The 57,671-nt window shown below is 55.9% G+C and carries 53 protein-coding genes and 1 pseudogene (1 of these 54 running past the window's edge); 36 read left to right on the top strand and 18 right to left on the bottom strand.

From position 1 onward, the window contains the following. The 5 genes from repC to GAO09_RS08475 all read left to right on the top strand — a co-directional run. On the top strand, positions 1 to 1,044 hold the 3' portion of the coding sequence (repC, locus tag GAO09_RS08495; RefSeq protein WP_153353596.1) for a plasmid replication protein RepC. 174 nt of this gene lie to the left of the window's left edge; only the last 1,044 of its 1,218 coding nucleotides appear in the window; its start codon lies beyond the left edge, outside the window; the stop codon is at positions 1,042 to 1,044. 123 nt (positions 1,045 to 1,167) lie between these two features. Further along, entirely contained in the window at positions 1,168 to 1,410 is a 243-nt protein-coding gene (locus GAO09_RS08490) for a hypothetical protein (RefSeq protein WP_153353595.1), read from the top strand. 49 nt (positions 1,411 to 1,459) lie between these two features. After that, positions 1,460 to 2,281, top strand: coding sequence for an ammonia-dependent NAD(+) synthetase (gene nadE / locus GAO09_RS08485; protein ID WP_153353594.1), 822 nt, complete (start codon positions 1,460 to 1,462; stop codon positions 2,279 to 2,281). 121 nt (positions 2,282 to 2,402) lie between these two features. Beyond that, positions 2,403 to 3,020, top strand: coding sequence for a cysteine hydrolase family protein (locus GAO09_RS08480; RefSeq protein ID WP_153353593.1), 618 nt, complete (start codon positions 2,403 to 2,405; stop codon positions 3,018 to 3,020). 74 nt (positions 3,021 to 3,094) lie between these two features. Next, positions 3,095 to 3,817 (top strand): DUF72 domain-containing protein, encoded by a 723-nt coding sequence (locus GAO09_RS08475; RefSeq protein ID WP_153353592.1) that lies wholly within the window; start codon positions 3,095 to 3,097, stop codon positions 3,815 to 3,817. Between the two features lie 38 nt (positions 3,818 to 3,855). Here the strand turns inward: GAO09_RS08475 and GAO09_RS08470 are convergent, their stop codons facing one another. Beyond that, positions 3,856 to 4,134 carry a DUF982 domain-containing protein gene (locus GAO09_RS08470; RefSeq protein WP_153353591.1) on the bottom strand — a complete coding sequence of 93 codons (279 nt, stop codon included), beginning with the start codon at positions 4,132 to 4,134 and terminating at the stop codon, positions 3,856 to 3,858. Positions 4,135 to 4,521: 387 nt separating this feature from the next. Here GAO09_RS08470 and GAO09_RS08465 point away from each other — a divergent pair, with 387 nt between their 5' ends. Further along, the gene (locus GAO09_RS08465; protein WP_153353590.1) at positions 4,522 to 6,498 is read left to right on the top strand and encodes a methyl-accepting chemotaxis protein; all 1,977 of its coding nucleotides are present in this window, start codon (positions 4,522 to 4,524) and stop codon (positions 6,496 to 6,498) included. A gap of 145 nt (positions 6,499 to 6,643) precedes the next feature. Here GAO09_RS08465 and GAO09_RS08460 read toward each other — a convergent pair whose 3' ends face one another. The 4 genes and pseudogenes from GAO09_RS08460 to GAO09_RS29955 form a co-directional block, all read right to left on the bottom strand. After that, complete coding sequence (locus tag GAO09_RS08460; RefSeq protein ID WP_153353589.1) at positions 6,644 to 6,880, bottom strand: hypothetical protein; 237 nt, start codon at positions 6,878 to 6,880, stop codon at positions 6,644 to 6,646. Between the two features lie 85 nt (positions 6,881 to 6,965). Further along, the gene (locus GAO09_RS08455) at positions 6,966 to 7,121 is read right to left on the bottom strand and encodes a hypothetical protein (RefSeq protein ID WP_153353588.1); all 156 of its coding nucleotides are present in this window, start codon (positions 7,119 to 7,121) and stop codon (positions 6,966 to 6,968) included. Between the two features lie 191 nt (positions 7,122 to 7,312). Next, positions 7,313 to 7,477, bottom strand: a complete 165-nt coding sequence (locus GAO09_RS08450; protein ID WP_153353587.1) for a hypothetical protein — start codon at positions 7,475 to 7,477, stop codon at positions 7,313 to 7,315. Positions 7,478 to 7,845: 368 nt separating this feature from the next. Then, positions 7,846 to 8,096 (bottom strand): annotated as a pseudogene (locus GAO09_RS29955) (site-specific integrase); the annotation flags it as partial. A gap of 471 nt (positions 8,097 to 8,567) precedes the next feature. Here GAO09_RS29955 and GAO09_RS08440 point away from each other — a divergent pair. Beyond that, the gene (locus GAO09_RS08440) at positions 8,568 to 8,735 is read left to right on the top strand and encodes a hypothetical protein (protein WP_153353586.1); all 168 of its coding nucleotides are present in this window, start codon (positions 8,568 to 8,570) and stop codon (positions 8,733 to 8,735) included. A gap of 314 nt (positions 8,736 to 9,049) precedes the next feature. Here the strand turns inward: GAO09_RS08440 and GAO09_RS08435 are convergent, their stop codons facing one another. From GAO09_RS08435 to GAO09_RS08425, 3 genes are all read right to left on the bottom strand, one after another. Continuing rightward, entirely contained in the window at positions 9,050 to 9,286 is a 237-nt protein-coding gene (locus GAO09_RS08435) for a hypothetical protein (protein ID WP_153353585.1), read from the bottom strand. Positions 9,287 to 10,029: 743 nt separating this feature from the next. Then, complete coding sequence (locus tag GAO09_RS08430; protein ID WP_153353584.1) at positions 10,030 to 11,187, bottom strand: site-specific integrase; 1,158 nt, start codon at positions 11,185 to 11,187, stop codon at positions 10,030 to 10,032. Next, entirely contained in the window at positions 11,187 to 12,134 is a 948-nt protein-coding gene (locus GAO09_RS08425; protein ID WP_235937997.1) for a hypothetical protein, read from the bottom strand. The genes GAO09_RS08430 and GAO09_RS08425 overlap by 1 nt, the downstream gene beginning before the upstream one ends. 282 nt (positions 12,135 to 12,416) lie before the next feature. On the opposite strand from GAO09_RS08425, the gene tssI reads away from it, so the two are divergent. The 18 genes from tssI (at position 12,417) to GAO09_RS08330 (ending at position 31,847) form a co-directional block, all read left to right on the top strand. Next, complete coding sequence (gene tssI, locus GAO09_RS08420; RefSeq protein WP_153353583.1) at positions 12,417 to 14,531, top strand: type VI secretion system tip protein TssI/VgrG; 2,115 nt, start codon at positions 12,417 to 12,419, stop codon at positions 14,529 to 14,531. A gap of 5 nt (positions 14,532 to 14,536) precedes the next feature. Next, entirely contained in the window at positions 14,537 to 15,820 is a 1,284-nt protein-coding gene (locus GAO09_RS08415) for a hypothetical protein (RefSeq protein WP_153353582.1), read from the top strand. A gap of 6 nt (positions 15,821 to 15,826) precedes the next feature. Next, positions 15,827 to 17,050 (top strand): hypothetical protein, encoded by a 1,224-nt coding sequence (locus tag GAO09_RS08410; protein WP_153353581.1) that lies wholly within the window; start codon positions 15,827 to 15,829, stop codon positions 17,048 to 17,050. A 262-nt stretch (positions 17,051 to 17,312) separates the two neighbouring features. After that, positions 17,313 to 17,756 (top strand): hypothetical protein, encoded by a 444-nt coding sequence (locus tag GAO09_RS08405; RefSeq protein ID WP_153353580.1) that lies wholly within the window; start codon positions 17,313 to 17,315, stop codon positions 17,754 to 17,756. Positions 17,757 to 17,776: 20 nt separating this feature from the next. Beyond that, positions 17,777 to 18,868: a DUF2169 family type VI secretion system accessory protein gene (locus tag GAO09_RS08400; RefSeq protein WP_153353579.1), complete on the top strand. Its 1,092-nt coding sequence runs from the start codon at positions 17,777 to 17,779 to the stop codon at positions 18,866 to 18,868. Between the two features lie 2 nt (positions 18,869 to 18,870). Then, the gene (locus GAO09_RS08395) at positions 18,871 to 19,980 is read left to right on the top strand and encodes a DUF4150 domain-containing protein (protein WP_153353578.1); all 1,110 of its coding nucleotides are present in this window, start codon (positions 18,871 to 18,873) and stop codon (positions 19,978 to 19,980) included. Between the two features lie 22 nt (positions 19,981 to 20,002). Continuing rightward, on the top strand, positions 20,003 to 20,935 hold the full coding sequence (locus tag GAO09_RS08390; RefSeq protein WP_153353577.1) for a DUF3396 domain-containing protein: 933 nt from the start codon (positions 20,003 to 20,005) through the stop codon (positions 20,933 to 20,935). A gap of 23 nt (positions 20,936 to 20,958) precedes the next feature. Continuing rightward, on the top strand, positions 20,959 to 21,807 hold the full coding sequence (locus tag GAO09_RS08385) for a hypothetical protein (protein ID WP_153353576.1): 849 nt from the start codon (positions 20,959 to 20,961) through the stop codon (positions 21,805 to 21,807). Positions 21,808 to 21,810: 3 nt separating this feature from the next. Continuing rightward, positions 21,811 to 22,929, top strand: a complete 1,119-nt coding sequence (locus tag GAO09_RS08380) for a hypothetical protein (RefSeq protein WP_153353575.1) — start codon at positions 21,811 to 21,813, stop codon at positions 22,927 to 22,929. A gap of 387 nt (positions 22,930 to 23,316) precedes the next feature. Continuing rightward, positions 23,317 to 24,450: an RHE_PE00001 family protein gene (locus GAO09_RS08375; protein WP_153353574.1), complete on the top strand. Its 1,134-nt coding sequence runs from the start codon at positions 23,317 to 23,319 to the stop codon at positions 24,448 to 24,450. Positions 24,451 to 24,704: 254 nt separating this feature from the next. Continuing rightward, positions 24,705 to 25,157, top strand: coding sequence for a hypothetical protein (locus tag GAO09_RS08370; RefSeq protein WP_235937996.1), 453 nt, complete (start codon positions 24,705 to 24,707; stop codon positions 25,155 to 25,157). A 12-nt stretch (positions 25,158 to 25,169) separates the two neighbouring features. Then, complete coding sequence (locus GAO09_RS08365; protein WP_004119883.1) at positions 25,170 to 26,270, top strand: helix-turn-helix domain-containing protein; 1,101 nt, start codon at positions 25,170 to 25,172, stop codon at positions 26,268 to 26,270. A gap of 106 nt (positions 26,271 to 26,376) precedes the next feature. Beyond that, a complete protein-coding gene (locus GAO09_RS08360; protein ID WP_235937995.1) occupies positions 26,377 to 26,787 on the top strand; it encodes a hypothetical protein in 411 nt (136 codons plus the stop codon). A gap of 15 nt (positions 26,788 to 26,802) precedes the next feature. After that, on the top strand, positions 26,803 to 27,792 hold the full coding sequence (locus GAO09_RS08355) for a hypothetical protein (protein WP_153353572.1): 990 nt from the start codon (positions 26,803 to 26,805) through the stop codon (positions 27,790 to 27,792). Positions 27,793 to 28,019: 227 nt separating this feature from the next. Further along, entirely contained in the window at positions 28,020 to 28,778 is a 759-nt protein-coding gene (locus GAO09_RS08350) for a DUF5677 domain-containing protein (protein WP_235937994.1), read from the top strand. Between the two features lie 23 nt (positions 28,779 to 28,801). After that, entirely contained in the window at positions 28,802 to 29,878 is a 1,077-nt protein-coding gene (locus GAO09_RS29950; RefSeq protein WP_235937993.1) for a hypothetical protein, read from the top strand. Positions 29,879 to 30,031: 153 nt separating this feature from the next. After that, positions 30,032 to 30,619: a helix-turn-helix domain-containing protein gene (locus GAO09_RS08335; RefSeq protein WP_338015058.1), complete on the top strand. Its 588-nt coding sequence runs from the start codon at positions 30,032 to 30,034 to the stop codon at positions 30,617 to 30,619. Continuing rightward, entirely contained in the window at positions 30,612 to 31,847 is a 1,236-nt protein-coding gene (locus tag GAO09_RS08330) for a type II toxin-antitoxin system HipA family toxin (protein WP_153353571.1), read from the top strand. The genes GAO09_RS08335 and GAO09_RS08330 overlap by 8 nt, the downstream gene beginning before the upstream one ends. A gap of 84 nt (positions 31,848 to 31,931) precedes the next feature. Here the strand turns inward: GAO09_RS08330 and GAO09_RS08325 are convergent, their stop codons facing one another. The 3 genes from GAO09_RS08325 to GAO09_RS08315 all read right to left on the bottom strand — a co-directional run bounded on the left by GAO09_RS08325 (position 31,932) and on the right by GAO09_RS08315 (position 35,610). Beyond that, on the bottom strand, positions 31,932 to 33,071 hold the full coding sequence (locus tag GAO09_RS08325; protein ID WP_153353570.1) for a UvrD-helicase domain-containing protein: 1,140 nt from the start codon (positions 33,069 to 33,071) through the stop codon (positions 31,932 to 31,934). Positions 33,072 to 33,218: 147 nt separating this feature from the next. Further along, positions 33,219 to 34,031, bottom strand: a complete 813-nt coding sequence (locus GAO09_RS08320) for an IS5 family transposase (RefSeq protein WP_153353569.1) — start codon at positions 34,029 to 34,031, stop codon at positions 33,219 to 33,221. 55 nt (positions 34,032 to 34,086) lie between these two features. Continuing rightward, positions 34,087 to 35,610, bottom strand: a complete 1,524-nt coding sequence (locus GAO09_RS08315) for an ATP-dependent nuclease (protein WP_235937992.1) — start codon at positions 35,608 to 35,610, stop codon at positions 34,087 to 34,089. Between the two features lie 151 nt (positions 35,611 to 35,761). Between GAO09_RS08315 and GAO09_RS08310 the strand changes: the two genes are divergently transcribed. From GAO09_RS08310 to qatD, 4 genes are all read left to right on the top strand, one after another. After that, positions 35,762 to 37,612 (top strand): KAP family P-loop NTPase fold protein, encoded by a 1,851-nt coding sequence (locus GAO09_RS08310; RefSeq protein WP_153353568.1) that lies wholly within the window; start codon positions 35,762 to 35,764, stop codon positions 37,610 to 37,612. A gap of 290 nt (positions 37,613 to 37,902) precedes the next feature. Then, on the top strand, positions 37,903 to 38,499 hold the full coding sequence (qatB, locus tag GAO09_RS08305; protein WP_235937991.1) for a Qat anti-phage system associated protein QatB: 597 nt from the start codon (positions 37,903 to 37,905) through the stop codon (positions 38,497 to 38,499). 35 nt (positions 38,500 to 38,534) lie between these two features. Further along, entirely contained in the window at positions 38,535 to 39,770 is a 1,236-nt protein-coding gene (qatC, locus tag GAO09_RS08300; protein WP_235937990.1) for a Qat anti-phage system QueC-like protein QatC, read from the top strand. Further along, complete coding sequence (qatD, locus tag GAO09_RS08295) at positions 39,767 to 40,507, top strand: Qat anti-phage system TatD family nuclease QatD (RefSeq protein WP_338015057.1); 741 nt, start codon at positions 39,767 to 39,769, stop codon at positions 40,505 to 40,507. The genes qatC and qatD overlap by 4 nt, the downstream gene beginning before the upstream one ends. 188 nt (positions 40,508 to 40,695) lie before the next feature. On the opposite strand, the gene GAO09_RS08290 is transcribed toward qatD, so the two are convergent. Beyond that, positions 40,696 to 41,751: a Fic family protein gene (locus GAO09_RS08290; RefSeq protein WP_235937989.1), complete on the bottom strand. Its 1,056-nt coding sequence runs from the start codon at positions 41,749 to 41,751 to the stop codon at positions 40,696 to 40,698. A gap of 394 nt (positions 41,752 to 42,145) precedes the next feature. Continuing rightward, a complete protein-coding gene (locus GAO09_RS08285; RefSeq protein ID WP_153353564.1) occupies positions 42,146 to 42,349 on the bottom strand; it encodes a cold-shock protein in 204 nt (67 codons plus the stop codon). A 198-nt stretch (positions 42,350 to 42,547) separates the two neighbouring features. On the opposite strand from GAO09_RS08285, the gene GAO09_RS08280 reads away from it, so the two are divergent. The 5 genes from GAO09_RS08280 to GAO09_RS08260 all read left to right on the top strand — a co-directional run bounded on the left by GAO09_RS08280 (position 42,548) and on the right by GAO09_RS08260 (position 48,912). Continuing rightward, positions 42,548 to 43,549: an alpha/beta fold hydrolase gene (locus GAO09_RS08280; RefSeq protein WP_153353563.1), complete on the top strand. Its 1,002-nt coding sequence runs from the start codon at positions 42,548 to 42,550 to the stop codon at positions 43,547 to 43,549. After that, positions 43,536 to 43,937 carry a DoxX family protein gene (locus GAO09_RS08275; protein WP_153353562.1) on the top strand — a complete coding sequence of 134 codons (402 nt, stop codon included), beginning with the start codon at positions 43,536 to 43,538 and terminating at the stop codon, positions 43,935 to 43,937. The genes GAO09_RS08280 and GAO09_RS08275 overlap by 14 nt, the downstream gene beginning before the upstream one ends. Before the next feature lie 8 nt (positions 43,938 to 43,945). Next, a complete protein-coding gene (locus GAO09_RS08270; protein ID WP_153353561.1) occupies positions 43,946 to 44,257 on the top strand; it encodes a hypothetical protein in 312 nt (103 codons plus the stop codon). Between the two features lie 169 nt (positions 44,258 to 44,426). Further along, positions 44,427 to 47,600, top strand: coding sequence for a type II toxin-antitoxin system ParD family antitoxin (locus GAO09_RS08265; protein ID WP_153353560.1), 3,174 nt, complete (start codon positions 44,427 to 44,429; stop codon positions 47,598 to 47,600). 250 nt (positions 47,601 to 47,850) lie between these two features. After that, the gene (locus tag GAO09_RS08260) at positions 47,851 to 48,912 is read left to right on the top strand and encodes an HWE histidine kinase domain-containing protein (protein ID WP_153353559.1); all 1,062 of its coding nucleotides are present in this window, start codon (positions 47,851 to 47,853) and stop codon (positions 48,910 to 48,912) included. Positions 48,913 to 49,008: 96 nt separating this feature from the next. On the opposite strand, the gene GAO09_RS08255 is transcribed toward GAO09_RS08260, so the two are convergent. The 3 genes from GAO09_RS08255 to GAO09_RS08245 form a co-directional block, all read right to left on the bottom strand. Continuing rightward, positions 49,009 to 51,627: an EAL domain-containing protein gene (locus GAO09_RS08255; RefSeq protein WP_235938007.1), complete on the bottom strand. Its 2,619-nt coding sequence runs from the start codon at positions 51,625 to 51,627 to the stop codon at positions 49,009 to 49,011. Next, positions 51,581 to 52,645 carry a FecR domain-containing protein gene (locus GAO09_RS29945; protein WP_235937988.1) on the bottom strand — a complete coding sequence of 355 codons (1,065 nt, stop codon included), beginning with the start codon at positions 52,643 to 52,645 and terminating at the stop codon, positions 51,581 to 51,583. The genes GAO09_RS08255 and GAO09_RS29945 overlap by 47 nt, the downstream gene beginning before the upstream one ends. A gap of 230 nt (positions 52,646 to 52,875) precedes the next feature. Then, positions 52,876 to 53,097, bottom strand: coding sequence for a hypothetical protein (locus GAO09_RS08245; RefSeq protein ID WP_153353557.1), 222 nt, complete (start codon positions 53,095 to 53,097; stop codon positions 52,876 to 52,878). Positions 53,098 to 53,622: 525 nt separating this feature from the next. On the opposite strand from GAO09_RS08245, the gene GAO09_RS08240 reads away from it, so the two are divergent. Together GAO09_RS08240 and GAO09_RS30465 are read left to right on the top strand one after the other, a co-directional pair. Beyond that, entirely contained in the window at positions 53,623 to 53,853 is a 231-nt protein-coding gene (locus GAO09_RS08240; RefSeq protein WP_153353556.1) for a CrpP-related protein, read from the top strand. A 223-nt stretch (positions 53,854 to 54,076) separates the two neighbouring features. Continuing rightward, the gene (locus GAO09_RS30465) at positions 54,077 to 54,724 is read left to right on the top strand and encodes a BA14K family protein (protein ID WP_153353555.1); all 648 of its coding nucleotides are present in this window, start codon (positions 54,077 to 54,079) and stop codon (positions 54,722 to 54,724) included. 405 nt (positions 54,725 to 55,129) lie between these two features. Here the strand turns inward: GAO09_RS30465 and GAO09_RS08230 are convergent, their stop codons facing one another. Together GAO09_RS08230 and GAO09_RS08225 are read right to left on the bottom strand one after the other, a co-directional pair. Then, a complete protein-coding gene (locus GAO09_RS08230; RefSeq protein ID WP_153353554.1) occupies positions 55,130 to 55,525 on the bottom strand; it encodes a DUF1236 domain-containing protein in 396 nt (131 codons plus the stop codon). 441 nt (positions 55,526 to 55,966) lie between these two features. After that, positions 55,967 to 56,641 carry a hypothetical protein gene (locus GAO09_RS08225; protein ID WP_153353553.1) on the bottom strand — a complete coding sequence of 225 codons (675 nt, stop codon included), beginning with the start codon at positions 56,639 to 56,641 and terminating at the stop codon, positions 55,967 to 55,969. Positions 56,642 to 57,671: the final 1,030 nt, after the last annotated feature.

Here is a 57,671-nt window from a genome sequence, read left to right as displayed (position 1 = left end):
GCCCTGCTCGATGCGCTGCTTACCTTTTATCCGGGCAATGAGCTGAAGCCGGATGGCAGCCTGGTGGTGTTCCCATCGAACGCCCAGCTGTCGATCCGTGCGCACGGCATTGCCGGCACGACTTTGCGTCGGCATCTGGCAGCCCTCGTCGACGCTGGCCTGATCCATCGCCGTGACAGCCCGAATGGCAAACGGTACGCGCATCGCGACAATGGCGGCCAGATCGAGCAGGCTTTCGGTTTCGATCTCGAGCCCCTGGTGTCTCGCGCGGCCGAACTCGCTGGCCTAGCACAGAAGGTTGCGGAGGAAGGGAGGGCGTTTCGTCGCTCGAAAGAAGCACTGACGATCTGCCGCCGTGACGTTCGCAAGCTGATTTCCGCGGCCATGGAAGAGGGCGCTGACGGCGATTGGGAGATGATCGAGACGATGTATGTTTCCATTCTCGCCGGCCTTCCGCGCACGCCGAACCGCGCCCAAGTCGAAAATACCCTCGAAGAGATGGGACTTTTGCGCGAGGAAATCCTCAACCGTCTGGAAATTCAGCTAAAATCTCAAAAAACAGACAGCAATGACGTCCAGAATGGGCGCCACATACAGAATTCAAATCCCGAATCCAGCTATGAACTTGAACCTAGCTCCGGAAAAGAGCAGAGGGCGAAACCTGAGCCAATTAGGATCCGTGTTGCCGAGCCGATAAAGGCATTTCCCCTTGGGATGGTGATGCGGGCCTGCCCGCAGATCGCCGATTACGGACCCGGCGGCGAAATCGCCAGCTGGCGCGACCTGATGGGGGCCGCTGTGGTGGCCCGATCTGCGCTCGGCGTCAGTCCTTCAGCCTATCAGGAGGCTTGCGAGGTGATGGGGCCCGAAAATGCGGCCGCGACAATCGCCTGCATCCTCGAGAGGGGAGGGCACATCAATTCCGCCGGCGGATATCTGCGCAATCTGACGGAACGTAGCCGGCGCGGCGAGTTTTCACTCGGGCCGGTACTGATGGCGCTCTTGCGGGCGAATGGCGGTGAGGAGGCGCGGCGTATCGGATAGCAGACATAGTTATGTGATTGCTCGCATACAAACGAATCGGACGGCCGCAGCACGTCGTTGGACATCGCAGCAGGGAACAATCATGATCCGACGGAGGTTCCTCACCAAAGGCAGGAGAGCATCATGACCACCAATAATTACGTTTACGAGGACCCTGCGGAACTCGCAGCTAAACTTGAGGTGATGACCGCTGACGAAGTTTTCGCCGCCATGAAGGCGCTCGAACATCGCAGCGAAACGGCTGCTGAGGATCGTGACGAAACCCTTGGCATGATTACGCTCGTCGAGGAAGAAATCGAACGGCGTTACCCCGGGCAGATGTTGGCGCCCTACCGCACTTGGAAAGAAGAACAGCTTTTCTCCTAAGCTTTTCACCTCCTATCCCATCTACCCTTTTCGATGTGCAGGTTTGCAAATGGACGAAGAACAAAAATCGATCGCAACAACTCTTGGCGTGACTGCCGATTTTGATGCAGCACGGGAGGTTTCGAGGCGGATTGGCTTCTTAAGTGACTATTTGCAAAAAGCATCCGGCCGAACCTTTGTGCTGGGGATCAGTGGTGGGGTGGACTCGCTTGTAGCTGGTTTGCTTGCCCAGGCCGCAGTCACAAAACTTCGCGATGACGGCTACGAGGCCCGGTTCATAGCCGCCCGGTTACCTTATGGAATCCAAGCCGACGAGGCGGATGCCCAGAGATCTCTGGCTGTGATCAAACCTGATCGTGTCCTGACGATCGATATCAAGCCAGCTGCTGACGCGATGCTTGCCGCAGTAATGGCCGACGGCGCCGATCTCGTTGATGCCGCTCGAAAGGACTTCCATTTCGGGAACATCAAGGCCCGCGAACGCATGATTGCACAATTTGCCTTGGCAGGTGCAACCGGGGGATTAGTGATTGGGACAGATCAGGCGGCAGAAGCGCTCATGGGCTTCTTCACTAAATTCGGGGATGGCGCAGCTGATATTCTGCCACTTTCAGGATTAACCAAACGGCGGGTGAGAGCTGTTGCGGAACATTTAGGCGCACCCCGCGCCCTTGTGTTCAAGGTTCCAACCGCCGATCTCGAGTCCGATAAGCCACTTCGTCCGGATGAAGAGGTCTACGGGGTCACGTACGAAGAGATTGACGATTTCCTAGAAGGAAAACCAGTTGGAGATTATGCGCGGCAACTGATCTTGAAGACCTATCGTGCCAGTGCGCACAAACGCTCCCTCCCCGTCGCACCGAACGAGTGAACCTGACCTAACTCGGGCGCTGATCCCGTGGGCGACATACCGCTTCAGCGGTTACAGATTGCTTTGATTAGCAAGTGGAACCAACGATAATTTCGACAGTTCGTGCGGCCGGAGGCAAGCTATGGAAAACGCCAACTGGATCCATCTTTGTATCGATATGCAGCGAATGTTTGCGGAGGAGACACCGTGGCACGTGCCATGGATGCGCGATGTCTCTCCACAAGTGCTGGAGGTGGCACAGCGATATCCGCATCGTACAATCTTCACGCGGTTTGTCCCGCCGAAGCGTGCGCAGGACATGCCCGGCACCTGGCGAGCCTATTACGAAAAATGGGATTCCATGACGCTTGAGGTTCTCGGACCGGAGATAGTCGATCTTGTGCCGGCGCTGAAGGCCTTGGTTCCTCCGGCGAGAATATTTGACAAGATGACCTATTCGCCCTGGACAACCGGAGAGCTTCATCGGGTTTTGGCAGGGGAGGGGTGTAACACGCTAGCAATCTCGGGTGGGGAAACGGACGTGTGTGTCTTGGCGACGGCTATCGGGGCAATAGACCTTGGCTACCGGGTTGTCCTACTAAAAGATGCGGTTTGCAGCGGCGCTGACGAGACGCATGATGCTTCGCTCGAACTGTTAGGTGACCGGTTTTCGGTGCAACTGGGAATCTCGACGGCAGAGGATTTCCTAAGACGGGTGCCAACAGGGGATGATCATGCGGCCGGCGTTTTGAGGCGGTAGTATCCTAGAACTGTGTGTCAGCCATTCCGATTACCACCGGGCCGACTCACTATAGACGTTGAGGCTGGCCGATCATGACAATCATAGCAACCGCTGCTTGGGCTCTCCCTAAAACCGTGGCGGAGCGCTTTAGCGAGGAAGGTAGCGGTCTGACGCGATATGCGTCGGTATTCAACGGGGTGGAGATCAATTCGACTTTTTACCGTCGGCACAAATCATCTACCTTTGCGCGGTGGGCTGACTCCGTGCCGGAGAGCTTTCAGTTTTCAGTAAAAATGCCGAAAGAGATCACCCATATCAGAGCAATGCGCGACATCGCAGTGCCGATGGAGGCTTTTCTTCAAGACATAGCCTGTCTTGGGAATAAACGCGGCCCCCTTCTATGTCAGCTGCCGCCGTCGCTCGCCTTCGATGAAGAACTGATCGAGACCGCCTTCAAGGCTATGCGGGCCGCGGACGCAGGACAGATCGCGATTGAAGTGAGGCACAAAAGTTGGAAGTCGGCGGAAGCTGCGGATCTCCTGAATACCTACAGCATCGATCCGGTCTTAGCCGATCCAGCTGTGGTATGGACAGCGGCAGATTTAAGTGGACCACCACGGTATGTTCGCCTGCACGGTAGGCCTAAAATCTACTACTCGAGCTACACGATTGACGAGTTGCGGACTTTTTCAAAGCTTCTGATACCGGGCGCGTGGTGTGTCTTCGACAACACCGCCTCCGGGGCAGCTGCAGAGAACGCATTAGAGCTGCTTGGAATGCAGCCGGCGGCAGGCGCGTTTTCCCAAACTGACTAATCAAAAAGACCAAGTTTGCTGCAATCGCTGGAAACGCTTTAGTATCCGGTCGACTGTCGGTGGCGACGGCCGTCGAAATGTTTGCGAGCCTCGGCGGCTGCCGCTTCGAACGCAGTGCGCGCTTCCTCGACTGTCTTGTGGCCCGCCAGTGCACCGCGGCAGGCGCTTCGTGCCTTTACGAATTGTAGGCCCTGTTGCGCAGGCCAGTTCTCACTCAAGTGAGCGAGAGCTTCAAACGGTCCACGAATTTGGCAAGATCCGTTTCCCGGCGTTGATAGTTCAACGGGTCGTTCCCATCGCGAATTCGGCCCTGGCATTTGACTACTCCCTACAAATCTGCGGCCCAATAACGGCCAGCAAATGCGCAAGTTCCCGTGATAGTACGAAGCACGCTAATTGGTCCGCGATCGTACAGAAGGTTTCGCTCATGCGAGCAGGTTCGCTTTGTCAGGTTAAGTCGGCTGTACGGCTATGTAGTCAGGATCGGGTGGCCTAAGGGCATGTCCTAACCTAGCACCGGCGGCCAGAATGGCCCAAAGCAGCGGCGACATCATGGAAACTGCTACGTTGCGCAACAAGGCCGCGCCCGACACCGATCGCTGATCACGTTTTTTTGATGCTTCGTTAATCATCTCCAGCTAATCAAGAGACATCGAAGCCATGACGGCTCCCCCCTAAAAAACCAAATTCCCCTCGGAGCATCCATGAATATTCGTGGCAAGATCTATTCGATCGTCGCGGTGATGGCGCTTACTGCGCTCGCTATCGGCAGCATCAGTTTCTACACCCTCAGCGTCTACGACAGCCGTGTTGACCGCCTTGAGAATGCGGCCCGCCGCGCGCAAAACGGCGAAGCTCTCAACAGGCTTGTAACTGCGGTCGTGATGGATCTTCGCGGAACGTACGCGGCGACTTCTGCCGAAGAAGCCAAGCCTTTTGCCGATGGCGCTTTGGCATCGCTCAAGAAGATGAATTCACTGCTCGATGCATGGGAACCGCTGGTTCCTATTGATCAGAAGACGGATTTCGCTGAGCTGCGCCAAGGGGCGTCGGCGTTCACCCAGTTCCGCACCGAGACCGCACGTGTTGCTGTAACGGATGGTCCCGCAGCATCTAATGCGCATGGCAACACAGACGCAAATCGCGCAAACCGCAAGAGCTACCAGAAAGACATTGACGACGTCGTCAGTCAGGACGAGGCAAAGCTCGTCCAGATCAGTGCTGATCTGAAAGACTTTCAGGCGAATGTCCTGATGATTATGGCAGCCGTCACATTGGTTGGCCTAGCCGGCGGCTGTGCAATCGCGTTTTATATTGCGACCCACCAGATCAGCAATCCTGTTCGCACCGTGACCTCAGTCATGAAATCACTCGCCAGTGGCGACTTTCATACCGAGGTACCTTTCCAAGGACGTACCGATGAAATCGGTGAGATGGCGGGAGCCGTCGAGGTGTTTAAGCAGAACGGCCTCGAAGTGCAGCGGATGAATGCCCAAGAGACGGCGATGCGTGCGAAGAGCGATAGCCTGCAGCAGGGAATGGCGGTTGTCGTCACCTCCGCAGCAGCCGGCGATTTCTCGAAGCGCGTGGGTACGAACTACGGCGACGAGGGTCTTGATCAGTTCGCAGCAAACATCAACACGCTCGTCTCATCAGTTGAAAATGGCATCGACGAAACCAACCGCGTTGTCCGTCTTCTCGCGGATGGTGACCTGACGCAGAATATGAAGGGCGATTTCAAGGGTGTCTTTCTTCAGCTTCAGCAAAACGTCAACAATACGATAGCGAGCCTCCAGCGGACGGTTGGAGAAATCAGGAATGCGAGCGACACGTTGAATGGCAACAGCGAGGAACTTCGCTCCTCGTCGGACAGCCTTTCCAAGCGGACCGAACAGCAAGCGGCAGCACTTGAAGAGTCGTCTGCTGCTCTCGATCAGATCACGACCGTGGTGCGCACCTCCACTGATCGGGCACATGAAGCAACACGGATCGTATCCGAGGCGAAAGAGCGTGCGGTCAAATCATCGGACGTCGTCGGGCGAGCAGTTACAGCCATGGCGGAAATCCAGACGGCTTCTAATGAGATCGCACAAATTACCAACGTGATCGACGAAATCGCTTTCCAGACCAACCTGCTCGCGTTGAACGCAGGTGTCGAGGCTGCTCGCGCAGGCGAAGCGGGCAAGGGATTTGCTGTTGTCGCTCAGGAAGTGCGTGAATTGGCTCAGCGCTCAGCCGTCGCGGCCAAGGACATCAAGATATTGATCGCGCGCTCAGCGACCAGCGTTCAGTCAGGCGTGACGCTTGTTGAGGACACCGGCGGCGCTCTGACGGAGATCAGCGGATACGTCGCCCAAATTAACGATCGCATCCATTCCATTGCGACGGCTTCTCAAGAGCAGGCCACCGCACTTGCCGAGGTCAATACGGCCGTGAACCAGATGGATCAGGTCACACAGCAGAACGCAGCAATGGTGGAAGAGACATCTGCTGCCACGCACAAGCTTTCAGTAGAGGCGGCCGCCCTTGCTGAGCTCGTCGGCCGTTTCAAAATGTCTCACACCGCAAATACGAATGCGAAATTGCATAGAGCCGCTCATCAGACACCGTCATCCAAGCCGCGATTTGCGATGGTGTCAGGTGCCAATGCGCTTGCGGTAGATAACTGGCAAGAGTTCTGAGGCTACGATCGAGATACCGACGTCGCGGGACACCGCGGCGTCTTCTTCATTTAAATTCCCTCGCTGCAACATCAAAAGACGGTCTAGGCAAAGCGCTGCAACTACACCTGAGATGAAAGGTGTCCATTGTGAGACCCCGGAACGCTCAGTACTGTTGTCCGGCGTCGGTCGGTGGCTGCACGGAAACGGCCGGGTCTTCAAAATAGGGGCCCGACCATCCCAGTCCGCGGCACTGTTCTTCGGCATCCGCGCGCGCTGCATCGATATCGTTGTAAGTGCCAGGAAGAATGTAGGACTGCTCGCGAAATAGGTAGGTCGCAGTCCCGTCTTCAATATTCAGCTGCACGCTTGGTGCTTCCGTTATCTGATTGAGTTCCGGCATCGTTTTCTCCTTCGTTGGTGAGACCCGAAGCAAGCAGCACTGATTTTGTTCCTGTGACCCCGCATCGAACGCTTAACGTGGACGATCAGCCGCGCATGTTTTCGACGACGGCTAGGACGTCTTCCAATTCCCCATCGCCGCATTTTCGGCGTGCCAGATTTTGGGCGACTTCCGTGATTACCAGAAGGGTTTCGGTTCTGCTCCAGCCGGCATTGACGGCATCGGCTACGAGCTCGAGCAACTTGGCCTCGACCCCCTTCCGGTAATAAACGGCTTGGTCAGATGTAATTGGACGAGTTTGTTTGAGCTTTCCCATAGCGTGAGTTTAGGGCGCTGACTGTGAATTAACAGAGGCCTGCGAGTGTTCCCCGACGACATACGTCGCTAGCAACGAATTGCCTGTTTACCTCGGCGGCCAATATTGGTGTCCGGTCAGGAAGCCGAAACGCGCTCAGGCAGAGGTTGGTCGTCATTAGCAACCTCCTCGAACTCGAACAGTGGCTTATCTGCCAGATCGTGGAGCTCGGCCGCCAGTTTCATAAGTTCCTGGGCGATCGGGCCGAGCGCTCCTGCTTCGTTATCTTGATCATGCATCATGAAGATCTGCAGGATTTGATTGGAGCGGTCAATGCTTGTCGGAACTTCGGCGATCTTCGTAGGTCCTTCCGGCGCACCGCGCCGACGGTTTCAGCGGGCGGCCGACCGTTACGCGCGAGACCGGGCACCACTGTTCGAGATCTCGCAGGTCGACCTCAGCGAAAAGGAGAAAAGGGCCACAAAACGCAGCCCTTTAAGGTGAGAGGCCTTGCCTCCAGAGGGGATTTGCAACGTACAGCGGGGGGACAGTGGCTGCACGACAGCGCTTTCCGATATGTCATCAGATGATGTGACTGCAAAGGCCGGTTGCCCGTATAACGGTACGCATGCTCTCTTGCTGCACCGGAATGTTGGGGATGACGGTCGGTCTATAGCATGCGAGCCGCGCGGCCGCTTCGCCGCGTCGCATGGTTATAGTAGCTTGAAGCCTGCTGCACCGATCGGTGTCTCGACTGCTCCATGGCGTCGGGAAGGGGAATACCACGATGGTGGCTTCGGTCAGATTGCCGGACCGTAGCGCATGGGCGGACTACTCCTGAGGCTTCCATCCCGCCATCTCCGCTCGCTGCTTGACGATGGGATTGACAGTACCGGCCCAGAGCGCCCGGACGGAGACATTAACATGACGAGCTCGTTTATCTGGCAGGCCGACCGGTCGGGGCACGCGATGCCTGGCTTGGTGCGGTAAAAATCGAGGCAGGCAGCATATATCGGAAGAACGATCGCTAGAGATATGTGGCAAAGAAGGCGGCACACGTACTTGGGGAGACTATAACGAAGCTTAAGTCGCGACGAACGTGTCTGTTTGCATCGCCAACAATATGGCCAGGAGCAGAGCGGGCACCACTTCAATCTAGGGGTAGGTTCATATTCGGTTCATCACCAAGGGAGCATGTTCGCGGCCTACACTGGAAAGGCATGTACATGAAAAGAGTTTTTTCGGGAATCGGTACAGCTATCGTTGCTGCTGTCATGACAGTATCAAGCTTTGGCATGGCGTCAGCGGCACCTGTTGCAGCTCATCAGCCACAGATTACTTCCGGCGTCGTTCTTGCGCAGTACCGCGATGATCGTCGCTTGGAGCGCCGCCATGACCGTCGCGAATGGCGACGCGATCGGGACCGCCGGGATCGCGCTGAACATCGGCGTGACCGCCGCGGATACTGGGGCGGTCACCGCGGCTATCGTGAGCAACGCAAAGGTTACCGCCGCCACAGCGACGGTTACTACTATGCGCCAAGTGTTTTCAGACTCATGATTCGCTAATTCGCATTGGCACCCACACGGACCCCGTCAGAAATGGCGGGGTTGTTCTTTGTCCATAAACCAAAAGGCACGATGGATCTGTTTCTCGGACACTCTCATTTACTTCATGATGATGGACCGAAGGAATTTCTTCGCGGCTGCGAGATAGAGCCGCAGGACTAGCCTCCGAAACAGCGCTGGTGTCAATCGCATTGCTGGGCCTGAGATACGATCATTCGGTATGAGTGTTCCGCCACAACTCAAATATCACAGCTCCAAATTGAACTTGGATAGGACCTCGTTGTCGTCGGAGCTGACAAGAGCGTATCAGGATAGGTCGGTAGCATTATCGCGGAACACCCATCTGTGCACTCGGTTCGGGTCATCATCGTCCCAAGCCCACCAATAATCGTGTTCCTCATTGTAGCCACGGTGTGGGAAGAGCCGCATGTAATATTCAATGAATAAAACCGCATCCTTACGAGAATCTGGCGCCGCCAGACAATTTTCGTAAACGCCTTGGTCTTCCCCGCGGTTGCGCACTGTTTCGATGAACCAACGCATGGGCTTCTCACTCCGTCCTGCCGGCAGCACAATGAGTTTACGCAGACCGCGATGTCAACGGCTACTGTGCGCCGCTCCGTTCCGTTCCTGTTCAGCAGGACAAAAACATGGAGATCGATTTAAGCGGCGGATACAAAGCCCCCAAAATTGCGCGATCTGCCTCCCCGACAGGGCCAGGTTGTGCTGGGAAAATCGCTTGAGCGGAATGCGCGCTGGGCACGAGATGCAGGGGATGATGCGCTGGAGATGGCCATGCGATCTGTTGATACGGCAACCCTATTCGCCTCCAGCGATTTGGCAGCGAACAATATCTAGTTGGCGGAAGATGTTGTTGCGCGGGCAATCAAGTTCCTGACGACAATCCATACCCGGAATCCTCTGCCCCCGCTGAGCCCACGCTTGATTGATCACTTGTAGTACGACTAAGCAGCTTTGGACCCGAACGACAGAGTGAGCGATCTTACATGGTGGACGATTAGCGAAGCGAGCGGAATCCTCCTAACGATATGTTTGATTATAGCTCCCGTAACACTTTGACAAAGATTCTGCTCCTCGATCGCAGTGGCGAATAACTTGCCGGCCGTTAGCGCGGCCTGCGTTAGAGCTACCCGGAGTTAAAAAACTCGCTCCCCTTATCAACTTTTCGAACATTGCGCGTGGCAGCCGTTCCATAGGCCCGCTCCTCCTGAAGCAAGTGAGGGATGGCCTGCCAGTCGAGTGTAATGTGAGTGCAAAAACTGCCTTCAAAGCATGCGCGAAGCTCGCCCGCTGCGCCGAGTAGCATTATTGTAATAGCTGGATGCTTGCTGCACCGACCGATGACGGGATTGTTCCATGGCTTCCGGCAGTGGAATGCCACGATTGGCAGCCTCAGTCAGATAACCTGACCGCAATCCGTGTGCCGAAAACTCCCCAGGCTCCAGCCCGGCAAGTTTTGCCCGCTGCTTGACGATATCGTTGACGGATTGCGGATCGATCGTGCGTTTGGACACATTGCCCCAGCGGTCAATGGCGCGGAAAACGCTGCCTGTGTCGATGCGGGCCGCTTCGAGCCAGGCGTTGAGTGCCTCGACCGGCCGGCCGGTGAGATAGACGACCTCATCGTGGTCGGCACCGGATGTCTTGGTGCGGCCGAGATGGATGGCAAGCGAGGGCAGGGTGGTGCCATCCTCGGTGGTGATGGGTGGCTCGTTGGTGAGCTGTTCTTTTCGCAGTCCGGCAATCTCGCTACGCCGGCGGCCACCGGAGGCAAAGGCCACCATCAGGATCGCACGGTCGCGGATATCGCGAAGACCGTCGCTTCCACAGGTCTCCAGCAGCCTGGCCAGAACATCACCTGTGACAGCCTTGGCACTCTTGCGTTTACGTGGTCGCGGCGTGGCCCGCACGGCAAGGCGGATTGCCGACTTGAGAGCAGGGGAGGCGAAGGCACCGGTAAGACCGCGCCATCTGGTCAGCGTCGACCACGAGGCAAGCCGCCGGCGCACGGTGTCGGGTGCGTGAGGACCGGTGGATTTCAGGAAGCGCTGGGCGCGAAGGTTCTGCTCGACGGAAACCGGCATGCCGTGATCGGGATCGGTGTTGCGCTTGTTCGGATCCCACAGGTGATGGGCGACGAATTTTAAGAGCAACGCCTCCGGCGCCGGCCAAGGCAGGGATGCGCCTGTTGATGCCAGAGACCACGCCTGCAGATAGGCAAGATCAGAGGTGAGGGCACGCAGCGTATTGTCACCCATGCCTTCATTGACCAGATGCCGGAGCGTTTCGACATCCTGATCGGTCAGCAGCTCCGCGAGCTCGTCACGGCGATCGATTGGAAGAACGGCAGCGATCGTATCGAGCTCGGCCGCGCGGCGGTCAACGGAGGAGAGTGATGCTGCCGGTTTGCGTTTCTGCGACATCAGCGGATCAGCTCCACCGGCACCCAGACAGTGACATTGAAACCGATCGCTGGATCAAAACAATCCGACGCCAGCAGAGCATTACCATGCTCACTGACAAACCAACGGGCAACGTCTGCATTGTAGATCTCTTCAACGACCTCGCGAACCCTACCGGCAGCGGCCAGCGCGCCGCCATGCATCATCTTTGCCGTGTTAACATGCGCCAGCTTGCGCTTGGCCGGAGAACCGCCATCGGAGACAGCGACTGCCAGCCGTGCCGGCCCATAGCTTTTGACACGCACTTTGAGGCGGGGAGGGCGGTAGGCATCAAAGCGGGCATTAACCTCGGCGATGCGGGCAACGACTTCTCCCTCACTGATCTGCACCTGCGGCGCCACATCGGCAACGACATCAAGTTGGTGGTCAAAGTTCAGGCGCGTGATCTCTTCGGCATGATGGGCATAGGCCAGATGTTTGACAGGCAGCGCTTTCAGCCAGCGCATGCGCTGCGCAATCGCCATAGACTTGGCAGCTTCCTCACCCAACCGACCGATGGAAAAACTTTCACGCTTCTGGCCCTCATTGGTCATCAGTGTCGCCTGCCAGACGTCACCCTCTTCGGTCTCGACCCGGCGCACACCGGAGATGCCGCTTTTGTTGTTCTTGCGGATCTTGACTGCTTGTTCGAGATTGGTCGGCGGGGGCAGGGCGGTGATGATGGCGTCTCGATAGGCGCGAGCCTGGGCATAGGCGGCATCGGACGATCCGTAGATACTGTCCTTGAACAGCCGCACGATCTTCTTTCCGCGCCGACGGATCGCTACTGTCCAGCCGCCGCCTCGCCGCTCGTTTGGCTCTTCGCGATTGAGCGCATAGGTGTCGGCATCATCTGCGGGTGGCGCGATCGGTTGCCTGTCGTCTTTTTTCCTGGCCAACTGTTCGCCCGTCTGTCTGCCTTGCCTCATGCCGCACCCCAAACCGAAACCGGATCGATCGAAGCGCGGCACCAAAGATGCCGGTCTCGCCGATTTTTGCAACAGACAATGTCCGCTTTTCTCGGCGGCCTTTGCAACTGCTAGGCTCCGTAAATTCCCCCAATCTGCGAAACCTTGCCCATTCAGGGTTGACCTGACGGAGTGCGGCTCTAGTTTTCGCGGCGATTAAGACGTGCATTTTTTCGCATCATCGGTTTCCGTTTCGTGGCTCCTATGGTGTTTTTCTTGGTTTTCAGATTGCCGGAGCCGACCATGGACAATGCATCTTCCGCCGCCGATTTCATCCAGGCGAGCCGCATTCTCAAGATCAACTCTCCGCTGGGAGAAGACCAGCTTCTGGCCGAGCGCGTGACGATCCAGGAAGGCATTTCCTCCCTGTTCGAGATCCATCTCGTCGCCCGCACCAAGAAGGAGCAGATCAAGCCGGAAGACCTGATCGGCCGCCTGCTCGATGTCTCCGTCGAGGTACAGCAGGGTGACGGCGAGGATATCCCGGCCATCCGTCGCCCGTTCAACGGTTTGGTCACCGAACTCAACGAAGGCCCGCCGATCACACGCGGCCTGCGTTCCTATGCCATGGTGCTGCGCCCGCAGATGTGGCTGCTCACACGCCGTTCCGATTGCCGTATCTGGATGGACAAGACGTCGATCGAGATCGCCGAAATCCTGTTTTCCGAACATGGCATTCCCGCACCGGATACGTCAGGCGTGATTACATCTCCGCCCAAACAACACTATTCTGTCCAGTTCAACGAGCGAGACTTCGACTATCTCTGCCGTCGTTTTGAGGAAGACGGCCTGTTCTACTGGTTCAGCCACGAAGACGGCAAACACAAGCTGCATGTGGCAGATACCGCCAATGGCTGGCTCGGCCCATCAGCCTCGGCGCAGGGTGAAAAGAGAGTGCGCCTCGCGCAAGGCTCGTCCGACCGCAACCACATCAATGAATGGGCCCGCCGTTTTTCCTATGTGCCGGGCCAGCGCGCCGGCGCCGACTGGAATTTCGAGACCCCCCGCATGGTGCCGGGCACGATGACGCCGTCTCTGGTGCAGATGCCGGATGCGACCAAACGCGAGCTTTACGAATACCCGGCCCGCATCTCCTCGGTTGCTGAAGCCGAACGAGCGCAAAAACTGCGCGCCCAGGCGTCGGAAGCCGACCACGACCGCGTGTTCGGCGCCTCCACCAGCCGGATCATCGAAACCGGCCGCCGTTTTACACCGTATGAAGTCGCCCATCCTGATCATTCCTACGAAGAACATGTGATCATCAAGTCGATCCAGACGGTGGTGGACCGCTCTTACGAAACCAACAGCAACGAACCGGAATATCGCAACGAGTTCGAGGCTGTCCCCTCCCGCGTGCCGATGACGCCTCACCGTGAAACCAAACGCCCGCGCATTGAAGGTACACAAGTGGCAATCGTCGCCGGTCCCGAAGGCGAAGAAATCCACCCGGACCAGTACGGCCGGATCAAGGTGTGGTTCCCGTGGGACCGAAAGGCCAAGAAGGACGGATCTGACACCTGCTGGGTGCGTGTGGCACAGACCTGGGCGGGTGGAGGCTGGGGTGGCCAGACCATTCCGCGCATCGGCATGGAAGTGATGGTGGCCTATGTCGATGGTGATCCCGATCGGCCGCTGGTAACGGGTGTTGTGCCAAATACGGCCAATGGTGTGCCTTACGATCTGCCGGCCAACAAGACGCGCATGGTGATGCGATCAAATACGCACAAGGGGCAGGGCTTCAATGAAATGTCCTTCGAGGATGAAGCCGGAAAAGAGCAACTGTTCCTGCACGCCCAGAAGGACCACGACATTCACGTTCTCAACGACACTCGAGAGCGGATTGAGCATGACCGCCATCAGCACGTGGCAAACGACAAGACTGGTTTCGTCGGTGGTGACTACGAGCAGGTTGTGACGGGCAACGTTTCTATAGCTGTCGGGCAGAATAAACTCACCGAATACCTCTTGTCGCGCACCATGAACATGTTTGGTAATTTTTCCGACTTCATGCAGAAGATGCGAATTCCAGACCCCTTCAATTTTGCCAAGGGCAACTATCAGATGTTCATTGAAAAGAACAAATCTGAGATAGTTCATGGTGGGAGTTCGGAAATTGTCGGCGTCGCGAAGTCTACGATCGTTGGCAACCTCCTTCAAACGACGGTAGGCAAGAAAATGAGCCTGATCGTTAGGGGGCGGTATGATGCGGATATCGGCCGAGTTCATAACATCAATGTTGGTCACCAGTTCAACATTCGCGTCGGCGAAAACGTTTTGATTACGATGTCTAAGGAAGGCGATGTGACGATCAAGGCAAAGCGGATCCGTTTCCAGGCTGATCGTATTGACGAGAATTAATCGTCATGAGCGACAAAAACCAATCACAAGCTTCTAATCTCGATTATTGGCGCGGAAACCCGAATTTCGGGCCTGTCTTGCCGCCGCTCTTTCGGCGTTCCTCGCGGGAAGAAGAGGCATTGCGTCAGGTGGTGCGCAAGGACCTGGAAGGGTTTTGCCCCACACCTTCAGCCACACAGAGCGTCCGTCCACCTTACAAGCCTGGCTATGAGCCAGGCTCCTACCTAAAACCCTGGCGCTTCTCCCCCACGACCGACGGGGCGGCAGGTCCCTTGCTTGGCGAGCAGACACCGCGCGAGCATCAGAATACGATGTTGTCTTCGGACGGTTTTGCTACCGATGCATCTCATATCGAGACGGAAGGGGATCCCCAGCAGGTTGCCAAGGAAGCTGAACAGCGGCCGGCTAACGAACTAATCAAACAGGAAGAGAAAAAAGAAGACGAGGACGAGACGCACGATCCGGAGGTGAAAACTTCGGCCAAAAGCAAAGTGGAATCCGAAGAAGGGTACGAACGATCCCGGACGACATACGAGGACGGTTCCACCGAGAGTAAAAAGGGACACACTTCAACTTTCAAGGAAACCGGAAAGCCAATCAAAGGCAAGTACGAAGCCGGCTCGAACCTCGATCAAAAGTTTTACGATGAGTCCTACAAAGTCCTTGAGGACAAGGATGGCTTTGCTCAGGGCAAGATGAGTGTCTTCAACGCCTCAAGCAAGGCGACTGTCGGCTATACCGGGTCGGACGACTGGGTCGGCGGCAACGCGAACATCACCGCGAAGGCAGGAGTGTCCGGTGCAGTAAGCTTGATCGAGGGGGAGGGCACTCTTAACAAAGACGGGCTGCTCAACGCAAAGGGCGGCTTTGAGGTCGGGAAATTGGAGGGGGCCCTCGAAGCTGGGATCAAGGTCGGCACTTACAACGGCTCTCCCACCTTCGTTACCACTGGCAAGGCAGGCATAGACGCGACGCTTGGACAGATCAATGGCGGAGTAGGGGTATCCGTCACTCCTGCACGCGCGATCAATTTCGTCGTACATTCCTTCAACGGCGTAGCAGAGTGGGCGGAGTGGGACACCCGACTTGATAAAGTCGGCAAGGAATGGGACTGGGGATTTTTTGTTGAAATTGGTGGAGAAGCAAGTATTGGCGGGGCGCTTGCCGTGGAGGGAGAGATGGGTGATCTCGAGGACGGCAAAGTCGGCGCGAGACTAAAAGGCAAGGCGGCGTTTGGTCCTGGCGCTGGCATTAAGGCTGGTTTCGGCCTGCAAACACCGGAGAAGTAACCTGACATGATGCACCAGCAGTACATCAAATCTTATAAACTCGGTGAAATGTGTCGAAAGGCCATGCTGGCATTTGCGGTTGGTGCGTCATCACTTTTTACCCTTTTCATTTCCGAGGTGGCCATGGCCCAGACCTATTCGACTGAAAGAATTCTTGCGATCTCCAGCGAGTTGTCAGGTAAATACTCTCGGAAGAAGATTGATCTCGGCGAAACTGGTTTCAGCTTTTCGTCGATCTTGAACGACAAGATGGATATCTGGACGGAAACGGCGCCTCAGGAGAAAGAGGGTGTAATCGCCCGAATCTACGAGCCGGAGGACCGCGACAGGCTCATGATCGAGGTCCATCGTCTCCGGTTCCCATCTTTCGCTGATGCACAAACTGCCGGCTACGGGTTCCTTGCCATCAATGGCTACAATCGGATCCTCCAAGATCAAGAAAAAGGCAACAGTGTTTTCGGCTTTCTCGCCGGCAGCGAGTTCAAGGAAGGTGCTGGCTACAGCCGTATGAGTCGAGTTGCCGCCATCAGTCGTGGGCGTGACGTGCTCGTTATCCATGCGGCATTCGATTACGAGGATTATCCGGAATACGAGGATGCGTTGTCCCGCTTTTTCGGCGGGCTGCGGATGCATGATGACGGCGATGCTTTGGCGAGCCTGCGGGAGGAGAAAGCCAAGGGCGGAGAGACTTTCCTTTATCCCCAGAACTGGGATGTCAAAAAGGTCGACAGCAGCGGCAAGCCCGAGGGTACAAGCGATTACAACCTGTCACTTGATGGGGAGGAATATCCCAATCTTGTTGTCCACATTCGCCCAGTCGATCTGACGAAAGGTCGAGAGGTTGCCGCGGAGATGATATCCACGTTCACCAAGCAGATCGATCAGAGTGGGCAAACGTCATTTGCAGGTGATGCCGAAATGCAAACGATCAAGAACACGTCCGGCGAAACAGTCGCGCATGCCTACGCGCGCGCTTGGGATATGGCAGCCGGCGGACACTTCGTTTCCGAAATTTACGTCCAGAAAAATACATCGCCGTCGATCTCAGTTCTTGGACTGAATACTTATGATGCTCGGCGAAACATCCGGTCGTTTGATGCGGAAGCCCGTCAGATGGTTTTCAACGGTTGGGTGACTGGTGTGTCCGCATTTTCGGTTGCCAAGATATCACTAGGGCAGGAACGCAGCGAAATCGAGCGACAGTTTGATCTGAGGGCAGTGGGACGCTGATGTTTTCATATTTCACACCCCGGCAGACTGAGAGCCAGAAAAGAGACTGGAGGTCTTTGCCCGGCGAGCAGATGCCGAATTGGGGGAGGCCCATATCTTTCCTGTTCGGCCTGATCTGCTCGAGGCTGTTTTTCAGACTTTTTGCTTTGCTTGCTTTTGTAGCTGCCGGTGCGTTCAGCCGTTTGTTGGGCGGACCGATGCGTGAACCTATCCTCGACGTGAAAAAGCATGCTTCCTGCGGAAATTGCGGAGTTGTCCTTTCATGAAGCACGATCTTGCAGCCAATCTTTTGCCGCTCTCCCAGCCCATCGACGCCTCGGCGGATAGAGGTCAGTTTTGCCTTCATCTCATTCTGGAAGTGCCGGATACCGGCGTTCCGATTATTGCAGGCGTGGATCCCGCGAATGTCATATCCGGCACCCAGTTCGGAGCAGACACGGTCGGGTGTCTGGCAATCGGGATGAACCTCGCAGCCGGACCCGTCCTTCTGATCGGCCATGTGCCGTTTGATGCAATTGCACGCGCTTTCTCTCAGGGCGTGTTGTCTCCAGCGCATAAACGCGCGGATACGCCTCTTTCCCTCAAATGTGGTCGCTCTGAACTGCGCCTCTATCCCGATGGCCGCGTGCGCATTCTGGGTGACGACATTTCCATCGAAGCACTTGGGCGGATAGGCCTCAAGGGCGCCGTTGTCGAACTCAACTGAGATCCGGGGAGACCTGCGCGATGTGGACGCTGGCCAACCGTACACCCTTCGCCGCCTTTTCGGGTTTCGATCGCGACAAGGACGGGCGGAGCTATTGGCTGGTCTGGGCGAAGGCGACCTTTCGCATGCGCTATCAACGGACTTGTCTCTTCGAGCGCAAGCAGGTCGATCTTTTTCGCGCACCGGTCTGGCGTGAGGGTGTCGGCGTCAGCGATCTGGTCGCTGACCTTGATATCGGCCTTCCGAAGGTTCGGCCGGATGTTGTCGTGACCGGCCATGCCTATCGACCGGCGACGACAGCGATTGATGAGCCCTACACGGTGTCCGCCTCCATCGGCGAGTGGTCGAAGTCCCTTTCGGTACAGCCTGCCATGATCTGGTCAGACCGTTTGCAGCCACAATTGCAGAGCGGCGATGATCCCGTTTTCCTTGGCTTCAGCCAGACGTTCGGCGGCACCGATCAGGCAAGCGACACGGGACTTGCACAGGAGCATCCGGGCAACCCTCTCGGATTGGGTTACTGGAAAACCGAGGCTGCAGCAAAAGGCAAGGCGCTTCCGCGTTTGTATGCGCAAGGTGCGGAGCCCTTGAAACAATGGGATGGCAGTGCCGAGCCGGCAGCCTTTTGCGCCATTCCTAAATCATGGCCGCAGCGTGCGCAGCATTCCGGCACCTACGACCAGAACTGGATGCGCCGGAAATCACCGCTTCTGCCTGATGATCTTCATGAGGATTACTGGCAGAGTGTGTCGGTTGACCAGCAACTCGATCATGCGCCGCCGGAAGGCCTGACGGTTACGTTGACCAATATGCTGCCCGACGGCGGAGATGCGTCGCTTCGACAGTTCACCACCGAGCTGCCGACCCTGCAATTCGAGTCGATGACGCGTTTCAAAAGCCGTTGGCAGGAAACACCGATGACGCTGCAAACCGTTCATCTTTTTCCTGACGATGGTTTGTTGACGCTGTCCTATTGCGGCGCCATGCCTCTGATGAGTGCCGCCAATGACGTGCTGGTAGAGCGCAGCGAGCTGACATTGCGGGGACAGTCCGGGTTCCGTGTGCGGCCTGAGGATACCGAGTGCTTCGACGGCCTCGGCATGGAGGTTTGACGATGCCGAATACCGTTTCCGCCAATGGCTTCACCATCTCGCACAAGGGCACGGGTGGCTATGAGAAGAACTCGACGCCTGACGTCTGCCTGACGCCGTCCGGGCCTGTGCCGGTGCCTTATTCGATCATATCGTTCTCTCGTGACCTGATCCGTGGCACACGCACCGTTTTCGCAGACGGCGGCCACTCGGTGGCCATCAGAGGATCGGCGCATACACCGGGTTATGGCGACGAGCCGGGCACCGCCAAGGGCGTGATGTCGGGCACGAACCTGCATGAATCCACCTGGATAACCTATTCACCGAACGTCTACGCAGAAGGCAAGAATATCTGCCGCCTGTCGGACAAGCTGTTCATGAATAACAAGAACTGCATCTCCGGCGCTGGCGGGCATTATGAGCCGCCTGCGGGTCTTTCGGAAGTGATGAAAGAACTCTGCAAGATTTTCTGCCAGGTTCGCGAGGAGTGGCACGATTGCAAGAAAAAGGGCGGGAATTGCCGAACGCCCTCCAACATCGCCAAGGACAGGACGACCGCTGCGCTCAACAAAGGTGACAGTGCGCTGTCTCGAGCGATCGGCCGCCGTTATCCAGGCGCCATCGGTCATGCGGAAAAGGCGTTTTATTCTTCTGCCGACAAGCTCTTTGAGGGAGCGCGAAAGATCTATGACCGCGCGGGCCTGGAGCGTGCCATCAAGCGGCAGGTCGACAAACTCGTAAAACGCAAAATTGTCCAAAAGGGCGTTAAAATGGCCGGGAAGGCCTGGATGAAGCTTGTTCCCGGTCTGAACATACTTTCGACCATCGTCGATGCGGCCGACCTCGCTTATACCGGTTGCGAAATCTACGACATGATCAAGCAATCGGAGATGATTGTGGACAAGGCCATCAAGGTTGTTCCAGATGTTGCCATTCAAGGGCCGGATGGCGACCTGATCGATGTTTACGACTACAAGTTTGACGATCCCGATACGGGATATCAGGACAACTGGCAGGAGAAACAAAAGCAGGAAGAAGCGTATCGCAGAGCCTCGGGCCAGAACCCGAAAAAGGTGGATAATGCCACTTGTGACTGCGATAAGAAGGGCGGCCTAGTCGTCCCGTCCGCCTGACCTGAAAAATCCGGAGTTTTGAATGACCGACCTACTTTTGTACAATGGCAATCCCTCTGCTGTGCCCGCATTCAGGATCATCGCGATTGTCGAAGGCGATATTCATGCAGAGCCGAGCCGTAGTGCATTGGCAGCGATTTACAGTCGGTTCGAGGCTGCGTTTGGAGAGAGCGCCAATGTGACTGCCTACAACTTTCCCGGACATACGGGAAAGATCCGTTGGACCAATCCGGACTTGATTACGGACGGCCAGAACTTCTTTCGGCGTGACAGCACCGAATATGGCGAGGGTATTCGCCGCTATGGATATGCGATTGAGGAATTCAAGGAACCGGCTGTTCCGTATTTTTGCGTCGAACAGCGCAGTCATTTCCATTTCCTGGAAATCGATCTTCCCGAAACCGCGCCATCGATCCGCGAATTTGCGGACTTCGTGACCGAGGAGTTGCTTAAGGTGCGCGTGATAACCGGCGTGATGGGGTTTGGTTTCTTTCTGCCGCCGTACAAAGGCAGCCTCGAATTTATTCTGGGCGCTGCCGCCGCGCGATTTAAGGCAGCGATCGAGATTTCTCCATCAATGGTGATGGATGGAGTTCGGCGCGAAGGTTCAGCTTATCGCTGGAAATCAGGAGAAAAGGCCGGCATTGCGGATATCGGCTGGCGAACTCTGGTCGGTGCGGAGTTCTGGGATCGTCTTCCACCGATGGAAGACATCGGAAGCCAACCCGATATTGCCGTCGATAAGTCGGACACCGTGTTGAGTATTACGGCGGGCTCCGAGCCCATCTGGGGAGATGTCAATAAGGGTGAGGCTATCGATGCATACCGGGCCGTTGCGGCTTATCTTTCGCCGGTGCAAATGCCTGCAGGTTGCATGAAGGCGTTTGCCTTCGGGGGAACCGGTGAGCCGGCCCATAATGACAAGGTTGAAGCCTACCTTTCCCGTTTCGAATAATCACTTTCATCGGAGAATACCGCGTGTCCAGCCTGGTCAAAGAGACCCTGAAACAACCCCTTTCAAATCTTCCGATTTATCTGCGCAGTTTCCGACTCGACGTCATCTACAACGACGACATGGCGCCCGACGACGAGCGCCGTGAAGTGCTCGAAGAAGCGTTTACCGAGCTTGAAGATGCCTTGCGTCTCGGCTTTTTCTGCTGGGACAGGTTTCCAACGCGCGAAACAGCCGAGGTCCATGTCGGCTGGAGTGACGAAGGCAATATGTCGGTGACCGTTTCGTCTGAAGGTGTTCATTACAACGCACTTGTCGCGGCCATTCGTATCGTGGCGCGGCTTCATCACACCAGCCAGGAAGGCTATGAGGCCATGCGCGCGCTTCTTGGTGAGGACGCAGATGCGCTGTCGCCGCCAACAAGCTTTCGACAGAATGTTGCATCACTGGAGATTTCAGATGTGACGGCTGCCGAACACGGGGAGGCTGCGGCGACCGATGTTCTGAATTTTACCGCCGAGGGCATATCCTTCCCCGCGTTTGCCGCTTTTCGGGATGAGGTCAGCGAGAATTACGCCGGCGACAGGCTGATCGTCACATCAAGCGCGGGTCAGGGCTTTCCCGCCGGGGATCTCGATGACGTCGAGGATTGTTTCCTCAGTCTCTTCGGCAGTGGCGTGTTTACGTCCATCAGCAATCTCGACAGCGAAATCCCGGACAACGAGGCCGAAATCTTTACACGCCAGCATAATGGTCAGGTCGAACTTCTGTTTGGAGATTACGGCGACCAGAAATACGGGATGCTTGAATTCCTCAATGTGGTGGCCGGTGGGCGGATAACTGATCTGAATGTCCGCAGCGAAAGCGATGGTTGATCCGTGACATTCGAGCTTATTGAATGCGGTCTCTCAACGGCGCTGGCTCCGAGCGCCGAAGCCACGCTTGCAGCGATTACGGCGGATAAAACGGTTCTGTTTCGCAACGAGCGTTTTCTCGGGCAGGATTTTCAGCCGCAACTTTGCGCGTTTCGGGATGGAGACACGATCGGTCGTTTTGCTGATCGCGCCCGCGAATTGCTGGCGGAAGCGACCGAAGATTTCATCACCCGCCTGTCTTCGTCTGTCCCGGCGTTATCGGAAGCGCGTCGCAAAACGATCAAGCTGATCCTGTTGCTCCCTGAGGTTGACGAAGCCGGTGGTCTGGACAAGGGCTCGCGCGGCACGCTCGGGCAGGAGTTGGCCGCCAATATTCAGAATGCGGTCAATCATGCTTGCGACCTTCGTTTTTCCTCGACGGTGATGCGCGCTGTCGGTCACGCCGGTGTAGGGTCGGCCATCGCTGATTGTTTTCTGGAAAGCAGATCAGACGATTCGCCTATGATTATGATCGCGGCTGTCGACAGCTACAGCGATCACCGTCGGCTTAATCGTCTCAACGACCAGAAACGACTGTTCAGCAAGCAAAACCAGTTTGGTTTTGTTCCCGGCGAGGCGGCAGGCATGCTTTTGTTCTCGGGTCAGAGTAAAGTGTCGTCGCATCCGCAGGTCCTGGGTGCCGGCAACTTCGTTGAACCCACACTGGAATACGAGCAGGCCGAGAGCGCATTCACGGCGCTCAGCGACGCGGCATTTGCGGCCGCCGACATGGCCGCACGCGAAGGGCAGACGAAATTGATCAACGCCTGGATTGCCGACTGGAACAATAGTCGCTACCGCGCGACGGAGCTGTCTTTCGCCATGCACCGACTTAATCCATTCTGCTTGCAGGAGGGAGTGGAGCCTGTTTACCCTTCTTTGCGCTTAGGCGATGTCGGCGCCGCCTATGGGTGCCTCTCGATCATTCTCGCGCGTTCGCAGCAGTCGTTCGATGCCGCTTTTAATGGCAGCGACGCTGACGCACATACAGATATGCGAGTCCTGATATCGGCAGGCAGTGGTTACAGCGGATTGCGATCTGCCATGGTAATCGAAACGCGCGACAACTATCGATCAGCTTGATTAAGCGGAACCAGTCTCCCTGGGATGGTTCCGCTTATTGCCTGCGAGGATCATTGAAATCTTCCAGATTGGCCGGAATGCTTCCGATGGCGGTTATCCTACAGCTGCGTTTGGCTGGAAGCCGCTTGCCCTCCCAACGTTTTAGACGGCTTATGCCAACACAGTATTCCGTTTCCATCCATCCTCGCCGCAATCTGCCTGAAAGACCGGAATACTGGGCGTTTCCGCTCATCAAGGGCGACCGACATACGGATTTTGGCGCTGAAATCGATAACCATCGATAAGCAGTACTTATCGATGGTTAGAACACCAACCGGCAATTATACCATGTGAGGAACATCAATAACCAGATAGCGTTCCTTTAGGAAATCGTTTACCATAAAATCAATGGCTTACGATCTCGCGAAGTTGTCTATCTCAAACTTGGTTGGGCCTGCTTTTGAAGCGGGCATTGCCATAGCCCGTCTCGACGAGCGCATCGCCCGCTCGCCGGTCGGCGTGGGCTTTCTCGAGCGCCAAAACTTCGCCGACGCCTGCGCCTCGCTGTGGATCGACGGCGAGCTTGTCCATCTCGAAGACCTCGTCCTCCATGACGCTTTCCGAGACACCCGCACACCCACCCACGAGCTGACAATCGCCCGCGACGTTTTACGAACCCGCCGGCGCATTGCCAGCCAGTCCGCCGACTGGGCTTTGTCGACGGATGGTGTCGGAGCTTTGCGACAGACGTCGGACACCAACGCGGTCGGCTCCGAGGCGTCGACGGAAGTCGCCATCCGGCGTGCGGTCTCGGCTAATCCGGAAGGGGAGGGGGAAGATGACGATGCGGAAAATCTGCCCGGCGTCGATCTTGCCGCCATCGATGCTGTGCTGGCCAGATCGGAGGCTGCGATCGAGAGCGCAAAGCGGCCCGGCCGCGCGGACGCTAGCAGGCCGAGCGAACGAGATCCTCTCGTCTATGATCTCGACTGGGACGAGGATGCCCGGCTCGACGAATGGCGCGGCGTGCTGCGCCAGGCACAAGAACTGCCGGCGGTGCTGCAGGCAATTATCGCACTCGATGCCTGGAACGAGCTTTTGGTCCTGCAGCACGCACCTTGGCTCGGCCGGCTATTTGCTGCGTCGATCATAAGGGAAGCAGGTATCACCACCGGCGCCCATCTCGCAGCCATCAATCTTGGCCTTAAAACCATACCCGTCGATCGGCGCCGAAGCCGTGATCGTGAGACAAGGCTGCTCGCCATCGCCCACGGGCTTTTGGCGGCCGCCGAGATCGGCATGAAAGAACATGACCGGCTTGTGTTGGCGCGCACACTGATGGAGCGAAAACTGGAGGGGCGACGGACCTCGTCCAAACTGCCAAAACTGGTCGAGCTTGTTATGGCACGCCCCCTTGTGTCAGCAAAAATGGTGGCCAAAACGCTCGAGGTCACGCCGCAGGCGGCGCGGCGGATCGTTTTGGAACTCGGCCTCAGAGAGATGACGGGGAGGGGGAGGTTTCGGGCGTGGGGCGTCCTGTGAATTAGTCGAATACATTCTTCTAGCTTGACCATGTTAATTTTTTCCTCCACAAATGAGGTTAAGAAAATTAACATGAGTCGGCGGCATGGAAAATATCAGCCCAAAGACAATCACTAGTTCTGAGATTGGCGACCTTTACCTTGCTCGCCTGGAACTTGAGCGTGAGAAATTGATCGCGGCAGGTCATCACGCACTTGCTGCTGCTGCGACAGCCTCACCACTGCATCCCACCAATGCCGCCGGCATGTTCGCGTATGGACGGAGTGAAGGGCCTTCGAGCCGAAAACCTCGGTGGAAATTGGGAGATCTTTAGCGAGGAAGGTGTGGAAGGCATACGCAATGACGTCCTCAAGCTTCGAGTTCTCTTTGTAAATGTCAATCAAGCCTGCCGCAAAGCGGATCCTAAAGCGCGGTCTCGAAAAGGCGCTGGCTCCGAACGCGTGGCTTGTGGCGATATGTTTGAAGCTGCCGGTATCGACCTCCCTATCAGCGTGGTCAAGTTTCATGGAGACCACAAAACAAATTACCTGATGGTCGATCAGTTTGGCGCAATGGAACTCAGCTTACCTGTGGTGAAGAATGGCCAATTCCTTCGCTGTATCGATCGCGTATTTTTGATTGAGGGTGGCGATCTGGACGCGATCGATTTTGGCATCAATGAACCGACCAACGATCCGGATCTGGATATCGTCGTCAGTCGAAAATAAAGCCGAACAATCATGTTCAATGGAAAGAGACTCAGCCTCGCCAGAAAACGGCAGAAGCTGACAGCGAAGGAACTGGCAGAAAAGGCCGGCGTATCGCCGGTCACAATCACGCGGCTTGAAACCGGTCAGAACCAGGCTGATTCTGGAACACTTGAGAAACTCGCAGAGGTTCTCGGTTATCCCGTGCAGTTTTTCTTCAAGGAAGACCCGGCACTCCTTTCAGCAGAAATCGTCAGCTTTCGCAGCCTGTCGAGCATGACCGCGAAAGAAAGAAATGCTGCCCTCTCGGCCGGCGATAACGGGGTCGAAGTATATGAGTGGCTTGAAAATCGATACAATCTACCGGCGTTGGATTTGCCGCATTTCGACCCGGAATTGACACCTGAAGCTGCCGCCGATGCTCTCCGCCAGCACTGGGGCCTCAGCTACCAACCCATCGCAAACATGATGAAACTGATGGAGGCCAAAGGCATCCGCGTCCTGGGGCTAGAAGAAACCACGGCAAATGTCGATGCATTCTCGTTCTGGCAAAATGACAAAGCGTATGTGTTTCTGAACTCGTTCAAATCGGCGGAGCGTAGTATTTTTGATGCGGCTCACGAACTGGGCCATTTGGTCCTGCACAGGCATGGCCAAACCTCAGGTGCGGACGAAGATACACGCACGGCCGAGGTGGAGGCAAACCGCTTCGCTTCCGCCTTTCTAATGCCGGAGGAAGACGTTAGGGTCAGAATGCCCCGTCTTATAACGGCTGATCTCATTTTACGGGCGAAGAAAAGGTGGCGCGTCTCTGCAATGGCGCTGGCATACCGACTGGCACATCTTACCAGACCCATGCTCTCCGAATGGCAATACCGTTCCATATGTATCGAGCTTGGGAAACGCGGTTATCGCACGAGCGAACCTGACGGCATCCCCAGGGAAACGTCTGTGCTATGGGGGAAGGTTCTATCCCAGCTTTGGGCGGAGCGGAAAAGTCTCGTGGACGTTGCCGATGAGCTATCGCTTCCAATGACTGAGGTCGAACGACTTTTATTTTGTATTCTGCCCCAGCACGGAACCGACAATGAGGGTGGTGAAGTCCGACGCTCGAAGCTCAGTATCGTGAAATAGACGTCAAGATTGAGTGGACGCGATGACCAGGGATCACACGAGTCATGGCAAATGGTCCGAAGCTGGGGTGCCCAAAAAGGGATGGTCATGTGTCGGGATCGAGGATTTGGGTGAGCCTTCCCAGCTTTGCGAAATGTGCGAAAGCGTCACCATCCGCTACGTCCATTATATGGAGCACGGCCAGACCACGGAATCATTGGCGGTTGGCTGCGTCTGTGCCGAACATATGGAAGAGGACTATGTCCGTCCGAAAGAACGGGAGAGGGGATTAAGGAGCCTCGCCAAACGCCGTAAGACATGGGCCGAGCGCTCGTGGAAACGTTCGGCCAAGGGCAATGATTACATCAACACCGAAGGATATAAGCTGACGGTATTCCCCAAAAATGCAGGCTTTGGCGTGGTGGTAACGAACCGCAAGAACGGTGCGACCCGCAGCGGCAACAAGGAATTCGCATCCGTGGAAGAGGCAAGGGCAGGGGCGTTGACCGCGCTGGTCTGGGCCAAGACGCACTTGTAGTCAGCGTGAGGAAGCATGACGGAGACCACCGAGGAAGAGCGACCGATCACCGTGCCCAGCATTGGTATTTCAGTCCAAGGCATGGAAGAAAAAGCAGGCGAGAAGCTCGCCTATTGCGTCGGCAATTATGTGCGGGAGTTGAGCCGTTACATCAATCTCGAGCGGCTGGACGGCATCACCATCGCCGTCGATTACAAGGAAGCGCTTCTCGCACTCGATAGAGGATATGAGACGGACCACCGCCTAACGCCCAGTTCCGAGCTGGTCGAAGGCGTTGCGATGGCGCCGAGCGTCATCCGAGACGGTATTCTCAAATCGCATTTGGTACTGAACGCTGCCTATATCTATTCACTGCCGGACGAGGAAGATGAGCACTACGCCCATTCCCTGCATCTGCTCGCTCATGAATGCGCACATGTCGAACTCACCATGACGACTGACAAGGCGTTCCCCGATACGCTGCTAAAAAAAATCTACGATGATGCCGCAGATGCCTGCGAAGGGCAGGCCGAAAACGCCTGCTGGGATGAGTATGCGGCTTGCCGTATCGCAGCCCCGTTCGGCCGAGATCCTCTGCAGGATTACGCCAATGCATTCATCACACATCTCGACGAGACGATGAACCGGGCAAACGAATGTATCCGGCGCTATCGCACCGATCACGATCATGACCGAGTACTCTCCGAGGTCGTGCGGTATTACCAGAACCTGATGACGAGCGGCAGCTATCTGCTCGGCCATATGGACGGTCACGGCTTGACGATAGACGATGTGCCTGCGGTTCGCGGGGCGCTGGGAGGGCATTGGTTCGCACCGTTTTTCGAAAGGCTGCGCACCGCGCTAAGAGAACTGTGGGCCAGGTACGGGCAATGGGAAGATCGAAGCGAATTCGCACCGATCGGCGAGATCATCATCGATGTGCTGGGCGAGGGTGGCTTCTTCTTCCAATGGGACGAGCACGGCAATTGCGGCTTCCGCATTCCGTTTACGTTCGCCACGATGTAGGAACGGCCATATAAAGACACGGGTGCTCTTCAGTATGAGGCTGACGGTACGGAAAAGGCTGCTGCGGTCGAGTTCGCCTCTCTCGACAAAGGTTTGGCGCTGACGGCTGCCGACTTCCTTACTATCGCGTAGTCGCATCGCATTCCGCCGAACCATTTGGCGGTGGGATTATCCTCCGGGATAGCTATTTGACTCCACATGTACCGGTGGCAACCAGGAAGAATCGCATGAATGATGATCAGCCCCAGATAAATGAAGCATGGCTGCAATGGATGAGGGATTTCCGCATGGCTGCGGCGAAGCTCGCGGACGTTGACAGCTTCGATGCGCCGGAAGGCGAAGAGCCCGAGCTGCTGTTCGTGAAATTCGCGCTGTTCGCCCGTGCCCTGACATTGTTCGACACGGCATTGTTGCTCGCTGAGCATGACAAGGTGCTCGATGTGCGCAGTACCTGCCGCAAGGTCGTCGAATGCGCGATCCATATGGATGCGGCGCGCCGCAAGCCTGATTATCTGCAGGCGCTCAAGGATGACGAAGCCAAGAGTAAATGGTCGAGAGCCAAGGCGCTTAAGGACATGCAGACGGACCTTGATGCCGGGTCGCGTAAGCTGCTGCAGGAATTCCTGAATGACAAGAAGGGCGCGCAGTTAAAGCCGAGTGACCTGAGCAAGGACAGCCAGTTCCCGCGCATGGTGCACATGTATCGTGAGATCTCGGCCGACACGGCACATGTCACCTACAGCTCGCTATTGCGGCATCGTTCGTTCCTGGCGGACGGGACCGCATTGTTCAGCCTCGATCCCCTGCTGGAGGAAGACGAGCTGCAGGAGACGCTGAACATACTCGGCCTCGCCGTTTTGCTGTGCGTCTTCAGCCTTGTGCGCATGATACCCACCATGGTGGGCGACGAAGCATTCTATGACCTGCATGCCCGCTACAAGGTGCTTGCCGCCGGCGGGCAGGCGCAGCTGGGTGAAACCGCATGAGGCGAGCGGAGTGAGGGGCTAATATGGATACGAGCGACACGCCGCGACAAGAGGTGTCTGCCTCCACGCTTCCACAGATTCAGGTGACGGTACGGGGCATCACCAACCAGTACGGCGCCGAATGCCTCGGGCAGCAGATGTTCCACATTCTGCGCGAGGTCGGGGAATATATCGATATCAGCGCGCTCGACGGTGTGACCGTAGCGGTCGATTACGATGAGGCGCTGCGTGACCTCGATCGCGGCGTCGAAGGGCTGGCGCCGTTGAGCCGTACCAATGACGAGGGCTTGGCCGGCGTCGGAAAGAGTATCGTGGTCATGCGTGGCGACGCCGTGAAGACGCATATCGTTTTGTCGGCGGGTCCGGTATGCCCGATTGTGCTCGAGGAGGCCGATCGCGACGAAGAGGATTTCCGTACGGCCATTGCCATCATCGCCCATGAATGCGCGCATGTCGAAGAAAACGCCTTTCGCGAGGACCAATTCCCTGGCATCCATTTTCGTCCGCCGACCGGACATTTCATCCGCGATCACGAGCAGCATTTCGCCGAAGCCTGCTGGGGTGAATACGCGGTCTGCCGTTTGTCGGCGGGGTTCGCGGTCAACGAGGAAGCCCGTTTCCGCGACAATTTGGCCGTCCGGCTGAAGGATTGCCGTAGCAGGGCGCGCGATGCCATCCGGTCCTATCGCCTGCATGGCAATGTGGTGCGGGTCTTTGAGGAAGTCGGTATCGTCATCCTTGAGCCCTTGCGGATCGCATCCTACCTGTTCGGCCATCTGGACGGGATGAACAAATACGACACCCTCTGCGAGGTAGCGCCCGAATTGCCGACCGAGGATCAGGCTTTTCTCAGGGTCATCGGTCGGCTGGTGGAGCAGCTGCGCGGCCTATGGGATACGCGTGGGGGCTGGCCGAGCTATGATGCACTGATCGATGTTGGTGCGGTCGGGTTCCAGCTTTTCGAGGAATTCGGCGTGCATTGCCAGCCGCAACCTGACGGGCAGGCCTATATCAGTGTCCCTTTCACAACGGATACGATGCCGGCAGGGTCTGCACAGGCCGATCTGTTGCGCATCCTGATGGGTGGCTACAGAGGCTAGAACCATATTATGAGCCTGTACTGCTGCACCGATATATGATTATATATAAACCACCTCAGTGATGCGGTTCTGTGTATCAATGTTGCACTCTTCTGCAGAGTTGTCTATATATTATCCTGTATAGACGGTATCATGTGATACAGGATAGTGATCGTGGCATACAAGACAGAGCATATAACGCAGCAATTACGCGCTGCCAGGGAAGGGCAGAAAGTAAGCCAGCGTGAGCTGAGCGCACGTTCGGGCCTGACGCAAAGCCATATTTCCCAGATCGAACGGGGCACGATGGAGCCCGGACTAGGCAGCCTGGTGGATGTGGCGCGTGCACTCGACCTCGAGATCGTACTTGCGCCAAAGAAGCTGATGCCGGCGATCCGCAATATCCTCGATAGCAGCTCGACGTCAAATGATGTCCTTACATCCGACCAGCGCAAACTCGTGGCTCGTCTCGAGCGATGGTTGGCGCAGTTCGGCTATGGGGCTGGAACAAGGGCCGACGCGGACATATTCAAGGATAGCCTGGCCCTCCTTCGGCATTTGCCTTTGACCCCTGACGAGCTGGACATACTCAAGCGGGCAGCCGACCGCCTGGAGACTTCCCGGGCCGATAAGATGTCACGGCAAGAAATGGGCGCAATCGCGCGCGAGATAAGACAGCTGCGCAACGCCGCAGTGCATCGCGACCGCGATGACGCGGTCCCGCGCTCGGCCTACGCACTGGATGAGGACGACGATGCCTAAAGTCACGGTGCTCGATGTCAAGCTAAACGGCGAACCGGTCGCCACCCTGACGAACCTGCAGGATGGCCGCTCGATCTTCGCATTCAACGAGGGCTATATCGAAGACGAGAAGCGGCCCACACTCAGCCTGTCATTCAAGGACCCGTTCGGCGCACTGGTTACGAAGTTCCGTCCGTATAACATGGTGGTCCCGCCGTTCTTTTCGAACCTGTTGCCGGAAGGTCCGTTGCGCAAATACCTCGCCGAGCGCGCCGGCGTAAAACAGACGCGGGAGTTTTTCCTGCTCTGGATGCTCGGCCGCGACCTGCCTGGTGCGGTAACGGTACACCCCTCCGACGGCGATGACCTGCCGCCTGATGATGAGCAGGCTTCTGTCGAAGCGCGACCGAATGCGTTGCGCTTTTCGCTGGCCGGGGTGCAGTTGAAATTCTCGGCCTTCAAGAACACCGCGAAGGGAGGCGGCCTGACTATTCCGGCCGAGGGTACAGGTGGATCATGGATCGTAAAGCTGCCCTCCCAGCAGTATAGCGGCGTGCCAGAAAACGAATTCTCAATGATGACTATCGCCGGCATGATGGGCATGGATGTGCCGGAGATCCAGTTGGTCGAGCTGGATGCAGTGAGCGGCTTGCCAAAGGGCGTGGGCGAACTGCATGGGCAAGCGCTCGCTATTAGACGTTTCGACCGTACACCGGAGGGCCCGGTACACATCGAGGATTTTGCGCAAGTGTTCGGCGTGAAGCCGGATGACAAGTACAGCAAGGGCAATTACCGGATGATCGCCCGCGTCCTCGGCATCGAGACGAGCACGGCCGACGTGGCGGAGTTCATCCGCCGGTTGGTCTTCAGCACACTGATCGGCAATGGCGACATGCATCTGAAAAATTGGTCTCTGATCTACCCCGATCGCCGCACTCCTGCGCTCTCGCCGGCTTACGATTTGCTATCGACCATCCCCTATATCGAGGGAGAGGATACGGCGGCGCTTAACTTTTCACGCACGAAAAGAATGGCGGAGCTATCGAAGGATGAGCTTGCACATCTGGCCGCCAAGTCGGCGCTGTCCGAAAAGCTGGTCCTCGACACAGCACGCGAGACGGTCGAACGGTTTATGGATGTGTGGAAAAACGAGAAAAACAACCTGCCGATGGCCGCGAAGGTGCGCGAGACTATCGATGCACATCTGCCCACAATCGACCTGTATCGGGAATTCAACGAAGCCACCTAGAAAAATGGCATCATCGGAAGATGATGCCCCACCGCCAAGAATGAAATCATAGATCTATATAGGGTGCATTTCCGGAAATTTTCGCTACTGGAACAATGTGAATCCTGGAACGACTTCACCATCGGCAAGGTCATGGACCACCGCTACCGTATGCCTTGCGCGGGTTAGGGCAACATAGAGTTTTGCACGGGTTTCGGCTTTCAACGCCGATTGGGCGCCCTTCAGCCAGTCCATCATTTCTTTCGTCGGATAGATAATGACGCGGTGAAAACCGAGCCCCTTGGATCGTCCGAACGTAAGCGACGGCAGTGCTGCAGATGCAACCTTAACGGCGGAACTCCATCGCAGCTGTACCGGTCGTCCGGTCTTGAGATAGCGTGGCAGATCGTTACGTCGGACGATGTAGAGACCCGCATCATCAGGGACCGGCTGCCTACAGTCGGCGCATTTACATGCAGTCGCTGCCGTCAATTTTGGATAAAGCTTCGACGATAGTTCGCAGATCGCGGTGCTATTGCGATGCGATGCCATGAGGCTGGTCACATCAATATCGCACGTGACTTTTCGGGGAAGTTCCGCCCGAATGAAGTCGGCAATCCCCCCATCCCTATACTTTTTAAGACGAGCCTCCAGATGAGTGACGTAGGTGACCTGCCGGGGATCACCCACCATGACGACGTTAGAAGGGCTCTTGAAGAGAGCGGTCAAAATGTCGAGGTCGTAGCCTGCAAGATCCTGGACTTCATCCACGAAAATAAAGGGATAAATACGGGAAAGCCGCTCGATGACGGCGCCGTCTGCTGCCTCGTTGCATCGCACCACCAGCCTCGCCAATTTGTCCGAATAGACGCGATTTCGACGGTCGAAGTAGCAGCGCCGGCAATCTTCTTCACCCCAATACACGGGGCGGTCTTGCCGGTCGCGACCGCGAAAACCGGATCTCTGCGAAACCAGAAGCATGCCGGCAACTTCCCAATCGAACAGCTTGCCTTGAAAGGGCTTGATGCCGTGCTCGATTAGCAGACTAAACCAGGTCTGGATATGCACGTTGCCCGGAACTGAGCCATGGATTTCGAAAAATTTGCGCCGGATCTCCTCTTCGTTCGATTCCGTGTAGGTGGTGATGAGGACGCGCTTCTTTTCAACAGCAAGCGCCTGCCTGACGAGGTAGGTGGTCTTCCCCGAGCCTGCCGCAGCTATGACAAGCTTATTCGGCCCCATCATTTGGCGATCGCATCCAGAATATACTTCGGGTAACTGATTTTTGTCTTGGCCGAGAAGATCGCCAGCGCGCACTCGGTCTTGTTGTTTTTCATATAACGATGAAGGCCATCGAGATTATGCTTGGTTTCAAAGAGTCCGTCCGAGAATTCATGATGGTCGTGCGATGCGCCTTGTCAGCGTCATGATGGATGCAGCATAGAGAAATGCTTCGGCCGACTTTATCGTTGCCTCCGGGTCTTTCCACAGTCGTCGATTTCGGCTGATCCAGGCGAAGAAACGCTCGACGACCCAGCGCTTTGGATGAACGGCAAAGCCGACCTGATCCTTGGGCTTACGGACGATCTCGACATCGACCAGCGTCGCATTCTGCGGCCTGTCACCTGAATATCCCATGTCGGCGAATGCCTTTTCTACGAAGGGAAAGGACTTGCGGGATACCTGCAGAACAGGGATCGCGCCGTCTCTGTCTTGAATATCGGCAGGCTGGGGATCAAGGACCAGCGCACGACCATCCATGTCCACCATCGCCTGTCGCTTGCGACCTTTGACCTTCTTGCCCGCATCATAGCCGCGCGGACCACCGCTCTCGGTGGTCTTGACGCTCTGGCTGTCCAGAACAGCGGCGCTCGGCGAGGCCTGTCGTCCGACCCGCTCACGATCCGTTGCAACCAGGCAACGGTTGATCCGCGTGAACAGCCCGCTATCGCGCCATCGGCAGAAATAACCGAACACCGTGCTCTTGGGCGGCAGGTCTTTCGGGATAAGCCGCCACGGGATACCGCCACGCAGAACGTAGAAGATGGCGTTGACGATCTCACGCACAGGCCAAACTGGTTTGCGCCCTCTGCGGGCCGGTTGAGGAAACAGCGGGGCGAGCACCTCCCATTCTCTATCCGTCAGGTCGGTTTCATATCGGGGCTGGTTGCGACTATACTGCCGCCGGGTGGTCGGGTTCCACATGGCGCTTCCATTCTGGCTTTGAACACCGTCTTGGAATCATCATCGGCCCGATCACTCAACTCAATTCTCGGACAGGCTCAAAGAGCTCATTGAAGGTCTCAACGCTGTTCGATTTGACCAGTTTCGGCTCGAGGGTGTTGTAATTGAACGGTTTGCCATTGAGGACCAGGTCGCCCTTATCCACCAAAGGGTCATAGCAGATTTTGATATGTTCGACGTCCTTGTATTTGGCGTATTTCTTTTCGAGTGCAGCAGTATCGCCGTCATTATCGGTCGCGACCACGACCGGGATTTTCAGCGCGGTCGCCAGTTCGAGAAAACGCAGGAATGAAAGTCCGACCGAAATGACATCGATTTCATCCTCGATCGGCAATTTGCCATCGTTGGCATCCATATAGGCCCGCTGGACGACCAACTCGTCCGCATCGCCTTCGACGAGGATCGACTTCTGCGACAACACGAGACGAAGCGTGTCGTAACCAGGCAGCTTATGGAAGAAATCACTCGCTTTCAGATCTTTGATCCGTGTGACCTTCGCATCGCGCAGCAGTACCAAGTGGTCCAGTCCAAGTTTGTTCGCGACGAAGCTGCTATGTGTGGTGATGATGACCTGCTTGTCGCTATTGTCCGTGCTGATGTCGCCGATAAGCTGGTTGAGCTTTGAGTGCGAAAGGTGGTTTTCCGGCTCCTCGATCAGCAATACCGTCGCTTCGCTGTTCTTTTTGCTGCTCAGCGCAAGGCGTGTCTTGACGATGCACTGCTCGCCCTTGCCGATATAGTGGAACGGCACCTCGTTAATATAGGTCATCAAGCTGTTTTCCCACGCATTGTGGGACGACATATCGACGGAAATACTCACATCTTTGCGGCTGATTTTCGCTGCTTCCGCCAGCCTTTTATTGATGGCGCTAACATTGCCGTCGGCCTTGAAAGCATCTTTCAATTTCCGGTGGGCCTGCGATATCGCCACACGTTCCTTTTCGTCGAGAAATTCCCTGACGATGCGGGAGATATACATATCCGAACCGCTCTGAACGCGTGTACTCGTGGAATCGATTAGCGCCGATTTGATGGGGACGCCTCGAGCCGTCGCCGGTTGGCGGGAGAACTCCGACCATTGAACCTGATAGAATTCCAAGGGTATCGAGTTGATCTCCTTGCTCTTCAGTAACTCGGTATAGGCACCGTCATATTTCTTATCGAACTCGATCGAGAAGAGGAGGCCGCGTGCCTTGTCGTTTTTCTCGGAATTCCCGTTTCCGCGCAGGTCTTCCAACGTATCGCTATCACCGCCGAAAAACAGCTCGATCTGGATTCCCGGCGGATCGAGAGGTTGTTTCGAGGCGATGCTGTCCAGATACGCCCGCTCGACCTTCCGGTTAAAAAGATAGGGAGATAGTTCGTTGCGCAGGTATTTCCCGTTCAGCATACCCGTCAGGCATAGATGGATAGCTTCGAGCAGCGTGGATTTTCCGGCTTCGTTGTTGCCGACGATGATGTTGACACCCTGATTGAAATCGACCTCGAACCAGCCTTCGAAACATTTGAAGTTCTTGATTTTGACTTTCTCGATATACATCGACTTCCCTATTTCCAGCGAGGCAAGAATTCCAAATTGACACAGCTTTGGCGCGAACAATACGTTGCAAATGTAGGGTGATGCGAATCATCGGTGCAACGTTTCGGTGCGATGGTTTTACTATCGACAGGCGCGACGTGGGAGGCCTTGAATGTGGGCAGATAATGAGACTGAAAAAGACTTCCTTAATTTTTCGGGCGTGGCCGACACCGTAGCGGAAATCATCGTCCAGGCGCGGGGGCGCCCAATTTCAATTGGTGTCTCGGGATCATGGGGCATTGGAAAATCCTCCATGATAAAACTGACCCAAGCATCCCTCGCTAACCGAGAGAGGAAAGAAGGCGAGAAGGACTTCGTCTTCGTCGAATTCAATGCTTGGCTTTACCAAGGTTATGACGACGCTCGCGCCGCATTGATGGACGTCATCGCGACTAAGCTAGAGCAGGAAGCAAGAGCGCGCGAAAGAGGAGTAGACAAGGCCAAGGCGCTCATCAAGCGCGTGAACTGGCTGCGTGCAATGAAGCTCGCTGCCGGTTCGGCGATAGCGGTGTCGATGGGACTTCCTCCAACTGGGCTCATCGGCGAAGTGTGGGGGCTGGGGCAGCGGTTTCTAGGTGGTTCCGTCGACCAAAAACTAATCGAAGACGCCAAGTCGAAAGCGGGTGAGGTGGCAAGTGCTGCCTCCGGGCTTCTCAATCCGGCAGAGGAAACCTCACCTCCTAAGGAAATCCAAGCCCTCAGGGATAATTTCGAGGAGACCCTTGAGGAGCTTGGGGTAACTCTTGTCGTGTTGATCGACGACCTTGACCGTTGCCTCCCCGAGACGACGATCTCGACCCTTGAGGCCATACGGCTGTTCCTGTTTCTGAAAAATACGGCATTCGTCATCGCGGCCGACAACGACATGATCAAACACGCCGTCCGCAAGCATTTCGAAGGCGTTCCCGACGATCTACTTGTAACGAGCTACTTCGACAAATTGATCCAGGTGCCTATCCGCGTTCCTCCCTTGGGAACGCAGGAAGTCCGCGCGTACATGATGTTGCTCTACATCGAAAACAGCGACTTGAAGGACGACGTAAAGGAAAAGCTGCGGGTTGGAATAATCGATCAGTTGCGAAAGACGTGGCAGGGCGCGCGCGTCGACAAGGCATATGTAACGGGGCTGCACGAGAACATACCGGCAGATCTTATCGGACGTTTTGATACGGCTGAAAGGCTTGCGCCTATCATGACGACTGCCTCGGGCATCGTCGGTAATCCCCGACTGATCAAGCGTTTCCTGAATGCACTTTCTATCCGCATGGCGATCTCCAATGCTCAGGGCGTCGGCGTGGATGAGGCGGTCCTCGCCAAGCTTCTCCTGTTCGAACGTCTCGGTAGCCCGTTGGCTTACGCCGAACTATTGAAGGCCGTTAGCCAAGACGATGACGGCAAACCCAGATTCCTGAAGGATTGGGAAGAAGCGGCCACAGAGGGAAAAGACCTAAGCCTTGCCGCGCCCTGGGATGCTCCTTTCTCGAGGGAATGGCTGGCTTTGCCTCCGCCGCTACACGATGCGAAGTTGTTGGGCGCTTTGTATGTCAGCCGCGAGCACGCGCCGCTCATAACGCCCGGTGACCGTTTAACGACCGAAGCGGCGGAAATATTGACCGCAATGCTCACCCACCCTGAGATGGCTGCGGCCCTGGTCGACAAATTGGCACGCGTGTCGCGCGTAGAAACCTCGATCATTATGGATCGTCTCCTGGACCGTGCTCATCAAGAACAAGAATGGGGAGTTCCCGCTATCCTGGAAGCCTGCCTCGCGGTTGCGAAAGCCGATCCTCAGCAAGGACTACGATTGGCGGCATTTCTGAACGATCGTCCACCGGCGCAGATTACCCCGGGGATCGTTCCGAAAATCGGAGACCAACCTTGGGCGGACGGCGTTTTCGAGAAATGGAAGCGCACGGGCGTGCCGCTGGTGGTCAAAAGAGCGATTGAGAAGGCCGAACAATAATGGGGACATCTCAATCGAGTAACGGACCCAAGGGAGGCGTCCCCATGGTGCCCGCGTGGACCCCCGCGCCACCGGCGGAAGATCCGCCTTCCGTTGATCAACCACCGGACGCGCCGCCAGACCCCGCTCCAGATCTAAATCCGACGGAGCAGGAGCCGGTAGATGCCGCTCCCAACGAACCCGTTGCGCCTAACGTGCCGCCACCAGCGGCCCCTCTCGCGCCCGGTCACCGGTTCGCTGGTACCCGCCGAAGCCTTGGCGAATTTGCGAAGGCCGGAAACTTAAGTGATATGCGCCGCAGCTTGGGAAACTACGTGCGTAACGGCTACGGCGGATCGAGGACGACGACCAGCAGATTTAGTGGGACCGCTTCCACCGCCAGTGCACTCGGCGGCATCCTCGAAACTATGGGACAACAGCCCGCAGGCAGTGCGCTGGATCCGGCGCTTCTTGCGGGCCGCTCCGCGAACGAGGTGATGGATGCTGTCGTCGAAGCGGTTCGGCCGGTCGACGGCACTCAGGACGCCGAGGCTGAACGAACCGCCATCAAGGACTCGCTTTCGGATCTCTTGGTGAAGTACCCTGATGCCGATTTGGCTGCCCTGACACCGGAACAGCGTGAATTCGCCATCGAGCGTTTCACCGCAATGGATGTTGCTCGTCGGTTCGAACTCGATGTCGGAAAAACAATCATCGAGAAAGCGCCCACCGCCACAGTGGCTCTCAGTCGCCTGAAACAGGTGCGTGACTACATCAAACAGACCGTAGCTGCTTCCTTTCGCAAACTCAGAGCGGCGGGCAAGAGCGTAAACTCGAACCGTATCGCCGCGGTGGTTAGAGATGCACTACGGGATAGCTTTCAGGTTTTCGAGGGATACGCAGAATGAGGCTCGTTTGTGGACCTGGATCGTTCGAGCTTCCATTGGAAGAAGGCGATCTGCGTGTTGTCCTGTATGGTCAGCCACGCATCCCCTCGGAGGCAAGTGCGGGTGAAGCCGTCAAGGCAGAGCTTCGGCGAAAGGGGCTGAACCCCCATCGACGGGCATGGGATCTACTTTCGATCGCACTTTCAATCATCACCGCCGACTTTTCGGTACTGCGAGATGACAGCGCCGATGGCTGGACTAGAGAGATTGAACTCGACGTCGCCGTTTCCGACCCAGCTTTCTGGAATACGATGGCCGACGAATTTCGGCAGGCGCTCGCGTTCCTGACAACGGACCGCTGGAAGCTTCGGTTTCATGACGGCGGCGTTTTACCCGCTCCGCCAAAGAAGATTTCGGTGCTGAAAGAAGACTGCGTCGTCTTGTTGTCCGGCGGACTGGACAGTCTCGTTGGCGCAATCGATCTGACTCGTGATGGATTGAAGCCGGTGGCAGTCAGCCAGAACGTTCGAGGGGACGGTCTGAAGCAACGGGATTTCGCACAGGAAATTGGTCTGACGAAGCACCTGCAGCTCAATCACGTTGCGACTTCGCCCACCGTGCAGGAAGCGTCACAGCGAGCGCGCTCTCTGATCTTTTTGACCTTTGGCGTGGTGGTAGCTACATCGCTGGAGAAATACGCAAAAGGCAACACCGCCCCGCTCTACGTTTGCGAAAATGGGTTCATTGCGATCAATCCGCCGCTCACCGGTTCCCGGCTTGGAAGCCTGAGCACGCGCACGGCGCACCCTGTCTTCCTAACGCGGTTCCAGAAGATCCTCGATGCCGCAAGCCTCAACGTGAAGATCGAAAATCCCTACGCCCAAAAAACGAAGGGCGAAATGCTTATCGAATGCAAGGACCAGATTTTCCTTCAGACCGAGGCCGCGCATTCGACCAGCTGTGGGCGCTTTCAGCGGTTCAATTACCGGCACTGCGGTCGCTGCGTTCCCTGTCAAGTGAGACGGGCAGCGTTCGTCGCATGGGACGCGAAGCGCGATACGACGGACTACGTCTACGAGCCCTTGGGAAAGGATGATGAAGACCACGCGTCGTTCGATGATGTTCGTTCCGTTGCCATAGCGTTGGCTTCGGTGAAAGCTGACGGCCTCGATCGGTGGCTTGGCCACACCTTGTCGCCTCCGGATATTGGTGATCGTAACGGTGTCCGCGGCATGCTATATCGAGGGTTAAACGAACTCGGTGAGCTGCATCGACTATATGGTGTTAAGTGATTGACTTCCATTGCCATCTTGATCTGTACCCGGATCCTGTTGCGATCACGCAGTCCTGCGTGAGCCGGAATATCTATGTTCTCTCTGTCACTAACACGCCCTCGGCTTGGGAAGGCACGCTTGCTCTTTCACATAGGGCCAAGCGGATCAGAACGGCGCTTGGGCTGCACCCGCAGATTGCACATGAACGCCATGGCGAACTTCCCTTATTTGAAAGACTCCTGCCATCAGCCACGTACGTAGGGGAGATCGGGTTAGACGGCTCACCCGAGTTGCGACCCCACTGGGAAACCCAAAAGCGGGTGTTTCATCGCATTTTAGATCTATGCGACCAGGCGGGCGGTCGTGTAATGACTATTCATAGTCGGCGGGCGGCCACGCAGGTATTGGATGCACTCGAAGCGCACAAAGGCGCAGGAACACCAATCCTTCATTGGTTTTCGGGGACAAAGCGAGAGCTGGATCGCGCCGTCTCCATGGGCTGTTGGTTCAGCGTGGGACCAGGGATGATCCATGGTCAGAAGGGCCGGGATATCGTCAAAATGATCCCCCGTGATCGCCTGTTAACCGAATCTGACGGACCATTCACACAAATCGAGGGCAGGTCTGTTCTACCATGGGAGCTCGACCGCGTATTGAACGCGATCGCAGAACTGTGGTCGGAAGATGCGCTTGCGGTCGAAGGGCGGGTGGCGGAGAACTTACGACAATTGGGCTATGGTCGAGCCGAAAGCTAACCGCGCATAAGGGGCGCGATCGCTTGTCGAGAGCATCCTCCTAAAATCTGCGTTGCGTCAAAACCATGGGCCATTCGATTTCTCGGGAAATGGATGTGTTTTCAGCACCGTGCAAAATTTCGTGCCGGTCGGTAGTTCGAATTGGTTCAAGATCTAAACTTAATTAGATTTTCCTGACATCTGACTGATCACGACAGACCGTACCAAGCACCGCGGCCCGCACCGTGGAGGACGAGGTGCCCTTGATCGACGAGGGCCTTGAGGTGATCCTTGATGGTGTGACGGCTCGCATCTGTGATCCTGGCAGCCTCCGCGACCGTGATCCGCCCATGCTCGCGTGCCAACTCGAGCAGCATGACGGATAGTTCCGGCATGTCGGCGAGGATGATGCGCTCGCGCTCCATTTTCTTCTCAAGTCGGTTCTTTTGCCGATGCAGCGCTCTTAAAAAGAACTCGATCCAAGGATTCCAGTCGGGCTCTGTGCTTCGGATCGTTCCCTGCGTGCGCCGGAGAGAAATGTAATAGCCCTCCTTGCTTTGCTCGATGATGCTTTCGAGCGAGCTGTATGGGACGTAAGCGTAGCCGGCTCGCAGCAGCAGCAAGGTGGTCAGAATACGCGACAAGCGGCCATTGCCATCCTGGAACGGATGGATTTCCAGGAATACGACAACGAAGATCGCGACGACTAAAAGTGGATGGAGCCATTTTTCTCGTCCTTGCTCGCCCAGCCATGCGAGAAGTTCTTCCGTTCGACGCGGCGTATCGAACGGCGTTGCCGTTGCGAAAACGATGCCGAGGCTCTCGCCTTGTTCGTTAAACGCTTCCAGGTTGTTGGAGAGGTTTTTGTAGGCGCCGCGATGCCGTTCATCCTTGGTCGAATGTGCAAGAAGATCGCGGTGGAGCTGACGGATATGATTCTCAGTGAACGAGATAGCGTCGTAAGCGCTGAAGATGGTCTCCATAACTTCCGCGTAGCCGGCAACCTCTTGTTCATCGCGCGTCGTAAAGGACCCCAGGCGAACGTTTGCCAGCAACCTTTCGACCTCTCGATCAGTGAGGCGCGCTCCTTCGATACGTGTGGAGGAACCGACACTCTCAATAGTCGCGACGCGCCGGAGACTGGACAGCCGTTCAGGCGCGATCCGCCCGATTGCGCGCCAAGCGCCTTTGAACTCGTCAATTTCAGCAATTAGAGACAGGATTTCGGGCGTGATCCGGATGGTCGTCGTGTTCAGAGTTTCCATTCTTTCATCCGTTTCCATCCATTTCCTAGCCAGCCGTCATGCACTATTTTTCCATCCATTTCCATCCAATTTCGATCAGATGGTCTGTCCACCTGCCTGCTGGTTGTGCGTCAGATGATCTGCCAGTCTTCGCTAGACCGGATCCAGACTTCTGCAGCGAGACAAAAGAAGATGTTCGAGAATGGCTGCCAGCAGAAGCAGAGACGGTCTTTAGATTTCATCGGCAGGGAGATAGCGACCGAGAGATAGGGATGTGATTTCCAAGTCCCTGACGTCTTAAGAATTCGGGTGACATGGAAGCGAAACTACATCGGGTCACAGGTTCGATTCCGCTCAAGCCGAAGGCGACCAACGGGCCCGATCTCGCCGTTACGGCGAGATCGGGAGTATGATTTCAGAGGACGCTGACATTCTCAGCCTTTGACTTTCCTGTCTTTCGGTCTTGGCCCACATCGTAGCTGACCTTCTGGCCGTCGCTCAGCGAAGCGCCGAAACCGACAGCCGAGATGTGGACGAATACATTCGGTCCACCACTGTCCGGAGTGATGAAGCCGAAGCCCTTGTCCTGAGCGAAAAATTTTACGGTACCAGTTGCCATCTTATCCTCTTTGATTGGAAGCGCTGAAAAGCATAGCGAGAGGAAAGGTAGCCATCAAGACATGCGTGGTTGGCGGCGATGGGGGAACGCCCAGAAGTTGGTCTCCTCACCGTGAGCAAAGCCCAACGTGGTCATGTGAAACCAATTAGCTCAGCCGTACGTACTGGCCTTTGGAGACTAGGATCTTTTAGAGGTTTCATGCCGTACAACTTTGCCCGACTGTTTTCCGCCATTGTCGTTCTCATGTTTGCCGCTTTTCCCAGCAGCGCTGATGCGCGTGCTGATGAACCGCGTCCGGTGCGTCTGGATGTCGGCGGGGTCAAGCTCAACAGCATCCTGATCAATGCCGGTCGTAAGGCTGACCTGCCACCGATCGTTTTTATCCACGGCGCCAGCACCAGTCTTTACGATCCGATGTTTTCGTTTCGAGCAAAGCTGGAGGGCAGGGCTGACCTGCTGTTTGTCGACCGACCGGGCCATGGTGCGTCCGATGCCGGCAACCCACAGATGATCCTGCCTGATGAGCAGGCCGATACCATTGCTCGCCTTATGAAAAAGCGAGGCATCGGTAAGGCGATCATTGTCGGGCATTCGTTTGGCGGAGCCATCGCTGCGGCACTCGCCGTCCGGCATCCGGAAAATGTTGCGGGGCTGGTTTTCCTGTCACCTGCGGTCTACCCGTGGGAAGGAGGTGTGGCATGGTATTATGGCGCTGCAGCCGTTCCGGTAACCGGATCATTGTTCAGCACATTCGTCGCCCCACCCGTCGGGCTTCTGGCAATCGATCGCGCCACAAAAGCGGTGTTCTGGCCAAACCAGAGACCTGCAAACTATGTTGGAAAGACAGGAGCCGTTCAGGCTCTGCGTCCGGCTGCTTTCCGCCACAATGCCATGGAGGTTGCTGGCCTCAGTAACTGGGCGAAGACCGCCAGCCTCCAATATAAAAGTATCAGGGCTCCGACCGTGATCATCACCGGCGATGCCGACAAGATCGTCTCGCCAGACGTGCATGCACGTCATCTGTCGCGCGACGTTTCTGGGGCGACATTGGTGGTCGTTCGCAATCTCGGCCACAAGTCGGATTACGTCGCCAGCGATCTTGCTATCGAAGCGATCAAGAAGGTTGCTGGTTACAAGTCCAACCTGGCAGCAGTCCGTAAAACGATCGAAAAACGGATTGCAGTGGATGGCGAACGTTGAAATCTGGCGCAAGCGCTGTCGGCTCGGCCTGTTTGCCTTTTACGGTTTTGCGGGCTTCCTGCATCTTGCGTTTCCGGCGCCCTTTCTAAGCATCACTCCCGACTGGGTGCCTGACGCCCCTGATGTCATCATGCTGACGGGAGTTTGCGAAATCGCAGGTGCGATCGGTCTGCTTATGCCTCAGACCCGACGGTACGCGGGAACGGCCCTGGCGCTGTACGCAATTTTAGTTTTCCCGGCCAACTTGAAACACGCGGCGGACAGTCTCTCGGCTCCGACAACATCGAGCTGGCAATGGGCCTACCATTGCCTCCGCTTGCCTTTACAGCCGCTTTTTGTGTGGCTCGCAATTTTTTCAGGAGGCCGGAAACGGCCGCGCCACATATAGGGATAGACATGTTGATTGATCTGCGATCGTTAATTTCGCATCAGGTGAAGCCGTTCAATAGCGTCGGCGAATTGACGATTTCCGGTCCCGATATGCTTCTTGATGCAAACGCCGTCTTGAACATCGGAATGGCGCTGCATGAGTTGATCATGAACCGCGTCCAGTACGCGGACATGCACCGCTCGAGCGTGAGTGTTACTTGGGCAGTTCACGATGATGGGCCTGAGTCAGAGGGCACGTTTTGTTTGACGTGGGAAGAGACCGCGATCCGCACCGCCGACCTTCTTTCCCAAGGGAATGGGTTGGATCTCTTGTCCTGAAACGGATTGTTGGTACGGCGCTCGCCGGGACAAGCGAACGGGCGGTCAGGGATGACGTTTTGACCAAGAGGTTGTCCGCGCCTGAATGCAAGATCAGAATCAGGAACGAATAGATATCTCAGGGTGTGACACACGTTGACACAAAATCAATTCCATGGGACGAGCGGACATGGCTAAACGTCTCACGCGCAATTTCTCTTTGACCCCCGAGCTCGAGGGTTTTATTTCCAACTGCCTGACATCGGGCGATTATGGCAATGCCAGCGAGGTGGTCCGATCTGGTCTTAGGATGCTGCGTGATGGCGCCAGGCATGCGCCGTCGCTCGCAACGGTCTGGCCGATCGGCGGCGGCAGCTGCGGTCTTCTGATCCGCGAGAAGGATTGGTCGAATACACCGCTCGGCCCGGTAAGCACATGGTCTGTCGAATTGCGGACGACGGTCGCAAATATCGTGAACTCCCCTGTCGCAAAGGTTCTGATGTGGGGTCCGGCGCACGTCATGATCTACAACGATCTTTATGCCAAGATCGTCGCAGAGAAACACCCAGCTGCGCTGGGCAGCAACGTCGCCGAGACCTGGCCGGAAATTTGGGATTGGAACCGCGAGATGATAGCAGCTGGCCTTCGCGGCGAGCTTCGTTCATTTCATGACCAGAACATGACGCTGGTCAGAGACGGTCAGCAACAGGAGTTCATCTTCGATCTGTTTTACACGCCGGTCTACGAAGCCGACGGTAAGATCGGCGGCGTGATGTGTACGGTCGTCGACAACAGTGATCGTGTCGATTTCGAGAAGCGCCTTGCTGACAGTGAGGCGGAACTGCGCCGAGTCACCGACGCCGTGCCGATGCTTATCTCTTATGTCGATCGAAACCACGTCTACCGCTTCGCGAACGGCGCTTATGAGACCTGGTTCGGCAGGCGGCCGGACGATATGATCGGACGACCGGTTCTCGATGTCATCGGCGAGAAAGCCTACGAGGGCCGACGACCCGATATCGACCGCGCTTTAGGCGGGGAGGTCGTGACGGCGGAAGCTGATATGCGCCATGGTGACGGTCCAGTTCGCCGGCTCGAAATCCGCTACATTCCGCATGTCGAGGCCGACGGCTCCGTGCCCGGCGTCTACATCCTGGGAATTGATGTCGAGGAACGAGCTGTCCGCGAAGCCGAGCTCGAAATCAGCAATAGCCGGTTCCATACGGCAATGAACGCCGTCCACGGCGTTTTGTGGACGAATAGTGCAGACGGAAGAATGATCGGCGAGCAACCAGGCTGGGCCGCGCTGACGGGCCAGAGCTTCGATCAGTACCAGGACTTTGGCTGGGTGAGTGCCGTCCATCCCGACGACATCGACGCCTCGGTGGAGAGCTGGAACGCTGCCGTGGCAGCGAAATCGATGTATGTTCATGAGCACCGGGTGCGCCGCCATGACGGCGCATGGCGTCAGTTCGCCATTCGAGCCCTGCCCATCATCGGCTCTAAGGGCGACATCGTTGAATGGGTCGGTGTTCACACCGACATTTCACATCAGCGGGCGGCGGAAGCCGCTCTGCGTGAACAGGCAGAAGCTCTCGCACGCCAGGTTCGTCACCGTGAACGTGCCGAGGAGCAGCTGAAACAGCTGAACGAAAACCTCGAAGCCAGGGTCATTTCGGAGATTTCCGATCGCCGCCAGGCCGAAGCCAAGCTGGCTCAGGCGCAGAAGATGGAAACAGTGGGCAAGCTCACTGGCGGAGTGGCGCACGATTTCAACAACCTGCTGCAGGTCGTCTCCGGCAATCTTCAGCTCCTGTCGAAGGAAGTGGCGGGCAACCAACGCGCCGAGGCGAAGATCGCCAACGCGATGGCAGGCGTGTCCCGCGGCTCAAAGCTGGCGAGCCAGCTTCTGGCGTTTGGTCGGCGCCAGGCACTCGAGCCTAAAGTCGTTAACATCAGCCGGTTCGTTCGAGACATGGACGACATGATCCGCCGCGCCATCGGCGAAGCGATTGAGGTCGAGACCGTCGTTGGTGGAGGGCTCTGGAATACATTCATCGACCCGACGCAGATCGAGAATGCTCTTCTGAACCTTGCGATCAATGCGCGAGATGCAATGGAAGGGAGAGGCAAGCTCACGATCGAGCTTTCCAATGCCCATCTCGACGATGCTTACGCCCGCACCCATGACGAAGTTACTCCTGGTCAATATGTGATGATGGCGGTAACCGATACCGGTTCCGGCATGCCGTCCGAGATTATCGAGAAGGTATTCGAACCGTTCTTCTCCACTAAAGCTGAGGGCAAGGGATCCGGTCTCGGCCTCTCGATGGTTTATGGCTTCGTCAAACAGTCCGGTGGGCATGTGAAGATCTATTCGGAGGTCGGTCACGGCACGACGATAAAACTCTACCTTCCCCGAGCGCTGCAAGTCGAAGACGTTGAAGTGGCCGTTGATAATGGTCCAATCGTTGGTGGAAGCGAAACGGTTCTGGTGGTTGAGGACGACGCGGAGGTGCGTGAAACCGTCATCGCCCTGCTGACTGATCTCGGGTACCGAACGCTTAAGGCGGTCGATGCGGCAAGTGCGCTCACTGTCATCGACAGCGGCATCCCGATTGATCTGCTATTCACGGACGTTGTCATGCCAGGCACGCTGAAGAGCCCCGAAATGGCGCGCAAGGCAAAAGAGCGACTGCCGAACCTCGCCGTGCTGTTTACATCGGGATACACGGAGAATTCGATCGTCCATGGCGGCAAGCTCGACGCTGGCGTCGAGCTCCTCTCAAAACCTTACACGCGCGAAGCGCTAGCCCGAAAATTCCGACATGTGCTGGCTAATCAGGCGCAACGTTCAAATGCGAAAGGAAGGTTACCACCTGTCGAGCCTCTGAACGAACCAGAGCCGCCGCAGGTCGTCGAGCAGTCGCTGGCTGGGGAAGCTTCAGTCGGGAAGATCGGTCGCCTGACGGTTTTGCTGGTCGAGGATGACGCTCTCATCCGCATCAACACTGCTGAGATGCTTCAGGATGCGGGACTGATCGTTGTCGAGGCGGGCAGCGCTGAGGAAGCAAAGGCCGCGCTCCAGACGATGGCGGTCGATGTCCTTGTCACAGACCTCAACCTGCCAGGCGCTTCAGGGGCGGAGCTGGCTGCCGAAGCTCGGGCTCTGAGACCTGCAACGTTGATCGTCTACGCCACCGGTGATCCGTTGGCCGTTCGTGGAGAACAGGGTGCGATCGTCGTGTCTAAGCCCTACGACGCGGCGAAACTGGCAAACGCAATCGCCAGCGCGACAACTGAGGATTTGGCAAGCCAGGACATCCGCCGCAGCGAGACGAGCGCCGAAAATGAAGAAGTCTAACTGCTCAAAACAACTCCCACCAATCCGTGTTTCTCCGGCGACTTTCGCCACCAGCTTTTAGATAAAGGTTTTTGCATGGTTGCGCGAGAAAAGGCGAAACTGGGTGTCGCAGGACCCGACGGCTGTGGTTGCCCGTGACGTCTGAACCGTTGCGGTCGCCGGTTGAGGTAGAAACAGCTCCCGAAACGCCTAACGGTTTGTTGGCTCTTTTGCGTTCTAAAGGAAAAACATCTTTGTTTTTTGATGTGCAATGACCGTGAGCAATACCACAAGATCGCGGTCGTTGATCGTTCGCCTACAAGAACTTGTAACGCGCGAGCGCTCGGCGACCTTCCGCTGGACCTTGTCGTTGGGGCTGTTCGCGGTAGCGTTATTGGTAAGGTTGCTTGTTAACGACGAGCTGCCATCGGGATTTCCGTACCTGACGTTCTTTCCGGCGGTCATTATCGCGACACTCGTCTGCGGTCTGTGGCCCGGCGTCATCAACGCAACATTGAGCGGCTTGGCGTCTTGGTATTTCTTTATTGCGCCGGCTTATACATTCGAACTAACCCCGGGATCGGTGCTGGCTCTCTTGTTTTATGCCTTCATCGTCAGCGTTGATATTTTCATCATCCACACGATTAGCGTGACGTCGATTTCACTGCGGCAAGAGCGGCAAGCGCTCGCAGTACTGGCGGCGAAAAAGGAGCAGGAGAATGTCCTGCTCCTTGAAAACGAAGCCTATCAGCGAGAGATGAGCCTCGAACTTGCCCACCGCATGAAAAACCAGCTTGCCTTGGTCCAAGCAATTGTTTCCCAGACGTTGAGATCCACGACCGACGTAGCAGCGTTGTCGGACGTCTTGAATGGTCGCATTACCGCCTTGGCAAAAGCGCATGACATGCTGATACATGGGCCTGCTGGCCAAGCTATGATTTCGGACTTCGTCCGAAGCACGTTGGCTCTCTATGATCCCGGTCGTTTGAAGATCTCTGGGCCGGCATTTGATATCGCGCCACGATCAGCACTTTCGCTCTCGCTTATTCTCCACGAGCTGGGGACAAACGCGGCGAAGTACGGCGCTTTGTCGAACGAATGTGGAACGGTAGAAATCAGTTGGGCGGTTTCAGACGACCCTCACCCCGTCTTCGAACTCGTTTGGCAGGAAAATGGAGGACCGCCTGTCGCACAGCCAAGTCGGCGCGGCGCCGGCTCCCGGCTGATCATGGCAGGCCTGGGCGCAGGAAGCACTGTAACTATCGACTATTATCCTGCTGGTCTAAGATGCAAGGCATCTTTGCCTTTCAGCGAGCTGCAAAACCAGTCGTGACACCCTCCGCACGCCTTACTCCAATAGTTGACCGCTTACGAAGTTGGCTATCGTGGAGTTCTGGAAAGACCCATCTGTTCAGTGCTCCATAAGTGGTTAGGCAGCCTCGTTAACATTCCTGATTGCTAGTTGCTGCATAATCTCTCCAGCACTCTGTGGTCTCCCAAATAGGTAGCCCTGTCCTTCCTCACATTGCAATTCGGCGAGAATCCGCCGCTCTTCTTCGTTCTCAATACCTTCAGCGACAAGCTTCAGCCCGAGGCCCTGAGCGAGAGAGATTACTGCTTTTACGATCAGAAGAGACTGATGGTCGGTCGTCAGCTTGCGGACAAAGGACTGGTCTATCTTCAGCTTGTCCAACGGGAAACCAGACATATAGCTGAGGGATGAATAGCCGGTACCGAAATCGTCAAGCGCGATGCAAACGCCGAGACTTCTCAACTGTGAAATGACGCCCAATAAACGCTCTGTTCCGTCCAAGAAAGCGGATTCGGTGATCTCAAGGTGAAGGCGGTGGGCGGCCAGCCCGCTTTCTGCCAAAGCTCTTTTCACCTCAGCCACCATATCTGTCTTGGCAAACTGAATGGGGGAGACGTTAACTGCCACGGTCATATGAGGTGGCCATGTCATCGCCGTTGCGCAGGCATTTTGAAGCGCCCATGTGCCCAAGTCGCACACGACACCACTGCTCTCGGCAACGGGGATAAACTCACCCGGCGAAACCAAGCCAAAATCTGGATGCCTCCACCGCATGAGTGCCTCGGCCCCTACCATCCGCCCCGTGGCGAGATCGACCTGCGGCTGATATGCAAGAAAGAATTCATCCCTCCTCAGGCTCGAGCGCATCGCCTGTTCGAGCTTTCTGGCTCGAAGTTGATCCTGGGCACGTTTTTCATCGTAGACGATCCAGTTGGAATTGGGGTTAGACCTCGCGTCGATAAGTGCTGCTTCGGCGTGGTCCACAGCGGACGCGGCCGGAAGCCTAATGTCGTCGAACAATGCAATGCCCAGACGAGCGTCAACGTAGATTTCGGACCCATCGGCTTCAAAAGGAAGCGCGAACTGTCTCAGGACGGCTTCCGCTTGAATCTCGTGGAAGTCTCGAGTGGGCAGGCTCAGTGACATCGCAAAGCAATCACCATCGACACGGCCCAAATGCGAGACGCGCGAGACGCTGGACAAGCGGCCAGCGATTGCACGCAGCAGCTGGTCGCATGCTGGGCGGCCCAGAGTCGCACTGAGTTCAGGAAATCTGTGCAGTCCAACAGCGACGACAACCTGCGGTTCGATCATGGACTGAAGGCGATTGATGAATTCTCGACGGTTGAGCAGCCCAGTTAATTCATCGACCTGGGAAATTCGAAGGAGGTCCGCTTCGTACTTTCGACGGACGGTAACGTCTCGAGCGATGACGCTTCCCATAAACCCGTAGATTTGCTCGCCCCTATCGTCGAGACGTTCTGAACGAGAAATTGTAATTGATGCTTCAAAACGGGCCTCGAAGCCGCCGCGAACCACTTCGAAGTCCGCAGAAACCGAGTAGGTGGGCGAGTGGCCTGCTCTGAAACGATGGACGGCCTCCTCGACATGCCGCATCAACGCGCTTGGAATAGTATGACGGTGGTCGTTACCTTCCTCATGCTCTAAGTCGAGGTCATCAGCAGACGCACTCCGATCGAGAACGCGAAGGTTTTCATCGAAAACGAGGACGACGTCGTTGCTGTCCGCGATTATGGACTGAAGTGTGTTTTTTGAAGTTTGAAAGTCAGCAACGGCGATCCGGCTTCGGACGTGGGCGAAATTACTTCTCTCGCTGAGGGCGAGTAAGAGAGAGAGCCCGACAAGTAACCAACTGTTTGCTGTTCGCAGTGCATAGGCATCATTGGCTTGCACAATGAATGCGATAGTTTCCATTGCTGAGATGATTATGACGGCAGTCGCGAAAAACGTGACGGGACCGTACACTCTGAAGGCTATAGCAAGCCCTATAAGCGCCGCTGCGAGGAGCAACTCTGGTATTGTCGGATCGACGCCCGAAGCCAATCGATGCTGCAAAATCGTTTCTGTCGCCAGGATATGGATCAGGGGGCCCGCCAGAGGCCCGTACATTGGTACTGGATAGACATCCTTCAGTTCAGTAGCGTAAGCGCCGACAACCACCGCTTTATCGGCGAAAACGCTTGGTGGGACTGTTCCATCTAACAACTCAGAGGCAGAAAAAGTGGGGATTGTTGAAGGGTCGATGGAATAATCTATGAGGTAGGTACCAGCGGTGTCGTCGACCTGTGCCAAGACGGCAGGTACGGATTGCGTCACCCTTCCGTCCAATCGGTCGGCCATTTTGAATGTCGTTATCAGCCCGCTTTCCGCAAGTTCAACGTTAGCGAACGCAAGCCAAGCATTTGAGGCGAGGGCGGGGATGGGCCGTGTTACGCTTGTGGACGATCCGGGTACCGCGCTTTCGTGTTGCCGGAATACAGGCAACACAGTGCCTCCGCCGGCAGCGATGAGTGATAGCCTGAGCTTCTCATCTTCCTTGGCGGACGCCGGGTTGCTGAAGTCAATATCGAGAAAAACGTCACGAGCACCTGCCGCTGTCAGTCGATCGATGATCTCCGAGTGAATGCCTCGTGGCCAGGGCCAGACGCCGACCGCATCAAGACTTTTCTTATCGATTGCCACGAAGACAACGTCGCCACTCGCCGGCCGTTGCAAAGCTTTGAAACGAAGGCTGGCAATGACATTGTCGACGTAATTGGTGAACGGCTTTACGGCCGTCCAAACTGGCACGGCGCACATAAGTGCGACCAATGCGGCCCGAACTGCGAGTGACGTCTTCACTTTTCTCCAAAAACTCACCACGTCCCCCTAGACACCCGACAACGACTTTAGTGCCGTTGCCGTTGCCGTTGCCGTTTCCGTTGCCGTTGCTGTTCCCGTTTCCGTTGCCGTTGCCGTTGCCGTTGCCGTTTCCGTTGCCGTTTCCATTCCCGTTGCCGGCACCATTGTCACTGCTTCCGCTCTTCGAATGGCCAGCGTTGTCGGCGCGATTGCTGTTCGTCGAGCCTGACGTGGTAGAGTTTTTTCCAGCGGCCGTGGACTGCGTTTGGCCGTTTAGCGCTGTTGCGCCAACAGCCCGCACGCTCGCTACTGAAGGCTCTACTGAGCTTATTGTGGGTGCTGAAACGGCGCCGGCGACAGTCATTCCTTTGACGGCGTCTACCGCAGCACGTTGACCAGGACCAACGGAGGAACGCTGACCGCTGGCAAAAGAACTCACCTGGACGAGCCCACGCGTTACCGACACGCTTGCCGTCGTCTTTGTGACTGACACGCGAAACGCTGTGCCTTTTACGACAGCCGCAAGGTAAGGTGTCTGGACCGTGGTATGAGGTCTGCTACGCTTTTCGATTTCGAGGTCGAGCGTACCAGTCTGTTGGCGCACTTCGGTAGTCTTCTGGAAAAAACCGGAGGTAGTAATGCTTGCCAACGTGTTCGGCTGAAAAGAAATAGATTCAACGCCTCGAGAGAGTTGAATCCGTCCCTTCGGTCCTGTGGAAACCCAAGCCTTATTCGGGATTACATCGCCGACTTTAACTGCAAGCCAGGTTTTCGAATCGGTCGTGTAGTTCACCTGCCTTGTCGTCATAGTGACTTGCCACTCCGTCGGTGAGGCGTGAGCAGAATGTCCCATAGCGAAAAGAAAGCTGAGAAGAATGAAAAAGCGATGCATGCATGGTCCCCCGCATTCGATGGAGGGAGCCATAGTTAGATTAACAGATGTTGAATTACCTCTTTCGAGAAGTCACTAGCCTTAACAAAACGATAGTAAGATCAGCCCATAGAGCGGCGAAATTTCCGTGATCAATCCGGGGCAGACGCTGACTATGCGGGAACGACAGAGCAGGGCGTTTATGGATAAGAGGGAATACGCTATTTACTGAATGGGTTTACCGCCTCATTTCATGTGTGGGCAGAAGAAGGCACACGATTTTGCCCAATCTCAAGATCGTCGGACGGCACAATGTTTCCGTCGGGGGCATTCGCGTCGAGCCTGTTCTTTTCGCTTTTCTTTTTGTTGGTGCTTGCAGGCCGCGTTCCTCGCCCCTGAAGCCTCTCAGATTTTTTCTCGGCCACGCTGTCTAGGGCCTGCTGGACCCGATCATTTCGAATCTCTCTAACCATTTGCAATTCCTAGATGGACACACGGCCAAGCGCGTAGTCGGTCGGCACCGAGGCCTATTTAGAATCATTCTTAGAACAGGCGGAACGTTTCGGCAAACATATCTATTTGATCATGCCATCTCCGCGTCGTCGGAAAGACTGAAAACATCGGTTTTGGGTACAAATCGATCAAGGCAGTGATGATCATCTTTAGCAGCGCGCGAAGTTCCAAGCATCTCTCTCCCCGCCAGTGCTCCGGATCGTCTTCGGCAAGAGGAGCGATGTCGCGAAATTAGCCCATTGTTGCCCGTTAATACTCGCGCAGACACTTTGACCGGTCTAACGTCGTAACGCCGCAGGAATTGAGAGGAGATCGGAATGCCCGCTAAATGCTTGGGAGTTATCTGTACGCTACCGCACAGCTCAAGAGCCAGTTTCAACTCGAGGCTTCCTGAGATTTCAGATAGTCTCCATGCAGGCTCGATTCGAAGACTGTCGCAGCAGACAACGTTCGCGAATGAAACGCGACGATAATGAGGATCGGAAATGAATTTCGACATGGAAGCCCTGATTGATTGGCAGCAGCTTGGAATGAACGCCCGTGTGCTGGGCCTGTCTAAGGGTGATAATCCCATAGCGGCTCGTATCGCGAACGCGAGCTGTTTACTCGAAAAGGATTCCTGGTTGCAAAAAGCAGAAGCTTGGATATTTGGCTGGAATATCGAAAACGCCACACGCGCATTTTCCGAAAAGGCGTCCATGGCCGCGTCTGCGTAAGCCCCGGATTTGGTTTTTGCGGTCAGAGAGACGGCGTCCCCGACGTCTCGGAGGAATGATGACCTTTGACAGTGTGCCTGCCGCGCAGGTTCAATCCTTGTCCTTACTCTCGATTAACGCGTAGACGTCTTCGACACCGCGCACCAGCGTTAGTCAAACCATATGCAGTGGAACCATTTGATAGCGGCGGCATTTTCGTACGCAAAATCATCAGGTTGTTCTCATGCGCGAACTTTTCACAAGTCGCTTGCTCGCTACGTGTCTGCTTCCAGTTGCCGCCGGCGGATTAAAGGTAGCGTCAGAGGTCGCGCAGCAGTCAAAGCCTCATTCGTTCACCAATTTGCATGACGAGCCCCTTTGGCCATCCGAGGTGAAGCGAGTTGATCGCAACCAGCAAGCTTACCAACGCCTTCCCGCCGCCCAGTCGGGGAATACGATCATCGCCGAGCTCAAACCCGTTGAGCGCACAACCCGGACGCTCGGGTCGCCAACAGATATTACCACGTCTGACGAACAAAACACATTGCCGAAATCCCTCTCTGCCGAGCTACAAGCATCGAAGTCGCGTGGATGGTGCAGCGCGCGGTACCGCTCCTTCGATCCGGTCAGCAACACCTACCAGCCCTACGGTGGAGGACCCCGCCAACCCTGCTCACCTCCGAATCCAGCCGCGTCTGCACAACAGGTAGCGGACAACAAGAGCGGCGAAGAGATGCACTCGAATGCGCTTTGGTGTATGCAGAGGTATAGCTCGTACCGTCTCGACGACAACACTTATCAGCCCTTCTCGGGAGGCAGAAAACAGTGTGCGGGCCCGGAAGCACAGTCGGCTAGTAATTCTGTCCGGAACCCTACCATCGCACGATTTTGACGATTTGCGACATATGGTGTCAAACACATGCTGCGTGCAGAACGGGGTGAAAGACGAGCGAGAACTCGCGGCTCTCGGCAGCACATCGATGAACTATGGATGAGAAGCCCGTTGGGGCAGGGGCCAAGTCAAACGCAGTTGCTGCTAATCCATCTGTTTGGCCACTTGGGCGTATCGCGCTTTCATCTCCAGCAGGGAATAGACCGAATTCCGGGACATTTCAGTGATACTGTCGTCTGCGTTCCCTGTCCGCGCTGCATGACTGACGTAGGATGGAGCAGCGCGCCGCAACATGCTACTCAGTTAACGACGATCCTGTCGACAGGCTGATGACGCAAATTTGACAGTGCCACCTCACCGCGATGGCACTGTCCGGTCTGTCCGGTCTGTCCGGCAGAGCCAGGATCAATCAATAACCTGCACCACACGGCGGCTCGAAGGCTCAATGATCACACGCCGGTCATTGACAACCGCGTACCCGTAGTTCGGATTGTCAGGCACCTGCTGAACAACAATCGTCTGAGGAAGTGGCTCCCCGACGACGACGCGCTCTTCGACGACAACCCGTTCCGTTGGGGCGGGCGCTTCGCGAACGTATGTGACTACGCGCTGCGGCGGCGGATCGATAGCGGTACCGACGATCGCGCCAGCAACACCGCCCACAGCAGCACCGACCGGGCCGCCCACGATAGCGCCGGTGACCGCTCCACCGGCTGCGCCATTCACCGTGGACTCCTGTGCAAAAACTGATCCTGCGACCATAAGGGTGGCGCCAACCAAAATAACCTGTCTCTTAAACATTGCATTCTCCTCCTTGCGCTATTTGCGCGGCTGAGAACGTTGAACCGGATAGTTGGTTCCCGTATCTATTTACCTGTAGCGGCACGTCGAAAGTTGCAGGGGGGGCTTCACTGCACAGCGAAAATGTTCGTGACGCAATACATGTTCATCTGTAGCGCAGATGCACGGCATTTCCCATTTTCGGCCTTTTGGGTGCGATCGACGAAATTGCCGCCATTTCAACCGCAGGAACAGTTTAGCTGTCCGAGCGCGGACGCTTCATTGATTTCGCAGCGTTATTGCAACGGGTCGATGGTTCGAACCTCATCAACTGCCTAATTTGCAGCCAAGCACCTGATGGTAACCGGTGGTTTCCTCACCGTGGGCGCAACCAGCCCGTCATCGTGATAAAGCCGGAAAACTCCAGTTGCCGGTAGCCCACTTTGGGGGCTCATTGTAAATTCATGGAATGCATTCGAGTTTCGATCGCTCATCGCAAATTTCTTTTCTTAACAAATCTGGCTGTATTTTAAAAATACTGAAATTAAACGTTGAAATCATCGCTTCCATTGCTCGTGGAAATCGTCGTTGGCTAGCAGCAACATACTCTTTTCCATTATGTATAGCTCGGATTTTATCGACGAATCCATCACCCACTGCCAAGAGGGCAACACTTTGGGTTTTATGCCCAATGACTATCAAATAGACTTTTTTACCATCGAGTTTACAAGGAGACTTGCCCTCGCACTTTATTCCCGACGCTTCCAAGTATGACATCGGGATTCCGGGAACAGATGCGCCGCCTTGGAAATTAATAGCCCCTCCGTAACCCTCCCATTCTGTGTCAGCACTTATCCGATCGACAATTTCAGCAGCCTCTTTGTATCCGAACCAGCTTACATCGCTCCTCGCCGGTAGAGGTGAGATGAGCACCGTAGTCCGATTTCCGTCTATTGCGCAATCAATCCACGCGGGCTGTGTAATTTCATACTGTTCGGTTTTAGTTCGTTCACTGCAGTTGCTATCCGCATAAATATGCGTATTTCCCGGCCCTCGAAAAATTAACGCCGTTTCGTTAGCGGTTGCTGAAAAAGAAATGGACGCAATGAATGCCGCAAAAAGGGGGCGTTTTAGCATGGGGCCTTCCAGGATGAACTTTTGAAGTTTCTCATGAATTAATCCCGTACAGCTAGTCGTAAAACACAGCAATCAGTTTCGTCCCTATCACCTTACAGGAGGGCCCTACGCGAGTTGGTCGGACTTAGCCGGCCCTTGCGAGCAACGCCCCCATATAACATTGACTTCTGTCTTGGAGAGATTGCGCGTTATCTCGCCAGAACCTTAATGTATCGGCGCGGTATCTTTGCACCGGAGCATTCAGGGAGTTGCCACAAAAAAACTGAACGGGAACATGTTTCTGTCCTATGGTGCAAGTCATCACAACCTAGCTTGCTGGCCCGATAAGATACCGTGCCACTTCTATGACGATCGGAGCTTCATAGTTGTCGATGGCACTCGCGACCCCTTTATTTGATGCCGCGATTGTCGCCGCCATTTAAGGCGCTGGGACACTATGCTTCCAGAGAGCGATGAGTACGTATAGTCAGCATAACGCAATGTTCGCGGCCAGTCGCTGCAGGCCATGATGGGAAATTGACAACATGAAATCTTCCCCATTTCGGACTGAAGAGATTGATTTACATCGTAAATTGTGCACAAATTTCTAGATAACATTGGATTTGCAAATATGGAAATAAGCCTGTTTATCGTTAGATTTGTGTTTGTATTTTCCATATTAATGTTCTGGGCACTTGTTTACTTGAATCCAGCCAATGCATCAAAAGCGCGGTCGCTTGGGATCGATGTTCGCGGAGAGTACTACGTGTTCGTTGACACGAAGGACCCTAGGGTGACGCCTCGCATTGTACGCACCCATTACATCACAAAAATCGGCGCGATTTCCATGATCATTCTGGCCATCGCAGTCCTCCTTTCAATATAGCTGCTGGGAATTTAAATGTCATCACCCGCGTACTACACTGTAAATCCCCCGTCAGAGTCCCTCTTAGTAGATGCGATCGCAGCAATATGTCAACGCCGGAGCAAATTAAGGCCAAGCGGCGGAGTAAAACCAGGCCACTATCGGCGCACGCATGAGACCTCCGGG

Source organism: Endobacterium cereale (assembly GCF_009617585.1).
Taxonomy (GTDB): Bacteria; Pseudomonadota; Alphaproteobacteria; order Rhizobiales; family Rhizobiaceae; genus Neorhizobium; species Neorhizobium cereale.
This window is presented reverse-complemented; position numbering and strand designations above follow the sequence as displayed.

What these genes read in the sequence shown, in the direction of transcription:
- GAO09_RS08490 (WP_153353595.1), top strand. Translation starts at nt 1,168, where the DNA reads ATGACCACCAATAATTACGTTTACGAGGACCCTGCGGAACTCGCAGCT.
- nadE (WP_153353594.1), top strand. Translation starts at nt 1,460, where the DNA reads ATGGACGAAGAACAAAAATCGATCGCAACAACTCTTGGCGTGACTGCC.
- GAO09_RS08480 (WP_153353593.1), top strand. Translation starts at nt 2,403, where the DNA reads ATGGAAAACGCCAACTGGATCCATCTTTGTATCGATATGCAGCGAATG.
- GAO09_RS08475 (WP_153353592.1), top strand. Translation starts at nt 3,095, where the DNA reads ATGACAATCATAGCAACCGCTGCTTGGGCTCTCCCTAAAACCGTGGCG.
- GAO09_RS08470 (WP_153353591.1), bottom strand. Translation starts at nt 4,134, where the DNA reads ATGCCAGGGCCGAATTCGCGATGGGAACGACCCGTTGAACTATCAACG.
- GAO09_RS08465 (WP_153353590.1), top strand. Translation starts at nt 4,522, where the DNA reads ATGAATATTCGTGGCAAGATCTATTCGATCGTCGCGGTGATGGCGCTT.
- GAO09_RS08460 (WP_153353589.1), bottom strand. Translation starts at nt 6,880, where the DNA reads ATGCCGGAACTCAATCAGATAACGGAAGCACCAAGCGTGCAGCTGAAT.
- GAO09_RS08450 (WP_153353587.1), bottom strand. Translation starts at nt 7,477, where the DNA reads ATGATGCATGATCAAGATAACGAAGCAGGAGCGCTCGGCCCGATCGCC.
- GAO09_RS08440 (WP_153353586.1), top strand. Translation starts at nt 8,568, where the DNA reads ATGACCGTCGCGAATGGCGACGCGATCGGGACCGCCGGGATCGCGCTG.
- GAO09_RS08435 (WP_153353585.1), bottom strand. Translation starts at nt 9,286, where the DNA reads ATGCGTTGGTTCATCGAAACAGTGCGCAACCGCGGGGAAGACCAAGGC.
- GAO09_RS08430 (WP_153353584.1), bottom strand. Translation starts at nt 11,187, where the DNA reads ATGTCGCAGAAACGCAAACCGGCAGCATCACTCTCCTCCGTTGACCGC.
- GAO09_RS08425 (WP_235937997.1), bottom strand. Translation starts at nt 12,134, where the DNA reads ATGAGGCAAGGCAGACAGACGGGCGAACAGTTGGCCAGGAAAAAAGAC.
- tssI (WP_153353583.1), top strand. Translation starts at nt 12,417, where the DNA reads ATGGACAATGCATCTTCCGCCGCCGATTTCATCCAGGCGAGCCGCATT.
- GAO09_RS08415 (WP_153353582.1), top strand. Translation starts at nt 14,537, where the DNA reads ATGAGCGACAAAAACCAATCACAAGCTTCTAATCTCGATTATTGGCGC.
- GAO09_RS08410 (WP_153353581.1), top strand. Translation starts at nt 15,827, where the DNA reads ATGATGCACCAGCAGTACATCAAATCTTATAAACTCGGTGAAATGTGT.
- GAO09_RS08405 (WP_153353580.1), top strand. Translation starts at nt 17,313, where the DNA reads ATGAAGCACGATCTTGCAGCCAATCTTTTGCCGCTCTCCCAGCCCATC.
- GAO09_RS08400 (WP_153353579.1), top strand. Translation starts at nt 17,777, where the DNA reads ATGTGGACGCTGGCCAACCGTACACCCTTCGCCGCCTTTTCGGGTTTC.
- GAO09_RS08395 (WP_153353578.1), top strand. Translation starts at nt 18,871, where the DNA reads ATGCCGAATACCGTTTCCGCCAATGGCTTCACCATCTCGCACAAGGGC.
- GAO09_RS08390 (WP_153353577.1), top strand. Translation starts at nt 20,003, where the DNA reads ATGACCGACCTACTTTTGTACAATGGCAATCCCTCTGCTGTGCCCGCA.
- GAO09_RS08375 (WP_153353574.1), top strand. Translation starts at nt 23,317, where the DNA reads ATGGCTTACGATCTCGCGAAGTTGTCTATCTCAAACTTGGTTGGGCCT.
- GAO09_RS08370 (WP_235937996.1), top strand. Translation starts at nt 24,705, where the DNA reads ATGGACGGAGTGAAGGGCCTTCGAGCCGAAAACCTCGGTGGAAATTGG.
- GAO09_RS08365 (WP_004119883.1), top strand. Translation starts at nt 25,170, where the DNA reads ATGTTCAATGGAAAGAGACTCAGCCTCGCCAGAAAACGGCAGAAGCTG.
- GAO09_RS08355 (WP_153353572.1), top strand. Translation starts at nt 26,803, where the DNA reads ATGACGGAGACCACCGAGGAAGAGCGACCGATCACCGTGCCCAGCATT.
- GAO09_RS08350 (WP_235937994.1), top strand. Translation starts at nt 28,020, where the DNA reads ATGAATGATGATCAGCCCCAGATAAATGAAGCATGGCTGCAATGGATG.
- GAO09_RS29950 (WP_235937993.1), top strand. Translation starts at nt 28,802, where the DNA reads ATGGATACGAGCGACACGCCGCGACAAGAGGTGTCTGCCTCCACGCTT.
- GAO09_RS08330 (WP_153353571.1), top strand. Translation starts at nt 30,612, where the DNA reads ATGCCTAAAGTCACGGTGCTCGATGTCAAGCTAAACGGCGAACCGGTC.
- GAO09_RS08325 (WP_153353570.1), bottom strand. Translation starts at nt 33,071, where the DNA reads ATGATGGGGCCGAATAAGCTTGTCATAGCTGCGGCAGGCTCGGGGAAG.
- GAO09_RS08320 (WP_153353569.1), bottom strand. Translation starts at nt 34,031, where the DNA reads ATGTGGAACCCGACCACCCGGCGGCAGTATAGTCGCAACCAGCCCCGA.
- GAO09_RS08315 (WP_235937992.1), bottom strand. Translation starts at nt 35,610, where the DNA reads ATGTATATCGAGAAAGTCAAAATCAAGAACTTCAAATGTTTCGAAGGC.
- GAO09_RS08310 (WP_153353568.1), top strand. Translation starts at nt 35,762, where the DNA reads ATGTGGGCAGATAATGAGACTGAAAAAGACTTCCTTAATTTTTCGGGC.
- qatB (WP_235937991.1), top strand. Translation starts at nt 37,903, where the DNA reads ATGCGCCGCAGCTTGGGAAACTACGTGCGTAACGGCTACGGCGGATCG.
- GAO09_RS08290 (WP_235937989.1), bottom strand. Translation starts at nt 41,751, where the DNA reads ATGGAAACTCTGAACACGACGACCATCCGGATCACGCCCGAAATCCTG.
- GAO09_RS08285 (WP_153353564.1), bottom strand. Translation starts at nt 42,349, where the DNA reads ATGGCAACTGGTACCGTAAAATTTTTCGCTCAGGACAAGGGCTTCGGC.
- GAO09_RS08280 (WP_153353563.1), top strand. Translation starts at nt 42,548, where the DNA reads ATGCCGTACAACTTTGCCCGACTGTTTTCCGCCATTGTCGTTCTCATG.
- GAO09_RS08275 (WP_153353562.1), top strand. Translation starts at nt 43,536, where the DNA reads ATGGCGAACGTTGAAATCTGGCGCAAGCGCTGTCGGCTCGGCCTGTTT.
- GAO09_RS08270 (WP_153353561.1), top strand. Translation starts at nt 43,946, where the DNA reads ATGTTGATTGATCTGCGATCGTTAATTTCGCATCAGGTGAAGCCGTTC.
- GAO09_RS08265 (WP_153353560.1), top strand. Translation starts at nt 44,427, where the DNA reads ATGGCTAAACGTCTCACGCGCAATTTCTCTTTGACCCCCGAGCTCGAG.
- GAO09_RS08260 (WP_153353559.1), top strand. Translation starts at nt 47,851, where the DNA reads ATGACCGTGAGCAATACCACAAGATCGCGGTCGTTGATCGTTCGCCTA.
- GAO09_RS29945 (WP_235937988.1), bottom strand. Translation starts at nt 52,645, where the DNA reads ATGCATCGCTTTTTCATTCTTCTCAGCTTTCTTTTCGCTATGGGACAT.
- GAO09_RS08245 (WP_153353557.1), bottom strand. Translation starts at nt 53,097, where the DNA reads ATGGTTAGAGAGATTCGAAATGATCGGGTCCAGCAGGCCCTAGACAGC.
- GAO09_RS08240 (WP_153353556.1), top strand. Translation starts at nt 53,623, where the DNA reads ATGAATTTCGACATGGAAGCCCTGATTGATTGGCAGCAGCTTGGAATG.
- GAO09_RS30465 (WP_153353555.1), top strand. Translation starts at nt 54,077, where the DNA reads ATGCGCGAACTTTTCACAAGTCGCTTGCTCGCTACGTGTCTGCTTCCA.
- GAO09_RS08230 (WP_153353554.1), bottom strand. Translation starts at nt 55,525, where the DNA reads ATGTTTAAGAGACAGGTTATTTTGGTTGGCGCCACCCTTATGGTCGCA.
- GAO09_RS08225 (WP_153353553.1), bottom strand. Translation starts at nt 56,641, where the DNA reads ATGCTAAAACGCCCCCTTTTTGCGGCATTCATTGCGTCCATTTCTTTT.